The organism is Klebsiella sp. CN_Kp113, from assembly GCF_040064585.1.
Classification (GTDB): Bacteria; Pseudomonadota; Gammaproteobacteria; order Enterobacterales; family Enterobacteriaceae; genus Klebsiella; species Klebsiella michiganensis.
This window is the reverse complement of record NZ_JBEAID010000025.1, coordinates 57,672-115,171: the sequence shown is the minus strand read 5'-3', so window position 1 is coordinate 115,171 and position 57,500 is coordinate 57,672. Positions and strand designations below refer to the sequence as shown.

The window sequence follows — 57,500 nt, the reverse complement described above, 5'->3', positions numbered from 1 at the left end:
TCGCGACATACCCGCCAGCAGGCGGGTATGTTCTTTTCGCCCGCCATTGCCCGCCAAAACGATGTATTTTATAGTGCGATTTTCCTTTGGGTGAATCGTAGATATGCAGTCATCAAATCGAAGAATGAGCATTTACGCCATTTTGCAACAGGACAAAAAAGTCGTCGTCAATGACCTCGCCGAAAAGTTCGGCGTCACCAAAATGACCATCCGTCGCGATCTCTCTTTCTTTGAAAAACAAGGCATTGTAAAAACAACCTACGGTGGAGCCTACTTAACCCGCGGCGCCAGCGTCGAGCCCGGCTTTCAGCTGCAATCGATACTAATGGCCGATGATAAGCACCTGATTGGCCAGAAAGCCGCCGAGCAGGTTGAAGATGGAGACACGATTATTATCGACTGCGGCACCACGCCGCTGGCGCTCGCTCATTTTATTTTCGATAATAAAATCATGGTGATAACCAACTCCATTCCGGTGGTTAATCTCCTGAAAGGAAGAAAAAATATCAAGTTGATCGTCGCGCCCGGTGAATATGAAGACGCCAGCCAGGGAATGGTCTCTTTCAGTACCGCCGACTTCTTTCGTCATATCCACGCCGACAAAGTCTTCCTCAGCACTCAGGGCGTCAACGATCTTGGAGAGCTGACGGTTCCTGAAATGACCGATGCCCACGTCAAACAAGCGCTGATGCGCGCCGGGCGGCAAAAAATCCTGCTGGCGGACAGCAGTAAATTTGGTCAAACGTTCCTTGCAGGCCATGCCCGCCTGGCAGACCTTGACCTCGTTATCAGCCAGACCGGCCTCTCCCCCGATATCCTCTCTCTGATGCAAACGCAAAACGTACCGCTGCTGCTGGCGGATAGTCACCTCTGATGGCGCAGGCGCCCCGTTTTACCGCCCGTAAAGATGTTTTAAGGAAATAACCAGAACAAGCGGCGCCGAAGATGTTTTGACGCCGCAGAGAGAAGAGAAGGACGGGGAAATCTGAAGCCTGCTTACGCCGGGCGCACGCCTAAAGTGTGGCAAATCGCGTAGCTCATTTCCGCGCGGTTCAGGGTATAGAAATGGAAATCCTTCACCCCTTCGCGGCTGAGAATCTTCACCATATCCATGGCGATGTTCGCCCCCACCAGCTGGCGGGTTTCGGCGTCATTGTCCAGACCTTCGAACATTTTCGCCATCCACGTCGGGATACGCACGTTGGTCATATCGGCAAATTTTTTCGCCTGCCTGAAGTTAGAGACCGGCAGAATGCCCGGAATAATTTCGACGTCGATACCCGCAGAGACGCAGCGGTCGCGAAAACGCAGGTAGCTTTCAACATCAAAGAAAAACTGGGTAATCGCGCGATTTGCTCCGGCCTCGACCTTACGTTTCAGGTTAAGCAGATCGGCCTGCGCGCTTTTGGCTTCCGGATGGACTTCCGGATAAGCCGCAACGGAAATATCAAAGTCCCCGACCTCTTTCAGCAGAGTCACCAGGTCGGCCGCGTACATATCCGGCTTACCGCTGCCAGGCGGCAGGTCGCCACGCAGCGCAACGATATGGCGAATCCCGCTATCCCAGTAATCTTTAGCAATGGTACGCAGCTCATCGCGGCTGGCATCGATACAGGTCAGATGCGGGGCGGCTTCCAGACCGGTACGCTCTTTAATACCTTTGATAATGCTATGGGTGCGGTCACGTTCACCGGAGTTAGCGCCGTAGGTCACGGAGACAAACTTCGGCTTCAGGCTGCTCAGGCGATCGATGGATTTCCAGAGGGTTTGCTCCATTTCACTGGTGCGCGGCGGAAAGAATTCAAAGGAGACGTTAATCTGGCCCTGCACTTCCGCCAGGCTCTGATTCAGGGCTTCCCGCTGATTGGCGTGAAAAAAGCTCATACCTTACCTCATCAATCGCATTTTATTGTTTGTTGTGTCGCGAACTTCTATACGTTTAGACGTCCAGATGTAAAAATGACGGAAAAGGGCATCCGCGTCAATAGAAAAATCAGCGTAAACAGTGAGGAATATTCAGCCAGGATGAAATCAATTCATCTCTTTTTCGCTAAGGCAATGATTTTTCAACGACTGCTGTTACCCTTTCCCGGACCCTCTCATTTGCGGGCAGCGTCACCATTCCCAGCCTAAGCGGAAGCTGCTGGCTGGCATCCTGCAAAGGACAAAAGACGACCCCCTGCCGCTGAATCGCGGAAAAAGAGGCCGGCAGGAGGATCAGGCCTTCTCCGCGCGCAATCCGCGCCAGCAGAACATCATGCTCGGCAGGCTCCTCCACGTAGGTGGGCACATAGCCTGCCCGGTCAAAAATACGTCGCGTATAGTCAAAAAAATCGGGATTACGCTCGCGTTTAAACCAGAACAGCGGCCGATGATTGAGTGCGCTTAACGTCAGCTCCGCCCTGGCGGCCTCCGGCCAGGATGCGGGTAGCGCCGCGATAAGCGGCTCGCCATACGGCAACGGATGCAGGTGAAGCCCCTCGGTATTCAGCGGCAGCGCCACCAGCGCCGCATCCAGCTTGCCCTTTCGCACTAGTTGGGCCAACGCCGGTGATGACTGACGAGTGATGTGCAATGCGCCGGTGTACTCACCCAGAGCGGATTCCGCGGCGGCGAAAATGCCTTGCTCAAAGGCGGTGGTCAACCCCAGACGCAGAGGCTGCTGCGCGGGCGCAGAGAGCTGGCTCAACGCCGCCAGGGTGCGATCCTGAAGCGCCAGCAGAGGCCGAATGATATCCAGCACCCGTCTTCCCTCGTCGGTAAGGATCAGACCTTTGGTATGCCGCAAGAATAGCGTTACCCCCAGCTGCGTTTCCAGATGGCGAATATGACGGCTCAGCGGCGGCTGCGAAATAAATAGCCGCTGCGCGGCCCGGCTGATGTTATTTTCCTCCGCCACCACCGCAAAGTAGCGCAGCAGGCGAATATCCAGAGTGTGTAAACGTGAATTTGTCATACTGAAAAGGTATCACGAAAAGGGTATTACTCAAGTCAGGAAAACTTCCCTAACCTTCCTCATTACGCATCATCACACTGAGGAAAAGCCATGACCAGCGAACGTTATACCATCGGACGAGAAATGCTACAGCGCGTGGACGGCAGAGGCGGCGACGCCGTCGTCAACAGCCTGAAGGATATCGCCCCCGATTTTGCCCGCTATCTGATTGAGTTCCCCTTCGGCGATATTTACGCCAGGCCAGGGCTCGATTTACGCAGCCGTGAAATTGCCACTATCGCCGCGCTCACGGCGCTCGGTAACGCCGCGCCGCAGCTAAAAGTGCATATTGCCGCCGGGTTAAATGTCGGGCTGACGCAGGAAGAGATTACGGAAGCGATCATGCAGATGGCGGTCTATGCCGGATTCCCGGCGGCCCTGAATGGCCTGTTTGCCGCCAAAGAAGTTTTCGCGGCGCACTAAGGTGAAAAGACCAGGCGTTGCCTGGTCTTTAATTTATGGCTACAGCAGCTGCGCCAGACGGTTGATATCCGACTGAATCGCCCCGGCGGTCACATCACGACCAGCGCCCGGACCGCGGATCACCAGCGGGTTATCGCGATACCAGCGGCTCTCGATAGCAAAGACGTTATCACACGGCAGCAGCGCCGCCAGCGGATGCTCTTCGCGCACCGCTTCAACGCCGACGCGGGCTTTACCGTTAGCGTCAAAGCGCGCGACGTAGCGCAGCACCAGACCCATTTCGCGCGCCGCTTCCAGACGCTGCAGCATCTGCTCGTTCAGCGCTTCGCCGTTCTCAAAGAAGTGATCGACCGACCCCTCTTCGCAGTGGGCGGGCACCAGCGACTCAACGCGCACCTGATCCGGCTCGATGTTGTAACCCGCCTCACGGGCCAGGATCACCAGCTTGCGCATGACGTCTTTCCCGGAGAGATCGACGCGCGGGTCCGGTTCCGTCAGCCCCTGCTGCCAGGCCTGATCGACGAGGTCTGTAAACGGCACGGTGCCGTCAAACTGCAGGAACAGCCATGAGAGGGTGCCGGAGAAAATACCGCTCAGCGCCAGAATGGTATCGCCGCTATCAATCAAATCGCGCACCGTATGGTTGACCGGTAAACCGGCGCCGACGGTGGCGTTGTACAGCCAGTGGCGCCCGGTCTTCTCGAACGCGTCGTGGATCTGGCGATACTTACTGCTGCTGCTGGCGCCAGCCAGCTTATTCGCGCTGATAACGTGGAAACCATGGCTGGCGAAATCGAGGTACTGGTCGGCCAGCTGCGCGCTGGCGGTTACGTCCAGCACCACTAAATCATCGTACGGATGCGCGCGCATCCACAGGAACAGCGACTCTTCATCCTGCTCAACGGCCTCATCATTAAAGAAAGCCAGCGCGCGACTGGCGTCAAGGCCTTCGTAATTAAGCAGGCTACGGCGACTATCCACGACCCCGGCAAGGATGAATTCAAACCCGGTGCGGGCGGAAAGCGTGGTCTGCTCGCGAGCGAACAGCTCCAGCCAGCGGGACCCGATATTACCTTTGCCAAACAGCACCAGGCCAATGCGTTTTTCCGCGCGGAACAACGACTGATGCAGCCCCTGAATAAGGCTTTCCGTCGGCCCGGCGCGCAGCACCGCGACCAGGCTGATGCCCTCTTCTGATTGCCAGGTAAACTCTACCGGCTGACCTTTCAGCTGCTGCCAGAAACGGTGGCAGTGCAGCGGATTGCGGGTCACGCCAGCGCCAACCATCGCCACCAGCGCCAGTTTCTGACGCAGGCGCAGCTCGCCCGGCAGCCCCGCTTCGTCCAGCAGCTTCAGCGCGCCGTCGGCCACTTCAGAGGTGTAGCAGAACTGCAGCAGCTTACGGTCGGCGTGTACGCCAACCGCCAGCGGACGCAGCTGGGCGCGTTTTAAAATAGCGTCCAGCTCCTTATGCGCCAGTTTGAAATCCTGGCCGCCGGGTACCTGGAACTCAATCAGGCAGACATCATCATGGCTGGTCACGATACGCGCCCCGGTACCGGAAGCCAGCACGCGTTCGATGCGCGTTGAGCCCTGATCCGGGGTGTAGCTACAGCGTAATTGTAAATCGATATCGCTGCCGGAGACCGGCTGCAGCGTACGGGCATGCAGCACCGGCGCCGCCAGGCGGGCCAGTTCGCTGGCCTCATCCAGGCGCAGCAGCGGCAGCAGGCAGGCGTCTTTCACTTTACGCGGATCCGCGCTGTAGACCCCGGCCACGTCGCTCCAGATAGTGACGCGAGACGCCCCGGCCAGGGCGCCGATTTGGGTAGCGGAATAGTCGGAACCGTTACGCCCCAGCAGGACGGTTTCCCCGGCGTTGTTACGCGAAATAAAGCCGGTCACCACCAGCCGCTTGTTCGGGTGCTGCGCTATCAGCTGCTGCAAAAGCGGATAGGATAAGCCTTCATCCACCTGCGGCTGCGCGGAGCGCTCGGCGCGCAGGAAGCTACGCGCATCCAGCCAGGCGGCTTCTACGCCAAGATGGTTCAGCACCGCCGCCATCAGGCGGGCCGACCAGACTTCGCCGTGACCGACGACTTCGGCGTATACCGCGTCGGTGACGCCGCCGTCAAGCAGCCCGGCAAGGCGCTCAAGATCCTGAATAAAGATGGCAATCAGCGTGTCGGCAGCGTCTGGTGACAGCAGTCCGGAGATGAGCTCCATCTGATAACGACGGAGCGATTGTTGCACCTGATGCGCAGAAAGGCGATCGGTCTGGCTGAGCTTCAGCCAGCTGATCAACTGGTTGGTGGTACTGCCGGCGGCAGAGACGACCATCATGTCGCCCGCCTGCGAATACTCCGTCATAATACCCGCGACGCGCAGGTAACATTTCGCATCCGCTAAACTACTCCCACCAAATTTGTGCAGCTGACGACCCTTCGCCCCTGCCTGCGCAATCACACTCATGTTTATTCCTCGTTTGCTGCCCGGAAGCCATTTTCCAGGTCGGCAATTAAATCTTCACCATCTTCAATACCGGTCGAAATACGCAGAAGCGTTTCTGAGATCCCGGCGGCCGCACGCGCCTCAGGCGCCATGCCCGCATGGGTCATCGTCGCTGCGTGGGAAATCAGACTTTCCACGCCGCCCAGCGATTCCGCCAGCGTAAACAGCGATAACCCGCTCAGGAAACGACGCAGCGTCTGCTCATCGCCATCCAGTTCGAAGCTTAACATCGCCCCAAAACCTTTTTGCTGACGCGCCGCAATCTCATGCCCCTGGTTTTCCGGCAGGGACGGATGGTACAGTTTTTTCACCAGCGGCTGGGATTTCAGATAGTCGACAATCGCCAGCGCGTTACGCTGCGCCACTTCCATACGCGGAGAGAGCGTACGTAAGCCGCGCAGCAGCAGATAGCTATCAAACGCTCCGCCGGTAACGCCGATATTATTCGCCCACCATGCCAGTTCGGTGACGGTCGCCGGATCTTTAGCGATCACCACCCCGGCCACGACGTCAGAGTGGCCGTTCAAATATTTAGTGCACGAATGCAACACCAGATCGGCGCCGAGCGCCAGCGGATTCTGCAAAGCCGGGCTCAGGAAGGTGTTATCAACCACGCTGACCGCTCCGGCCTCACGCGCCAGACCGCAGATTTTCGCAATATCCACAACTCTCAGCAATGGATTACTTGGGCTTTCGACCAGAACCAGCTTCGGTTTTTCCGCCAGCGCGGCGCTCAGCGCCTGCTCGTCGTTTTGATCGACAAACAGCACGCGATAGCAGCCGCGCTTCGCCAGGCTGTCAAACAGGCGGTAGCTGCCGCCGTAGCAGTCGTGCGGCGCCACCAGCAGATCGCCCGGTTTCAGGAATACGGTGGTGACCAGCAAAATGGCCGACATGCCGGTATTGGTCAGAACCGCCCCCGCGCCGCCCTCCAGCTCCGCCAGCGCACGCTGCACCACATCACGGGTCGGGTTACCGCGACGAGAGTAGTCGTGGGCGCGAGGTTCGTTAAATCCGGTGAAATTATAGGTGCTGGAGAGATGAATGGGCGGGACAACGCAACCGTACTGCTCGTCGTCATTTAAACCGCTACGCACTGCGATGGTGGCCTGTTTACGCGTCATGTTGGGGAGTTCCTGGGCTGAGTCGGTGAAAAGTCAGGCTCCAGAGTAATCATTGTTATAATAGACGTCAATACATCTGGACATCTAAACTTCTTTGCGTATAGATTGAGCAAACTGGAAATAGCCGTTAAAATTATATGCATTAGCGCACATCCGTAGCGGCTTGTTTGGTGTCAGACGCGCCCCTCTACGGTAAACTACGCGCAATTATGGCCAGGACTCGCGTTCAGGCCCTTAACTAATGAATAGAGGATTAAAGGTAACTCATGGCTGAATGGAGCGGCGAATATATCAGCCCATACGCTGAGCACGGTAAGAAGAGTGAGCAAGTAAAAAAAATTACGGTTTCCATTCCTCTGAAGGTGTTAAAAATCCTCACCGATGAACGCACGCGTCGTCAGGTGAATAACCTGCGGCACGCGACTAACAGCGAACTGCTGTGCGAAGCGTTCCTGCATGCCTTTACCGGTCAACCGTTGCCTAACGATGAAGACCTGCGTAAAGAGCGCAGCGATGAAATCCCGGAAGCGGCGAAAGAGATTATGCGCGAACTGGGCATCGACCCGGATACGTGGGAATACTAAAACCATAAAAAAGGGCAGAAGATTTCTTCTGCCCTTTTTTCTCGCGTTTAGCGCAAGAGAAACAAAAAAGCCGCCCTGAGGCGGCTTCTTCAGCAAATTACTTGCTGGTACCCGGTACGCTGAAGCGCTTGTTGAAGCGGTCAACACGGCCACCGGTAGCAACATCACGCTGTTTGCCAGTGTAGAACGGGTGGCATTTACCGCACACGTCGAGGTTCAGGTCGTGACCTACGGTAGAACGGATTTTCATGACGTTACCGCAAGAGCAGGAAGCAGTAACTTCTTCGTATTTCGGATGAATATCTTTTTTCATGGGAGAACCTCAGTTAAGGCCGCGTCGCTCTTCCAGCCCTAACGCCAGACACCACGCGATGTTAATAATTTCCCGGTGCGATTGCGCGAAGCGAAATTCCCGGGTAATAGATTTTGATGTCGCACAAAGCGCATCAAAGGCGGCGAATCATACAGAATTTGACCAGCATATGCAAACTGATCCGCGAGCCCTTATCACAATGTGTATACTAACCCGCCAGATTTCAAGTCAGGAAGATTAAATGCCCGTCGCTCACGTTGCCCTGCCCGTTCCGCTGCCCCGCACTTTTGACTATTTGCTGCCTGACGGTATGCCGGTCAAAGCGGGCTGTCGCGTACGCGTCCCGTTCGGCAAGCAGGAGCGGATAGGTATCGTAACGGCGGTCAGTGAGCGCAGCGAACTGCCGCTCGACGAACTCAAGCCGGTGGCCGAAGCCCTCGACGCCGAGCCGGTCTTCTCCGCTTCGGTCTGGCGGCTGCTGCTGTGGGCGGCGGACTACTACCATCATCCCATCGGCGATGTGCTGTTTCACGCGCTACCGATCGTGCTGCGCCAGGGGAAGCCCGCCAGCGCGGCGCCAATGTGGTACTGGTTTGCCACCGAACAGGGGCAAGCGGTTGATATCAACAGCCTTAAGCGCTCACCGAAACAGCAGCAGGCGCTGGCGGCGCTGCGTCAGGGCAAGATCTGGCGCCATCAGGTTGCCGAACTCGAATTTAACGACGCCGCCCTGCAGGCGCTGCGGGGTAAAGGCCTGGCCGAACTCGCCAGCGAAGCGCCCGCGATCGCCGACTGGCGCACGGGCTTCTCGGTACCCGGCGAGCGCCTGCGGCTCAATACCGAACAGGCCACCGCCGTGGGTGCGATTCACAGCGCCTCGGACAGCTTTTCCGCCTGGCTGCTGGCCGGGATCACCGGCTCGGGCAAAACGGAAGTGTATCTGAGCGTCCTTGAAAACGTACTGGCGCAGGGGCGCCAGGCGCTGGTGATGGTGCCGGAGATCGGCCTGACGCCGCAGACTATCGCCCGTTTCCGCCACCGCTTTAGCGCCCCGGTGGAAGTGCTGCACTCCGGACTGAACGACAGCGAACGCCTCTCCGCGTGGCTAAAAGCCAAAAACGGCGAAGCGGCGATTGTTATCGGTACCCGCTCGTCGCTATTTACCCCTTTTAAAGACCTCGGGGTCATCGTCATCGATGAAGAGCACGACAGCTCTTATAAACAGCAGGAAGGCTGGCGCTATCACGCCCGCGATCTGGCGGTCTGGCGCGCCCACAGCGAACAGATTCCAATTATCCTCGGCTCGGCGACCCCGGCGCTGGAGACGCTTCATAACGTCCGCCAGGGCAAGTATCGCCAGCTGAAGCTCACCAAACGAGCGGGCAATGCGCGGCCGGCTCAGCAGCACGTTCTGGATTTAAAGGGCCAGCAGCTGCAGGCCGGACTGTCTCCGGCGCTCATTGGCCGCATGCGCCAGCATCTGCAGGCCGATAACCAGGTGATTCTGTTTTTGAACCGCCGCGGCTTCGCGCCGGCGCTGCTGTGCCACGACTGCGGCTGGATAGCGGAGTGTCCGCGCTGCGACAGCTACTACACGCTGCACCAGGCTCAGCATCATCTGCGCTGCCACCACTGCGACAGCCAGCGCCCGATTCCGCGCCAGTGCCCCTCCTGCGGCTCAACGCATCTGGTACCGGTAGGTTTGGGGACCGAACAGCTTGAGCAGGCGCTGGGACCGCTGTTTCCCGATATCCCGATTTCCCGTATCGACCGGGATACCACCAGCCGCAAAGGCGCGCTTGAGCAATATCTTGCCGACGTCAATCGCGGCGGCGCGCGCATTCTTATCGGCACCCAAATGCTGGCGAAGGGGCACCACTTCCCGGATGTCACCCTGGTTTCCCTGCTGGACGTTGACGGCGCGCTGTTTTCCGCCGATTTCCGCTCGGCGGAGCGCTTCGCTCAGCTCTACACGCAGGTTTCAGGCCGCGCAGGCCGGGCGGGCAAACAGGGCGAGGTGATCCTGCAGACCCACCACCCGGAACACCCGCTGCTGCAAACGCTGCTTTATAAAGGATACGACGCGTTTGCCGAGCAGGCGCTGGCGGAACGGCAAAGCATGCAGCTGCCGCCGTGGACCAGCCACGTGCTGATTCGCGCCGAGGATCATAACAACCAGCAGGCGCCGCTTTTTTTACAACAGCTGCGCAACCTGCTGCAGGCCAGCCCGCTGGCCGATAAGAAACTGTGGGTGCTTGGGCCGGTTCCGGCGCTGGCGCCAAAGCGTGGCGGCCGCTGGCGCTGGCAAATTCTCCTCCAGCATCCGTCGCGCGTTCAGCTACAGCATATCGTCAGCGGAACGCTGGCGTTGATTAACACGCTGCCGGAAGCGCGAAAAGTGAAATGGGTTCTGGACGTCGATCCTATTGAAGGTTAAGGCTTCTCTTGCGAGGCGGATCGAAAAATTCAACCATCGTCACGTTTTTCATGAAAATTCTGTAACTCTCTGGATGTACTATCTGTTAAAAATGTTGCTGATGTCAGAACGCCAGGGATGTGTCTGCGCCAGTCAGCGAGGAGAAATCAGGTGAAGCCCAAAAAACAGGTCGTTGCCGCCACTATGAAAGACGTTGCCCAAAAGGCAAACGTTTCCACGGCAACCGTATCCAGAGCGTTAATGAATCCCGATAAGGTTTCGCAGAGCACCCGTAACCGGGTCGAGCAGGCCGCGCTGGAAGTCGGCTATTTACCGCAATCGCTCGGGCGCAATATGAAGCGCAACGAGTCACGCACCATTCTGGTGATTGTGCCGGATATCTGCGACCCCTTTTTCAGCGAGATCATTCGCGGTATTGAAGTCACCGCGGCGGAACAGGAGTACCTGGTGCTGATTGGCGATTGCGCCCACCAGAACCGTCAGGAAAAGACCTTTATCGACCTGATCATTACCAAGCAGATCGACGGTATGCTGCTGCTTGGCTCCCGTTTGCCCTTCGATGCGGGCGTAGAGGAGCAGCGCAATCTGCCGCCGATGGTCATGGCCAATGAATTCGCTCCCGAGCTTGAGCTGCCGACGGTGCATATCGATAACCTCACCGCCGCCTTTAACGCCGTTAACTATCTGCACGAGCTGGGGCATCGCCGCATCGGCTGTATCGCCGGCCCGGAAGAGATGCCGCTGTGCCATTATCGCCTGCAGGGCTATGTCCAGGCGCTGCGTCGTAGCGGGATAACCGTCGATCCGCACTATATCGCCCGCGGCAATTTTACCTATGAAGCCGGCGCCAACGCCCTCGAACAGCTGCTGGCGCTGCCGGTACCGCCGACGGCTGTTTTCTGCCATAGCGATATTATGGCGCTGGGGGCATTATCGCTGGCGAAACGTCGCGGCCTGAAAGTTCCTGAAGATCTGTCTATTATTGGTTTCGATAACATCTCTTTGTCTGAATTTTGCGATCCGCCATTGACGACCGTCGCGCAACCACGTTTTGATATTGGCCGCGAAGCGATGCTGCTTTTATTGGATCAACTGCACGGTCACAGCGTCAGCAGCGGTTCACGATTACTCGACTGCGAGCTTATCGTTCGCGGTAGTACGCGAAAAATCCGAACATAACCTTCAGGCTTTCGGGCCTGCCCTTCTGGTCAAAGGCCCGCCGCTTAAGTAACATGGCGGGCTGAAAAACGAATAAGACAGCGAAACGATAGTGGCACAACGAGATTATGTACGCCGCAGCCAACCGGCTTCTTCGCGGCGCAAAAAGAGCAATACCCGAAGCTCAAGGAACAAGCAAGGCGGCCTTTCGGCGGTTTCACCGACTATGGTGGCGATCGCTGCGGCAGTGCTGGTGGCCTTTATCGGTGGACTGTACTTCATCACGCACCACAAGAAAGAAGAGGCTGAAGCGCTGCAAAACCGCCAGGCCGCTGGCAACGGCCTCCCGCCGAAGCCGGAAGAGCGCTGGCGCTATATTAAAGAGCTGGAGAGCCGTCAGCCCGGCGTACGTGCGCCTACGGAACCCACGGCAGGCGGCGAAGTCATGAAGCCGGAGCAGCTGACGGACGAGCAGCGCCAGCTGTTGGCGCAAATGCAGGCCGATATGCGTCAGCAGCCTACGCAGCTGACCGAAGTGCCGTGGAATGAACAAACCCCGGCGCAGCGCCAGCAGACCCTGCAGCGTCAGCGTTTAGTTCAGCAGCAGCAGCAGCTCGCTCAGGTGCAGCAGCAGACACAGACGCAGGTACAGCAACCGCGAACCCAGCCGCGGGCCGTCGAGCAGCCGAAACCGGTGCAGCAGCCGCCGAAGCAAACGGCGTCGAACCAGCAGCCGTATCAGGATCTGCTGCAAACGCCGGCGCATACCAGTACCGCGCAGCCTAAAACCCAGGCCGCCGCGCCGGTAACCCGCGTTGAAGAGGCGCCAAAAACCGCCGCCGCGGAGAAAAAAGACGATCGCAGCTGGATGATCCAGTGCGGCTCCTTCAAAGGCGCTGAGCAGGCGGAAACCGTGCGCGCGCAGCTGGCGTTTGAAGGTTTCGCCTCGCACATCACCACCAATAACGGCTGGAACCGCGTGGTGATTGGGCCGCTGAAAGGCAAAGAAAACGCCAGCAATATGATTGAACGGCTGAAAATGGCCGGACACGCAAACTGCATTCGTCTCGCCGCCAGGGGTTGAAACCCTCAAAATCCCCCCCATCTATAATTGCATTCTGCCCCGCGTAACCGCGGGGCCCCTATTCCGCTTTTGCAACCAAGGGGTCTGCTCGTGACTACAATTGTAAGTGTTCGCCGTAACGGCCATGTCGTTATTGCCGGTGATGGCCAGGCCACGCTGGGCAACACCGTAATGAAAGGCAACGTCAAAAAAGTGCGCCGCCTGTACAACGACAAAGTGATCGCCGGCTTTGCGGGCGGCACCGCTGACGCCTTCACGCTGTTCGAACTGTTTGAACGTAAGCTGGAAATGCATCAGGGCCACCTGGTGAAGGCCGCCGTTGAGCTGGCGAAAGACTGGCGTACCGACCGCATGCTGCGCAAGCTGGAAGCGCTGCTGGCCGTGGCTGACGAAAACGCATCGCTTATCATCACCGGTAACGGTGACGTGGTGCAGCCAGAAAACGATTTGATTGCTATCGGCTCCGGCGGTCCTTACGCCCAGGCCGCGGCTCGCGCCCTGCTGGAAAATACCGATATGGGCGCACGCGATATCGCAGAGAAAGCGTTGAATATTGCAGGTGATATCTGCATTTATACCAACCACTTCCATACCATCGAAGAATTACCGTCTAAAGCGTAAGGATCTCCCATGTCTGAAATGACCCCACGCGAAATTGTCAGCGAACTGGACAAACACATTATCGGCCAGGACGCAGCCAAGCGCTCCGTCGCCATCGCTCTGCGTAACCGCTGGCGTCGTATGCAGCTCAACGAAGAGCTGCGTCACGAAGTCACGCCCAAAAACATTCTGATGATCGGCCCGACCGGCGTCGGTAAAACGGAAATCGCCCGTCGTCTGGCAAAGCTTGCCAACGCGCCGTTCATCAAAGTTGAAGCGACGAAATTCACCGAAGTGGGCTATGTTGGTAAAGAAGTGGACTCCATCATCCGCGATCTGACCGATGCGGCGATCAAAATGGTGCGCATGCAGTCCATCGACAAAAACCGCTATCGTGCGGAAGAACTGGCGGAAGAGCGCATCCTTGACGTGCTGATCCCGCCGGCGAAAAACAACTGGGGCCAGGCTGAACAGCCTCAGGAACCGTCCGCCGCGCGTCAGTCTTTCCGTAAAAAACTGCGCGAAGGGCAGCTCGATGATAAAGAGATTGAGATCGATCTCGCTGCTGCGCCGATGGGCGTTGAAATCATGTCCCCTCCGGGCATGGAAGAGATGACCAGCCAGCTGCAGTCCATGTTCCAGAACCTGGGCGGCCAGAAGCAAAAACCGCGTAAGCTGAAAATTAAAGACGCGATGAAGCTGCTGATTGAAGAAGAAGCGGCGAAGCTGGTCAACCCGGAAGAGCTGAAGCAGGATGCCATCGACGCCGTTGAGCAGCACGGTATCGTGTTTATCGACGAAATCGATAAAATCTGTAAGCGCGGCGGCAACTCCTCCGGCCCGGACGTATCCCGCGAAGGCGTACAGCGCGATCTGCTGCCGCTGGTTGAAGGCTGCACCGTCTCCACCAAGCACGGCATGGTGAAAACCGATCATATTCTGTTTATCGCTTCCGGCGCGTTCCAGGTGGCCAGCCCGTCTGACTTAATCCCGGAGCTGCAGGGTCGTCTGCCGATTCGCGTTGAGCTGAAAGCGCTGACCACCCACGACTTCGAGCGCATCCTGACCGAGCCGAACGCGTCCATCACCGTGCAGTATAAAGCGCTGATGGCCACCGAAGGCGTCAATATCGAGTTCACGGAAGATGGCATCAAGCGTATCGCTCAGGCCGCGTGGCAGGTCAACGAGACCACCGAGAACATCGGTGCGCGTCGTCTGCATACCGTACTGGAGCGTCTGATCGAAGACATCTCCTACGATGCCAGCGAAATGAATGGCCAAACCGTCACCATCGATGCGGAATATGTCGGTAAGCATCTGGATGTTCTGGTGGCAGATGAAGATCTGAGCCGTTTTATCTTATAATCCGGTTCAATATATTTTCATCACTATAGATGGGGCTATAGATACCCTAAATAATTCGAGTTGTGGAAAGGCAGCCGCTGGCTGATGGCCCTCATTTATCCCGGCAGTGCCTGGGGTGAATGCGCGTCGCCAACGCATCTGCAGCTTGAAGTATGAAGGGTAGAGCCCCATTTTTTATTGGCCGGGACTTATGACCGAACACGCTATCACTCGCACCCAGGCCTGGCTGGAAAGCCTGCGCCCCAAAACGTTACCTCTGGCCTTTGCCGCCATTATTGTCGGCTCCGCGCTTGCCTGGCATCAGGGCAGCTTCGATCCCTGGGTTGCCCTGCTGGCCATCATCACCGCCGGTTTATTACAAATCCTCTCCAATCTGGCCAACGATTATGGCGACGCGGTAAAAGGCAGCGATAAACCTGACCGTATCGGCCCCCTGCGCGGGATGCAGAAAGGGGCAATCACCCAGGCGCAGATGAAACGCGCGTTGATTCTCACCGTGGCGCTGATTTGTCTCTCTGGCCTGGCGCTGCTGTTCCTGGCCTGGCAGACCATGGCCGATTTTATCGGTTTTATGGTGCTTGGCGGGCTATCGATCGTGGCCGCCATTACCTACACCGTCGGCACTCGTCCTTACGGCTACATCGGCCTTGGCGATATCTCCGTGCTGGTGTTCTTCGGCTGGCTTAGCGTGGTCGGGAGCTGGTACCTCCAGGCGCACAGCGTTGAAGCGGTTATTTTCTTACCCGCCACCGCCTGCGGCCTGCTGGCAACGGCGGTGCTGAATATTAACAACCTGCGTGATATCGACAGCGATCGTGAAAACGGTAAAAACACCCTCGCCGTGCGCCTGGGGCCGGTTAACGCTCGCCGCTACCACGCCTGCCTGCTGTTTGGCGCGCCGCTGTGCCTGGCGCTGTTTAACCTTCTCTCGCTGCATAATCCGTGGGGTTGGCTGTTCCTGCTGGCAACGCCGCTGCTGGTCAAACAGGCGCGTTATGTGATGCGCGAACGCGACCCTGTCGCCATGCGTCCAATGCTCGAAAGAACGGTTAAAGGGGCGCTGCTGACCAACCTGCTGTTTGTTATCGGAATTATTTGCAGCCGGCTTGTGGGTTAACTGACAAATATCAATTAACAATTGATGATTTTGCCAACAGTACGATTCACGCGATATACTGAAAATTCTCGCAGCAACTGAACGTTAAGCCTATGAAATACGATACTTCCGAGCTTTGTGACATCTACCAGGAGGATGTCAACGTCGTGGAACCTCTGTTCTCCAACTTTGGGGGGCGCTCGTCGTTTGGTGGACAAATCATCACGGTAAAATGTTTCGAGGATAACGGGTTGCTCTACGATATGCTCGAACAGAACGGCCGTGGTCATGTCCTGTTGGTTGACGGCGGTGGTTCCGTTCGACGCGCATTGATTGACGCTGACCTGGCGCGTCTGGCCGTACAAAACGAGTGGGAAGGGCTGGTCGTCTATGGCGCTGTGCGTCAGGTTGACGATCTGGAAGAGCTGGATATCGGCATCCAGGCGCTGGCGGCCATCCCCGTAGGGGCCGCAGGTGAAGGTATCGGCGAAAGCGACGTGCGCGTCAACTTCGGCGGCGTCACCTTCTTTTCCGGCGACCATCTCTACGCCGATAATACCGGGATTATCCTCTCCGAGGATGCCCTGGATATCGAGTAGCGTCCCGCCCATAAAAAAGGCCTTCTCTCTGAGAAGGCCTTTTTATTTCCGCCGGAGGCTTAGTACAGCTTCTTAGCGCAATCCAGCCAGTCGCTTTTGAACGGACGCTTCATGTTTTCGATAGCGTCGATAATGTCGTGGTGAACCAGCTTCTCGTTCTGAATACCAACGCAGCGGCCGCCGAAGCCCTGCAGCAGCAGGTCAATCGCGTACGCGCCCATGCGGGATGCCAGAATACGGTCATAAGGAACCGGAGAGCCGCCGCGCTGAATGTGGCCCAGTACGGTGGCACGAGTTTCACGGCCGGTCTCTTTCTCGATGTAGTGAGCCAGCTCGTCGACGTCGCACATATGCTCGGTGATCGCCACAATCGCGTGTTTTTTGCCTTTCGCGATACCCGCCTTAATTTCTGAAACCAGGTCGTCGCGCGTGTATTCAACCTCAGGCACCATGATGAACTCACAGCCGCCGGAGATAGCTGCCGCCAGGGTCAGATCGCCGCAGTAGCGGCCCATCACTTCAACAACGGAAATACGCTGGTGGGAGGAAGAGGTGTCACGCAGGCGGTCAATGGCCTCTACCACGGTGCTCAATGCGGTAAAGAAGCCGATGGTATAGTCGGTGCCTTTAATATCGTTGTCGATGGTGCCCGGCAGACCGATGCAGGGGAAGCCCATCTCAGTCAGACGCACGGCACCCATGTAGGAACCGTCACCACCGATAACCACCAGCGCATCCAGGCCGCGCTTTCTCATATTTTCAATCGCGACGGCGCGAATATGTTCTTCGCGGAATTCTGGAAAACGCGCCGACCCCAGGAAGGTGCCGCCGCGGTTGATCATGTCGGAAACGCTGTAGCGGTCGAGCTGAACCATACGATCTTCATACAGGCCGAGGTAACCGTCATAGATTCCAAAAACTTCCAGACCTTCCGTTAATGCCGCACGCACAACGCCACGAATTGCTGCGTTCATGCCCGGGGCATCACCGCCACTTGTCAACACACCGATTTTCTTAATCATGACTACCTCTGAACTTAGGAAGCAAAAAATAATCCTGTTGCCTGAAGCGCCCCTCACGAGGAGTGCACAACGATAATTGCAATAGTATATCAAACGCTTCTGGCTGAATTGATTCAGGTCAGACCAAATGGCGGTAATTTATACAAAAAATGCCGATCCGCCCCACACTTTTACATCGAGTTTACAGACTATAACCTAAAGATCATAAAACACCCTGCCGCCCTAACGGCACCACAGAGCAGGGGTCCTGGTGGATAATGACATCGGACCCGGGAAAACGGAGCAACAGCGCCTGCTCCACCTGGTCGGCAATCACGTGTGCCTGAACCAGCGGGAGGTTATCTTCCATTTCCAAATGAATCTGAATAAAGCGAGTCGGCCCTGACTGCCGCGTTCGTAGATCGTGCGCCCCGCTGACGCCTGGCCACGCGGTCACGATATTGATAATTTCCTGGCGTTCCTCATCAGGAAGCGCGCGGTCTAACAACGACTGAACAGCGTCATAAGCCATGCGCAGCGCGCTATATAAAATATAGACGCCTATACCTAATGCAAACAGCGCATCAGCACGGTGCCAGCCGTACCAGGAGAGGGCCAGCGCCACCAGAATTGCGCCGTTCATCATAACATCAGACTGATAATGAAGCATATCCGCCCGTACCGCCTGACTTTGTGTTTTTCTTACTACCCAGCGCTGGAACGTGACCAGCAGCAGCGTGCTGACCAGCGCAATCAGCGTCACCACCATCCCTACGCCCGCCGCATTCATCGGCTCAGGACGAACGAGATGATCAATACCGGTCAAGAACAGAAACAGCGCCGAGCCGGAGACAAACATACTTTGCGCCAGCGCGGCCAGCGATTCCGCTTTACCATGGCCAAAGGTATGTTCTTCATCGGCAGGCTGCAGCGAATAACGCACCACCAGCAGGTTGGTCAACGAGGCGGCGATATCCACCAGTGAATCAACCAGCGCCGCCAGAATACTCACAGACCCGGTATACCACCATGCAAAAATCTTGATCAAAAGTAACGCAGAGGCCATCACCGTCGCCGCAATCGCCGCGCGGCTCACCAGCTGCCCATAAGATTGATTCATAAACGCTCCTTACTTCGCGATGCGCTTAGTATAACCCGATCTTTTACCGGGACGGGGAGGCAGGAGAGTGCTGAATAACGGGCAAAAAAAACCCCCACATCATGTGGGGGAAGACAGGGATGGTGTCTATGGCAAGGAAAACAGGGTTGTTACTGGGGTTGCAGGGTATTGCTACTACTCGAAAGCATCATCGCTGAGCCTTTTTGCATCCGTGCAACCTCACGCAACTGATCCATTCGTTGCTGGTGCTTAGCGTTTAAAACCGCTTGCTGCTCTGGCGTTAGCAGGTGATACATCTGGTTGCGAACTTTTGCCATTTCAACCTGGCGGGCAACCTGTTCCTGCGCCATCTTATCTGCCTGAGCGCGTACAGCGTTTTCATCAAAATTTTCTGCGGTGACAAGGCGATGCATTGTCTCCATTTCGCTAACATTAACGGGTGGCCTGTCGTGGCGTGCCCGCTGCATAAGATCTCGTAACTGTTGCCGTTGGTGTTCAGTTAAACTTATGCCGTCAAACATATGGCTCTGGCTGCTGCGCTGGACCCCTTCGTCTCCGGGAAGCCAGTTAACGCTGGTGACGACTTCAGCGGCTTGGCTATATGCACTTAGCGCCAGCGTTGAGGCCATGACGGCAGCGATAACATTGCGCATCACATACTCCCAAAACGTTTGTGTCGCGATTCAACGAGAGAGAGTTTACGATGCAGGCTGCAAACATGCGTCAGGGGGTGTAAAACAACGTAAAGTCATGGATTAGCGAGCCTTGATGACGTAATTTCTGCCTCGGAGGTATTTAAACAATGAATAAAATCCTGTTAGTAGATGATGACCGGGAGCTCACCTCCCTGTTAAAAGAGCTGCTCGATATGGAAGGTTTTAATGTGCTCGTCGCCCATGATGGGGAACAGGCGCTGGCCCTTCTGGACGACAGCATCGATTTACTTTTGCTTGATGTGATGATGCCGAAGAAAAACGGTATCGACACGCTCAAAGAGTTGCGTCAGACACACCAGACCCCGGTTATCATGCTAACGGCCCGCGGGAGCGAGCTGGATCGCGTTCTCGGCCTCGAGCTGGGCGCGGACGATTATTTGCCTAAGCCGTTCAACGATCGTGAGCTGGTGGCGCGTATACGCGCGATTCTGCGCCGGTCGCACTGGAGCGAGCAGCAGCAGACAACCGAAGCCGGTTCACCGACGCTGGAAGTGGATGCGCTAAGCCTTAACCCTGGTCGCCAGGAAGCCAGCTTCGATGGTCTGACCCTCGAGCTGACCGGCACCGAGTTCACCCTGCTCTATCTTCTGGCGCAGCATCTTGGCCAGGTGGTATCGCGTGAGCATCTTAGCCAGGAAGTGCTGGGTAAACGCCTGACGCCATTCGATCGCGCAATCGATATGCACATCTCCAACCTGCGGCGCAAGCTGCCGGAGCGCAAAGACGGCCATCCGTGGTTTAAAACCCTGCGCGGACGCGGCTATCTGATGGTATCGGCTTCATGATTGGAAGTTTAACCGCACGCATCTTCGCTATTTTCTGGCTCACGCTGGCGCTGGTGTTGATGCTGGTTCTGATGCTGCCTAAGCTGGACTCGCGCCAGATGACCGAGCTGCTGGAGAGCGAGCAACGTCAGGGCATCATGATTGAACAGCACGTCGAGGCCGAACTGGCGAACGATCCGCCAAACGACCTGATGTGGTGGCGTCGTCTGTTTCGCGCCATCGATAAGTGGGCTCCGCCGGGCCAGCGTTTGCTGCTGGTCACCAGCGAAGGTCGCGTTATCGGTGCCGAACGCAACGAAATGCAGATTATCCGCAACTTTATCGGCCAGGCGGATAACGCCGACCATCCGCAGAAAAAGCGCTATGGTCGTCTGGAAATGGTCGGGCCTTTTTCCGTCAGGGATGGAGAAGATAACTACCAGCTCTATCTGATTCGTCCTGCCAATACGTCACAATCAGACTTCATCAATCTGCTGTTCGACCGGCCGCTACTGCTGCTGATCGTCACGATGTTAGTCAGCGCCCCGCTGCTGCTATGGCTGGCGTGGAGCCTGGCGAAACCCGCGCGTAAGCTCAAAAATGCCGCCGATGAAGTCGCCCAGGGCAACCTGCGTCAGCATCCGGAGCTGGAAGCCGGTCCGCAGGAGTTTTTAGCCGCCGGGACCAGTTTTAACCAGATGGTGACCGCGCTGGAGCGCATGATGTCCAGCCAGCATCGTCTGCTGTCCGATATCTCGCACGAACTGCGCACGCCGCTGACCCGCCTGCAGTTAGGCACCGCATTGCTGCGCCGCCGCAGCGGGGAAAGCAAAGAGCTGGAGCGGATTGAGATGGAAGCGCACCGGCTGGATAGCATGATCAACGACCTGCTGGTGATGTCGCGCAATCAGGCGAAAACCGCGCTGGTCAGCGAAACGGTGAAAGCCAACCAGCTGTGGGGCGAGGTGCTGGATAACGCCGCCTTTGAAGCCGAACAGATGGGGAAATCGTTCACCGTCGAGTATCCGCCGGGGCCGTGGCCGCTGTACGGTAACCCCAATGCCCTGGAAAGCGCGCTGGAGAATATCGTGCGTAACGCGCTGCGCTACTCGCATACTAAAATTTCGGTAAGCTTCTCAGTGGATAAAGACGGCATCACGGTGAACGTCGATGATGACGGCCCGGGCGTGAGTCCGGAGGATCGCGAGCAGATTTTCCGTCCGTTCTACCGTACCGATGAGGCGCGCGACCGCGAGTCTGGCGGTACCGGCCTGGGGCTGGCGATTGTCGAGGCGGCGATTCAACAGCATCGCGGTTGGGTGAAGGCCGACGACAGCCCGCTGGGCGGCCTGCGCTTAACCCTCTGGCTGCCGCTGTACAAGCGCACCTGATCCCCCCGGCCTGGCTTCGCCGGGCCGGGTTCGAAACGGGTAGCCCGGATAAGGCGCAACGCGCCGCCATCCGGGAACGCGCACGGAAGCGCTATTTTCCCCACAATCTCCGCGAATTATTTTCGATCTTCCCGCTCAGGCGCCGTTTCTGCATGGTACGGCTCCAGCTTACCGACAGCCCCGCCGCGGAGAGCAGACGGTGGTACTGCTCATCATCAAACGGCATCTGCCAGGCGATGGCGCCCGCTTCGTGAACGCTCACGTCGCTGAGCCGGGAAACCAGCGCCAGCGGCGCATCGCTGGACACCTGCCCGCCCGCCACCACCCGATACAGCCAGCCGGTTTTGCCGCTGTTTTGCATAAGCTGCGCCATATCGCTGACGGCAAAGTGATAGTTGAGCTTGAAGCACGGCGATCGCGGCTGCGTGACCTGAATCAGCGCTTCTCCCCAGCGGAAGATATCGCCAATGTAGACGTTTTTTTCGGTCAGCCCTTCGGTCGAGAGATTTTCGCCAAACGCCGGGGCGCAGAAAAGATCCGCCTGCTGCGGAAGCTCACGGGCCCAGTGGGCGTAGTGTTCACGGGGATAGTGGCACAGCGCGCGGTCCGGCCCGCCGTGAATTTTCTTCTCCGCCTGCTCATCGCCCTCCAGCCCCAAATCGCCGAGGGTCAGTTCACCATCGACCTGAATTTTACCGATGGCGCTTGGACGGCTGCCGTCATAATCCCTTACCTTGCCCACAAAGACATTCACCGGATAGTGCATCGCTGCTCCTTTGCTGCGGATATAAAAAAAGCGAGTCATCAGACTCGCTTCTCGCTCAGCACAATGCAACCTTATTTTTTGGCGGCAAAACGCGCTGCGGCTTCGTCCCAGTTCACCACGTCCCAGAACGCTTTGATGTAGTCCGGGCGGCGGTTCTGGAATTTCAGGTAGTAAGCGTGTTCCCACACGTCCAGGCCGATAATCGGGAAGCCGGAAGCGCCAGAGATCGCTTCGCCCATCAGCGGGGAGTCCTGGTTAGCGGTAGAAACCACCGCCAGCTTGTCGCCTTTCAGCACCAGCCACGCCCAGCCGGAGCCGAAACGGGTCGTCGCCGCTTTTTCAAATTCCGCTTTGAAGTTGTCAACGGAACCGAAATCACGCTCGATAGCCGCTTTCAGGTCGCCCTGCAGGGTGGTACCGGTTTTCAGGCCTTTCCAGAACAGGCTGTGGTTAGCGTGGCCGCCTGCGTTGTTACGCAGCACGGTTTTTTTGTCTGCCGGCAGCTGATCCAGTTTGGTAATCAGCTCTTCTGCGGACAGGCTCGCGAACTCAGGCAGGCTTTCCAGCGCTGCGTTAGCGTTATTTACGTAGGTCTGGTGGTGTTTAGTGTGATGGATTTCCATCGTCTGCTTGTCAAAATGCGGTTCCAGGGCGTCATAAGCGTACGGCAGGGCAGGCAGTGTATAACTCATAATCATCTCCATTATTGTCGAGCGGCGGAAAGTGTTAATGCCGCGTAAGCAGTTGGTTCATTATAGTTAATTAAATGATATTGAAAACGCTTATCAATGCCGTATTTTTAATAAGGTTATAACAATGGGTAATAGATGTCGTTTTGTGATACAGAACAACTAATTAAGTTTTTGGTTGCCAGGTTCAGGCTTCGGGTGGCAACAGCTTAAAGGCGGAAAAACTGACCGATTTTTACACTCATCGGGTCGGAAGAAGATTTATCCGATAAAAAATAGATGAGGATAAAATCAATGAATCACGCGATTACGATGGGTATTTTTTGGCATTTGATAGGTGCGGCCAGTGCAGCCTGTTTCTATGCCCCGTTCAAGAAAGTTAAACATTGGTCCTGGGAAACCATGTGGTCTATCGGCGGTATTGTCTCCTGGCTGATCCTCCCCTGGGCCATCAGCGCCATGCTGCTGCCCGATTTCTGGGCCTATTACGGTTCTTTTAACGCCTCCACTCTGCTGCCCGTTTTCCTGTTCGGCGCCATGTGGGGTATCGGTAATATCAACTACGGCCTGACGATGCGTTACCTGGGGATGTCGATGGGGATCGGCATCGCCATTGGTATCACGCTGATTGTCGGCACGTTAATGACGCCGATTCTTAACGGTCAGTTTGATGTTCTCATTAACACTAAAGGCGGCCAGATGACGCTGCTCGGCGTACTGGTCGCGGTGATTGGCGTGGGTATCGTCACCCGCGCAGGCCAGCTGAAAGAGCGCAAAATGGGCATCAAAGCCGAAGACTTCAACCTGAAAAAGGGGCTGCTGCTGGCGGTGATGTGCGGCATCTTCTCGGCCGGTATGTCGTTCGCCATGAACGCCGCCAAGCCGATGCATGAAGCCGCCGCCGCGCTCGGCGTTGATCCGCTCTACACCGCGCTGCCAAGCTATGTGGTGATCATGGGCGGCGGCGCGCTGGTCAACCTCGGCTTCTGCTTTATCCGTCTGGCAAAAGTAAAAAACCTGTCGATAAAAGCCGACTTCTCGCTGGCAAAACCGCTCATCATCAGCAATATCCTGCTTTCGGCGTTAGGCGGCCTGATGTGGTATCTGCAGTTCTTTTTCTACGCCTGGGGTCACGCCAGCATTCCGGCGCAGTACGACTACATGAGCTGGATGCTGCATATGAGCTTCTACGTGCTGTGCGGCGGCCTCGTGGGTCTGATACTGAAAGAGTGGAACAACGCCGGCCGTCGTCCGGTGGGCGTCCTCAGCCTCGGCTGCGTGGTGATTATTATCGCCGCCAATATCGTTGGTCTGGGAATGGCGAACTAGCGTCGTCAGGCGGCGGTGCGACTGCGCTGCCGCCACTGCCCCGGCGTCATGCCTATCTCGCGGTTAAACACCACCGAAAAGTAGTTGCTGTCTTCAAACCCGCACTGCATCGCCACTTCGCCAATCAGCCGTTCGGTATGCTGCAGCAGATACTGCGCGTGACAGATGCGCAGCTGGCGCAGGTAGTGGTTGATGGTCATCCCCGTCTGCTGACGAAACTGCTGGCGCAGCGCGCGTTCGCTGCACCCTTCGCGCTCGCAAAAACGGTCAAGAAAGAAAGGACGATTGAGGCTGCCCGCCAGCTCGGTGAGCAGCTTATCGAGCAGCGCTTCGCTTTGGGTTGCCGCCAGATTATCGGTGGCGTAGCGATAGCGCTGAAGAATAAGCGCCAGCTGCGCAAACAGCAGTTCGGCCATATTATTGGCCTGCGCATCGCTGCGGCTGCTTTCATGCTCCAGCTGGGTAATCACCTGCCTGACCTGGGCCATGCCGCTGCTGCCAATCCGCCAGTGCGGAACCCACGGGGTGCCGAACAGGCCGGGAATGTGCGCGGCCCAGTCAAAGTTAAGCCGCAGCCGGTCCGGGCAATAAATGACGTTTTGCAGGACGAGATCGTTCACCGAGGCGTAGGAGTGTTTATCTTCCGCGCGGATATAGAACAGATCGCCGCGGGTAATGCGCCACGGACGATCGTTCAGGACATGCAGGCCGTTACCCCGCCACACCAGCACCAGTTCGCAGAACTCATGGGTGTGCTCGGCGAAGACGTTTTGCGGATAGCGATCCGCCACCGCCACCGCCTGAGCGGGAGAGGCAAAAAATTCATCTTTGCGAAGAATCAGCTGACCTGCCACGACATCAACTCCGGACGCGAATAACGTTTCATTATTCGCGTTTATGTCTGTCAAAACGTTGACTGCTCTCCCGTTACTGAAGAATGGCGTCGCGCCCCTGGCGAATATCGCGCGGAGACCAGTCAAACTCGCGGCGGAAAAGCGTCGAAAAGTGGTTACTGTCGCCGAATCCGCAGCGATAGGCGATATCGGTCACGCTATCATCGCTATGGCGCAGCAGATGGCGCGCTTTCATCAACCGCACCCGATTCAGATAGCGCTGCGGCGTCAGCCCGGTTTGCTGTTTTAACTGACGGTGCAGGGTTCGCAAGGAGAGCGAAAAGCGCGCCGCCACCTCTTCCCAGCAGATATCCTCGGCAAAATGGTCTTCCAGCCAGGCCATCAAATGGTTGAGCCGCGCGTCGTTGTTGGCGGCCCCTTCGGCGAGGCTGCTTTTACGCAGGTGCACCAGCAGCTGCATAAATAAAATCTCGCGGCTGGCGATGGCGTGCATATCCGCATCCGCGCCAACGTTCTCCATCTGCTCCACAATCTGGCGCACCTGCTGCAACGCATTCTGATTCACCCGCCAGTGCGAGAGGTAGTTCCCCTCCTGCTCCTGCGGCAACAGCTCGTTCAGGCCGGACAAAAAGCGAAACGCGTCCGGCGCGCGATAGAGCACGTTAGTCAGGCATAAATTATCCGTGTGCTCGTAGAGATGGCGATCGTGATCGCGGATAAAGCAGACCGAGCCGCCGCTGATGGTGTAGGGCTGGCCGTTGAAAACGTGAATCCCGGTGCCGTGCTCCACAATAACAATCTCATGAAAATCATGGTGATGCTCAGGAAAAGCGGATTGCGGGAGCCGCGGCTCAATGGCGACAGCTGAAACGCCGGACTTAAAGAAATCCACACTGTGCAACATAGTCATAGCCGCTCCTCGAGATGAGAAAAGTTATCAATCAGTGGAGCAAATAGTAATTAAGGGTCGGCGATCCGGCCTTCAATTTTTGACCGCAAAATTCGTAAAGCCTGCCGCTTTTTCAAGAAATGACGGGAAAGATCGGGAACTGCGGACAACATTACATCCCTCACCCCAGCGCGGAGAAAACGAAACTGTGACCTCCCTCACGGTCACCTTTGCTTTCTTGCCAGCGGCCAATTTTCCCTGTCAGTAACAAGAAGGTGAGCCCGACGCGACTTTTTTAGACTGTATGCAATGATTTTCACAAGGATCTTCCCATGAGTTATCGTCATTGTGTCGCCGTCGATTTAGGCGCCTCCAGCGGGCGGGTGATGCTCGCCGGTTATCAGCCCGGTCAGCAAACGCTGGCGCTGCGTGAAATTCACCGTTTTACCAATAGCCTGCAAAAGGTGGATGGCTTCGACTGCTGGGATCTCGATAGCCTGGAAGGGGAAATTCGCCGCGGTCTGGAGAAGGTCTGCGAACAGGGCATCCTGATCGACAGCATCGGCATCGATACCTGGGGCGTGGATTATGTCCTGCTGGATAAAGCGGGTCAGCGCGTCGGCCTGCCGGTTTCCTATCGCGACTCCCGCACCCAGGGCCTGATGCGCCATGCCGAAGAGCAACTGGGCCGGGCGGAGATCTACCGCCGCAGCGGTATTCAGTTTCTGCCGTTTAATACCCTTTATCAGCTGCGCGCGCTGGTTGAACAGCAGCCGGAGCTGGTCAGCCAGGCCGCGCACGCGCTGCTGATCCCGGACTACTTTAGCTTCCGCCTGACCGGCAACATGAACTGGGAATACACCAACGCCACTACCACGCAGCTGGTCAACATCAACAGCGATAGCTGGGATGAAGATCTGCTGAACTGGAGCGGCGCGCCGCGCGACTGGTTCGGAACGCCGACCCATCCCGGCAACGTTATTGGCCACTGGATTTGCCCGCAGGGCAATAACATCCCGGTGGTCGCCGTCGCCAGCCACGATACCGCCAGCGCGGTTATCGCCTCGCCGCTGGCCAGCAAAAACGCCGCGTATCTCTCTTCCGGCACCTGGTCGCTGATGGGCTTTGAAAGCAAAACCCCCTGCACCAGCGATGCGGCGCTAAGGGCCAATATCACCAACGAAGGCGGTGCCGAAGGCCGCTATCGGGTGCTGAAAAATATTATGGGCCTGTGGCTGCTGCAGCGGGTGCTCAAGGAGCAAAACGTCGGCGACCTGCCGGCGCTGATCGCGCGTACCGCTGCGCTTCCGGCCTGCCGCTTCGTCATTGACTGCAACGATGACCGCTTTATCAACCCGGACAACATGAGCGCGGAAATCCAGGCCGCCTGCCGCGAAGCCGGGCAGCCGGTTCCCGATACCGACGCCGAGCTGGCGCGCTGTATTTTTGACAGCCTGGCGCTGCTCTACGCCCGGGTGCTCAACGAGCTGGCGGCGCTGCGCGGTCAGCCGTTCAGCCAGCTGCATATTGTCGGCGGCGGCTGCCAGAACGAACTGCTCAACCAGCTGTGCGCCGACGCCTGCGGCATCACCGTGACCGCCGGCCCGATTGAGGCCTCCACCCTGGGCAATATCGGCATTCAGCTGATGACCCTGGACGAGCTGCACAACGTCGATGAATTCCGTCAGGTGGTGCGGCAAAACTACGCCCTCACCACCTTTACCCCCAATCCTGAAAGTGAAATTGCCCGCTTCGTCGCGCAGTTTCAGCCACAACAGACCAAGGAGCTTTGCGCATGACCACTCAACTTGAACAAGCCTGGGAAATTGCCAAACAGCGCTACGCCAGCGTCGGCGTGGACGTCGAGGAGGCCTTGCGCCAGCTGGATCGCCTGCCCGTTTCCATGCACTGCTGGCAGGGCGATGACGTCGTCGGTTTCGAAAACCCGGAAGGAAGCCTGACCGGCGGTATTCAGGCCACCGGCAACTACCCGGGTAAAGCGCGTAACGCCAGCGAGCTGCGCGCCGACCTTGAGCAGGCGCTGAGCCTGATCCCCGGGCCAAAACGCCTGAACCTGCACGCGCTCTATCTCGAATCCGACGCGCCGGTGCCGCGTAATGAAATTAAGCCGGAGCACTTTAAAAACTGGGTTGAGTGGGCGAAAGCCAACAAGCTGGGGCTCGATTTTAACCCCTCCTGCTTCTCGCATCCGCTAAGCGCCGATGGCTTTACGCTGTCGCACGCCAACGATGAAATCCGCCAGTTCTGGATCGATCACTGCAAAGCCAGCCGCCGTATTTCCGCTTACTTCGGCGAGCAGCTGGGCACGCCGTCGGTAATGAATATCTGGATCCCGGACGGCATGAAGGATATTACCGTTGACCGCTTCGCGCCGCGCCAGCGCCTGCTGAACGCGCTCGATGAAGTGATCAGCGAGAAACTCGACCCGGCGCACCACATTGATGCCGTCGAGAGCAAACTGTTCGGTATCGGCGCGGAAAGCTACACCGTCGGCTCCAATGAGTTCTATATGGGCTACGCCACCAGCCGCCAGACCGCCCTGTGCCTGGATGCCGGCCACTTCCACCCGACGGAGGTCATCTCCGACAAAATCTCCGCCGCCATGCTCTATATCCCGCGCCTGCTGCTGCACGTCAGCCGTCCGGTACGCTGGGACAGCGACCACGTGGTGCTGCTGGATGACGAAACCCAGGCCATCGCCAGCGAAATCATCCGTCACGATCTGTTCGACCGCGTGCATATCGGTCTCGATTTCTTCGACGCTTCGATTAACCGCATCGCGGCGTGGGTGATTGGTACCCGCAATATGAAGAAAGCCCTGCTGCGCGCCCTGCTGGAACCGACCGGGCAGCTGCGTCAGCTGGAGCTCGACGGCGATTACACCGCCCGCCTGGCGCTGCTGGAAGAGCAGAAGTGCCTGCCGTGGCAGGCCATCTGGGAGATGTACTGTCAGCGTCACGATACGCCGGCAGGCAGCCAGTGGCTGGATAACGTACGCGCTTATGAGAATGCGGTTCTGAGCCAGCGCGGGTAAAGCCCGGACGTTCCCCGTGCCGCGGCCGGGCTACAAACCGGTAGCCCGGATAAGCCGTTTACGGCGCAATCCGGGGGCTCGCACATATTCAGGGCGAGGGGCCAACCCCGCGCCGAATCAACAGGAAAGACAAGACTATGCAGACCATTATCGACGCCTGGTTCGTCCAGGGCATGATTAAAGCCACTTCTGACGCCTGGCTGAAAGGCTGGGACGAGCGCAACGGCGGCAACCTGACGCTGCGCCTCGACGAAGCGGATATCGAACCCTACGCGGCGGATTTCCACGCTAAACCGCGCTATATCGCCCTGAGCCAGCCGATGCCGACGCTGGCTAACCAGCCGTTTATCGTCACCGGTTCCGGTAAATTCTTCCGTAACGTCCAGCTCGACCCGGCGGCGAACCTCGGGGTGGTGAAAGTCGACAGCGACGGCGCGGGATACCATATTCTTTGGGGCCTGACCAACGATGCGGTGCCAACATCCGAGCTGCCGGCGCACTTCCTGTCGCACAGCGAGCGCATCCGGCTGACCAACGGTAAAGACCGGGTGATCATGCACTGCCACGCCACCAATCTGATCGCCCTGACCTACGTGCTGGAGAACAACAGCGATCTGTTTACCCGCAAGCTGTGGGAAGGGAGTACCGAATGCCTGGTGGTCTTCCCGGACGGCGTCGGCATCCTGCCGTGGATGGTGCCGGGCACCGACGAAATCGGCCAGGCCACCGCCGAGGCGATGCAGAAACATTCGCTGGTGCTGTGGCCGTTCCACGGCGTTTTCGGCAGCGGCCCCAATCTGGACGAAACCTTCGGCCTGATCGATACCGCTGAGAAATCCGCCGAGGTGCTGGTGAAAGTTTACTCAATGGGCGGGATGAAACAAACCATCACCCGCGAAGAGCTGGTCGCCCTTGGCAAACGCTTCAACGTTCAACCCCTGCAGTCCGCGTTAGACCTTTATCCATAACAACATCGCGCCCCGCTCACCGAGACGGGGCGAAAAAATCACCTGCAAACCCTACAAACTAACTCATGTGGAGTAAAAGCAATGAAAACAAACACAAGCTTGATCCTCACCGTTGCCATCCTGGCGTTGTCCGGTTCCGCTTTAGCCGAAGTCAAAATCGCCCTCGTGGCGAAATCATTGGGAAATGGATTCTTCGAAGCAGCGAACGTCGGCGCGCAGGAAGCGGCCAAAGAGTTAGGCGATGTCAAAGTGATCTATACCGGCCCGACCACCACCACCGCCGAAGCGCAGATCGAAGTGCTGAATGGTTTGATCGCCCAGGGGGTGGATGCGATCGCCATTTCCGCTAACGATCCCGACGCCGTGGTGCCGGTACTGAAAAAAGCGATGCAGCGCGGCATTAAGGTGGTCTCCTGGGACTCCGGCGTCGCGCCGGCGGGCCGCCAGATCCATCTTAATCCGTCCAATAACGCGCTGATTGGCGAAACCAACGTTAAGCTCGCCGCCGATGCGCTGAAGGCGCTGAACGTGGAAAAAGGCGATGTGGCGATTTTAAGCGCCACCCCAACCTCCACCAACCAGAACATCTGGATTGAGGAGATGAAAAAGGTGCTGCCGCAGTACCCGTCCGTCAATCTGGTGACTGTCGCCTACGGGGACGATCTGTCGGATAAAAGCTACCGCGAAGCGGTGGGCCTGCTGAAGTCATATCCTGACCTGAAAGTGATCGTTTCGCCTTCGTCGGTGGGGATCGTGGCCGCCGCGCAGGCGGTGAAAGATCAGGGCAAAATCGGCAAGGTCTACGTCACCGGGCTGGGGCTGCCGTCGGAAATGGCCGGGGCGATTAAGTCCGGTGCCAGCAAAAGCTTCGCCATCTGGAACCCGATTGACCTCGGCTACGCCGCCACGTATCTGGCCGACGATTTAGTCAAAGGCACGGCGACCAAAACCGAAGCCAATATGGGCAAGCTGGGCAAAGTGAAGCTGGACGCCGACGGTAGCGGCGCGATGGCCGAACCGTTCGTCTACGATGCGAGCAACATCGATAAGTTCTCGAAAATTTTCTAACCCTGTTTCCTCACTCCGGCCCTCTTCCAAAAGAGAGGGAGAAAGTCAGGCCCTCTGCGCACTGCTGCCAGCGAGCACTGAACGGTTCCCTCGCCCCTTTGGGGAGAGGGTTAGGGTGAGGGGTGATTTTACGGAGAACTATCATGTCAGCATCCACCCCACTGCTGTCGCTGAAGGGCATCACCAAGGTTTTTCCCGGTGTGCGCGCCCTTGAAAACGTACAGCTCGATCTCTGGCCCGGCAAAGTGACCGCTTTAATCGGCGAAAACGGCGCGGGGAAATCGACGCTGGTCAAAGTGATGACCGGCATTTATCAGCCCGAAGAGGGCGAGATTCTCTATAAAGCGATCCCTATCCAACTGCCGAACCCGGAGTCGGCGCATAAGGTCGGGATCACCGCGATTCATCAGGAAACCGTGCTGTTCGACGAACTCTCGGTCACCGAAAATATCTTCGTCGGCCAGTATCTGCATCGCGGCCTGCTGAAGAAGCTCGACTGGCCCGCCATGCACCGCAAAGCCAGCGAAATTCTCACCCGCCTCGAGGTACAGATTGACCCGCGCGCGACGCTGAAAACCCTCAGTATCGCCCAGCGCCATATGGTCGCCATCGCCCGGGCGCTCTCCTTTGAAGCTCAGGTGGTGATCCTCGATGAGCCGACCGCCGCGCTCTCGCAGCATGAAATTCTGGAGTTCTATCAGATCGTTGAGCGCCTGAAGCAGGACGGCAAAGCGATCCTGTTTATTTCGCATAAGTTCGATGAGATTTTCGAGCTGGCGGACTACTACACCATTCTGCGCGACGGCGTGTACGTCAGCTCCGGTGCGATTAACGACATCACCGAAGAGCGGATGGTGGCGATGATGGTGGGCCGCGCGATTACCCAAACCTACCCGAAAGTCGATTGTATCCCAGGGGAAACGGTGCTGGAGGTGAAAGACCTCTGCCACCCCACCGAGTTCGCCCATATCAGCTTCAGCCTGCGCAAAGGGGAGATCCTTGGCTTTTACGGGCTGGTGGGCGCCGGGCGCACCGAGCTGATGCAGGCGCTCTCCGGAGTCTCGCATCCCTCTTCCGGCGATATCGTGCTGAAGGGAAAACCGATGCGCTTTCGCCAGCCGGCCGACGCGATCGGCGCCGGTATCGTCTGCGTGCCGGAAGAGCGGCAGAAGCAGGGAGCAATTATCGCCCTGCCGATCGCCCAGAACATCAGCCTGCCGCAGCTCAGCAAACTGAACCCCGGCGGCGTGCTTAACGACGCCCGCGAATGGCGGCTGGCGGACGAGTACGCCTCGCGCCTGCAGGTTAAGGCCTTTAGCTGGCGGCAGGCGGTGGAAACCCTTTCCGGCGGCAATCAGCAAAAAGTGGTGATCGGCAAATGGCTGGCGACCCATCCCGAGGTGATTATCCTCGACGAACCGACTAAAGGCATCGATATCGGCTCCAAAGCGGCGGTGCACCAGTTTATGTCCGAGCTGGTCAGCCAGGGGCTGGCGGTCATTATGGTCTCTTCGGAGCTGCCGGAAGTGATGGGCATGGCCGACCGGATTATCGTGATGCACGAAGGGCTGATGGTGGCCGAGTATCGCGCCGGTGAAGCGACGGCGGAAACCATCGTCAGCGCCGCCAGCGGCGCCGGTCGGGAGGCAGCGTAATGGGTAAACAACTGCTTAAACACCGCGAAGCGTTGCTGGCGGCGGTGATCGTTTTGCTGATCGGCGCTATCGGCAGCCGGGCGCCGTCGTTCGTCTCGCCGGGCAATCTGGTGGAGATGTTTAACGACACCGCCATTCTGATCGTCCTCGCCCTCGGCCAGATGATGGTACTGCTCACCAAAGGGATCGATCTGTCGATGGCCGCCAATCTGGCGCTGACCGGGATGATCGTCGCGCTGCTCAACGCCCACTATCCGGGTATCCCGGTGGCGGCGCTGCTGGCACTGGCGACCCTGCTTGGCCTGCTGATGGGGATGATTAACGGCCTGCTGGTCTGGCGGCTCGGCATTCCGGCCATCGTGGTCACGCTGGGCACCATGAGTATTTATCGCGGGATTATCTTCCTGCTTTCCGACGGCGGCTGGGTTAACTCGCACCAGATGAGCGCCGATTTTCTCGGCCTGCCGCGCGCCTCGCTGCTGGGGCTGCCGCTGCTGAGCTGGTGCGCCATCGCCGCGCTGCTGCTGGTGGGCTATTTCCTCCGCTACAGCCGCACCGGCCGGGCCTTGTACACCGCGGGCGGCAACGCGACGGCGGCGTACTACACCGGGATTAACGCCGGGAAAATGCAGTTTGTCAGCTTCTGCCTCTCCGGCGCGCTGGCCGGGTTCTGCGGCTATCTGTGGATCTCGCGCTTCGCCGTCGCCTATGTCGATGTCGCCAACGGTTTTGAACTGCAGGTGGTCGCCGCCTGCGTCATCGGCGGCATCAGCACCATGGGCGGAACCGGTCGCGTGCTCGGCTGCCTGTGCGGCGCGCTGTTCCTCGGCGTTATCAATAACGCCCTGCCGGTGATTGGCATTTCGCCGTTCTGGCAAATGGCCATTTCCGGCGCGGTGATCGTCATTGCGGTGCTGCTTAACGAACGCGGTAATAAAGGTAGCGGACGATTAATCCTGCGCAACGCGGCGCTGGCGCGGCAGAAACAGGCGGTGAAATCATGAGCAAAATAATGATGTCTGAAGAGATGAAAAGCGCCCCGGCCGCGCCGTCGCCGCTGCGCCGCTTGCTGTGCTGGGAAGGGTTTCTGCTGGCGGTAACCCTGGCGGTATTCGTGGTTAACGCCCTGGCGTCACCCTACTTCCTTAATATCTGGAACCTGTCGGACGCCACGTTTAACTTTACCGAAAAAGCGATCATCGTGCTGCCGATGGCGATGCTGATTATCGCCAGAGAGATCGACCTTTCGGTAGCCTCGACGATGGCGCTGAGCTCAACGGCGATGGGCTTCTGCGCGGCGGCGGGTATGGATACGCCGCTGCTGGTGGCCGTCGGGCTGGGCGTGGGGCTGCTGTGCGGCCTGTTCAACGGTATCCTGGTGACGCGCTTTAACCTGTCGTCGATTGTGATCACCATCGGCACCATGAGCCTGTATCGCGGAATAACCTACATTCTGCTGGGCGACAAGGCGCTCAATCACTACCCGGACAGCTTCGCCTGGTTCGGCCAGGGCTACGTGTGGGGGGCGCTCTCTTTTGAGTTCGCGCTGTTTATCCTCCTCGCCGCCGCCTTTACCTTCCTGCTGCATAAAACCAACTTTGGCCGCCGGACCTACGCCATCGGCAATAACCCGACCGGAGCCTGGTTCTCCGGAATCAACGTCAAGCGCCACAATCTGGTGCTGTTCGCGCTGGTCGGGCTGATGGCCGGGCTGGCGGCGGTCCTGCTGACCTCGAGGCTCGGCAGCACCCGCCCGACGCTGGCGATGGGCTGGGAGCTGGCGGTCGTCACGATGGCGGTGCTCGGCGGCGTCAATATTCTCGGCGGCTCCGGCAGCATGGTGGGGGTGATTATCGCCGCCTTCCTGATGGGGCTGGTGACGTTTGGCCTGAGCCTGCTCAACGTGCCGGGGATCGTGATGTCGATCATCATCGGCGCGATGCTGATCGTGGTGATCTCGCTGCCGATTATTACCCGGCGGATGATGCAGCGAAGACGAATTTAATTTCCCCTTCCCCCTAATCTGACCGGTACGTGTAGCCCGGGTAAGGCGCCAGCCGCGACCCGGGGGCGGGTGAAGGGAAACGGATTACCCAAAATCAACATTAAGGAGAATTATCATGAGTTTTATGTTGGCACTGCCCAAAATCAGCCTCCACGGCGCGGGCGCAATCGGCGATATGGTCAAGCTGGTGGCGGGTAAACGCTGGGGCAAAGCGCTGATCGTCACCGACGGTCAGCTGGTGAAGCTGGGGCTGCTCGACAGCCTGTTTACCGCCCTGGATGAACAGCAGATGTCTTACCATCTGTTTGACGAGGTGTTCCCTAACCCAACGGAAGCGCTGGTGCAAAAAGGCTACGCGGCGTATCGCGAGGCCGGGTGTGATTACCTTATCGCCTTCGGCGGCGGCAGCCCGATTGATACCGCCAAAGCGATAAAAATCCTCACCGCCAACCCGGGGCCATCGACCGCCTACTCCGGCGTCGGCAAAGTGAAAAACGCCGGCGTGCCGCTGGTGGCCATCAACACAACCGCCGGCACCGCGGCGGAGATGACCAGCAATGCGGTTATTATCGACGCCGAGCGCCAGGTAAAAGAGGTGATTATCGACCCCAATATCATTCCCGATATCGCCGTCGATGACGCCAGCGTGATGCTGGATATCCCGCCATCCATTACCGCCGCCACCGGCATGGACGCGCTGACCCACGCCATTGAAGCCTTTGTTTCCGTGGGCGCGCATCCGCTGACCGATGCCAACGCCCTGGAAGCGATTCGCCTGATCAACCTGTGGCTGCCGCAAGCCGTCGACGATGGACACCACCTTGAAGCCCGCGAGCAGATGGCGTTTGGCCAGTATCTGGCGGGCATGGCGTTTAACAGCGCCGGTCTCGGCCTGGTGCACGCGCTGGCCCATCAGCCTGGCGCTACCCACAACCTGCCGCACGGCGTGTGCAACGCCATCCTGCTGCCGATCATCGAAAACTTTAACCGGCCGAACGCGGTTGCCCGCTTCGCGCGCGTGGCGCAGGCGATGGGCGTCGATACCCGCGGTATGAGCGATGAAGCGGCCAGCATGGAGGCCATCAACGCCATCCGCGCGCTAAGCAAACGCGTCGGCATTCCGCAAGGCTTCAGCCAGCTTGGCGTCAGTAAAGCCGATATTGAAGGCTGGCTGGATAAAGCGCTGGCCGACCCGTGCGCGCCGTGCAATCCGCGCACCGCCAGCCGCGATGAAGTCCGCGAACTCTATCTGGAGGCATTATGATCCGCAAAGCTTTCGTGATGCAGGTAAACCCGGACGCGCATGAAGAGTATCAGCGCCGTCATAACCCCATCTGGCCGGAGCTGGAAGCGGTGCTGAAAGCCCACGGCGCGCACCACTACGCGATTTATCTCGATAAAGAGCGCCATCTGCTGTTCGCCACGGTGGAGATTGAATCCGAAGCGCGCTGGGACGCCGTCGCCGGCACCGAGGTGTGCCAGCGCTGGTGGCAGCATATGCGCGATGTGATGCCTGCCAATCCGGACAACAGTCCGGTAAGCGCGGAGCTTAAAGAGGTGTTTTATCTGGAGTAAAACTATGGCTGCCCCGTTGTGCTGAGCGGGGCAGCCGTTTCAAGCGCTTAGAAGAAGTACTTAAAGCGCACCCGCGCGCCGTAGCGATCGTCATCATCCCCCTGGCTCAGCTTCTCGTCGCTGTCGAGAATGGAGTAATAGGCGCCGAGATAGATATTAAAGTTCTGCATATTCATCACGTTCGGAATTTGATACGACGCGTGGAAGGTATGAATATTGTAGGTGCCTTCATCCTTAATCCAGCAGTCGTTATCGCAAATCACCCCGGCATAATCGCTGATTTTGTTATGCGCGTAGATATATCCCAGCTCGAAGCGCCGCCACAGCGCGTTCACCCCGGCGGTCAAATCCTGTTCGTTGCTGGCGTCCATATAAGCGGTGTTCAGATTAACCACCACCCCGTCCTCCGGGTCGCGCTTCAGGCCGTTCCAGGTCATGGTCAGGCCATAGCCGGTGCGCCCCGACTGATCGATAAAGTTGCCCTGGGCATCTTTATAGCCGTAGGCGTTCTGCACCACGTTCGCTTCCATGGCCGCGGCAACGAAAAATTCGTCTTTCGCCCATGACACCACCGGGCGCAAATAGGCGACGTTCTTTTTCTGCTCCATATCACGACCATGGTAGCCACCGTTGTCGTACAGCGACGTACCGTCTTCCAGCAGGGTGTTGAGCTCAAAATACCAGTTATCAAGCTGCTTGCTCAGCAGGAAGTTGCCGCCTGCGTCAGAGCGGCCGCGACCCTCTTTCATCATATAGATATAGCCATGGCCGTCGCTGTAGAGGTCGTTGGCGGTATTACCGGAGTGCTCGACGAAGGTGTCCTGATTCAGCGGGAACATATCGTACGCTTCAAAGCGCCCCACTTTCACCTTCCAGTCGTTCTCCTGACCAAAGAAGAAAACCGCATCGTCGAGGTTCATCGAGCCGGTCATATCCGCCAGCGGCTGGACAGAGAAACCGGCAAAATAGCCGTTATCCGTTTTGCGGATACCGTCGAAGCCGAGCAGGATACGGCCGTTTAAATCCCACTTATCGTAGGTGGGATCGCTGCCGACATCGGCGTTGGTCATCGCCAGCAGGCCGTGTTTGCTTTCCGCGTCCATGTTGAACTCCACGTCGCCGTAGATTTTCAGATCGCCATAGCCGGATAATTTCAGCTCCGGGACGCTAAGATTCTTTTTACTCTCCGCGGTTGCTGCCGCGCTGTTTACCGGCACACGGGTTTGCGCCGCCTGAATAGCGGCATTCTGCTTCGCCTGTAAATCCCGCACCTGGCCTTCCGCTACCGTCGCCCGGCTTTCCGCGGCGGCAAGCCGCGCTTCAAGCTGTTCCATTCGTTGTTCCAGCGTCAGTTGATTATTTTTCCCGACCGCCGATCCCGTTATTAAACACAAGCCTAGCGCTATTGATAATGTTGTTTTATTCATTTTTATTTTCCCAGAGGTAAAAGGTGGGATAAGGTGAATAAAAATATTCACCTTTTATATTTTGATTTTTATTTAGCAGAAGAATGAATGAAATAACGTGTAATCTGCCTCCTTAAATAACGTTATTCGCTATACGGATTAACAAACAGAGTGAATATTAATTTCCAGCAACCGGTGTCGCCCTGAAGGCATTACGCGCTCGGTCTATGACCACCTGTGCGTCACTGCCGCTATCAAGTATCGTGTTTTGCGCGGATTCTTTTTCTACCTGCACGGCGACCGCATCGAGTTCTTTTAACCTGGCCGTCGTCAGCAAAGCGCTGACCTGCGCCGCAAAGCAGGCATCCTCTTCGGAGGGCTGCGCCTGCGCCGCTGACGTCTCCGTGGTCGCCACGATATGGTTATTCGCAATATAATTCCCTTTGCCGGAAACAAGGCGAATGATGACCGGTTTTATTCCCTGCGGCTTGAGATACTGGACATCAATCGTTTCGGAAATATGATTAGCAATAACCGAATTATTACTGCCGTTTATATGCAGCAAGCCATAGGCATCATCCAGGCCGTTGTCATAGGCCTGCATCGGCGGCCAGGGTTCACGATCGCGCAAGAAATGGTTTGCCGAGATCAGATTCTCCGCACAGTTGTTCTCGAGAACGAGCATTCCTGGATAAAATGAATGGAATCGATTGCTGGTGATGCTAGAGCGGACCACGCCCGATAAGTGCACGCTGCTTGCGCCACGGGGGAAAATATTGTTGGTAGAAATCAATAACCCCCCGAAGTTTTGCGCGTAAATAGAATAGCCTTTATAGCCCGCGCCAATCAGGTTATCGGTTATTTTTGAAGCCTGCCCGGCGCCACGCAGCTCGATACAGTTACCGCATTCGGCGATAAAGTTATTATGGATCGCCATTGCATCGCTATTGTACGCGGTGAGGCCATGCTCCAGATAGATAAATCCCATCCCGGTAATGCGGAAAGCGTCCTGCGCGCTGGCGATATAAATCCCGGTTTTGCCGTTCGTATAGCTATTTTCCGGGTCGTTGTTTCCCAGCCCATCATCAACAAAGTGCAGACCATCGATACAGAAGTTTTCGAACGCCACCGAACTGATACGCGGCGCCCCGCTGCGTTTCACGTAAAATGCAGCGCCAGCGTGTTCTTCATCGCCGGGCTGCGGGCAGAGATCGATCAGGATACGGCTCCCGCCCGGCCATATATCGTGCAAATTCGCCCACTCGTCCGCCGGCGTATTAAAGCGAATGCTCGAGGAGACAAAACCATGCCCGGAACCCATAATTTTTAAATAACTGATATCAATTAAGACCTGCGTCTTCAGATGATAATCGCCGGGCGGAATATAAATCGCGGCGCCCGGTTTACCCCCGTCGTTAATATCGGTTTCAGTTTGTCGCGATTTAATATCGGCGAGAATACTGTTAATGACTTCGCCAATATCCTCATACGGGTTGCCGACGTGCCACTGCGTAACATCATAATAATTTTTACGTACCATGAAAAACCGCCTCTAATGATAATAAGAAATCGAACATCAACGCTTAAATTTGACTTTGCTTATTCCTGCGAATACGTCGAGCGATATTGCGTAAGCTGTGCCGGCGCGCCGGAGAGCTGGATCCGGGTGAGCTGACTGCATGAGTAATAGCGTCGCGTACCGCATACGCTGCCCTGATTTGCGAAGACCTCAACAATCCCGGCATCAAAACACAGGGTGACGTCGCTGACGCCGGCCACCGGCGCGCGGTAACGCCCATCGTCCCGGCCTTTTTCATATAGCGTCAGATTTTTACCCTCCTGTTCGAGGATGATTTGCTGGCCGTTATCGCCCGTTAACGTCAAACGGAAACCACCGGCAGGCATAAAGGTTACAATGCCGGCTTTACAGCCTTTCTCATTAACCCAGATATCACCGTCATCCAGCGCATGGCGGCTGACGACCAATGATTCCGGCGGCAGCTCCGGCATCATGCATAGCCGCTGCTGCGTATTGAGATGAAAGCGACGCGGGAGCGACATTTCCCCCGAGTAAGCGGAATCCACCGGTTTCTGCGTCGCCCAGTTATATAACCAGGCAAAGCCGATTCTTCGGTCGTCCTCGCCCCAGGTTTGCAGGGCGTAGAAATCCGTACCGAAATCTAAAGTCTGTAGCGGCTGCTCGGACGGCGTGAAATAGCCGTTCCGGAAAGTACCGGTCTGGGCAAAAAGCAAATTATGCCGCCCGGTTGTCGGCTCCGTATAGCCAACGACGCCGATAATTAATACCCATACGCCATCCAGGCAGAAGAAATCCGGGCATTCGACGCAGCGACCGCCGTTTTCGCGAAAATAGCCGGGAGCGACATACAGCACATGATGGAACGTCCAGCGTTCACTATCCGCAGAGTGAAAGAGCAGCATCGCCGGATCGCCGTTTACCGATGCGCCGAGGATCATATAAAAAGTGGCATCGGCCTCTTCGTACCACACTTTTGGATCGCGGAAATCGCAGTCCACGCCCGCAGGCAGGTCGGTTAAGACGGTTTTCACCCATTCCGGCTTATCGTAGTCGTCGTGCGCAACGGCCATTTTCTGCACTTCCCGGTAGCCGCGATACAGATCGTAAGCCGGGAGCCGTTCGGTATACCAGAAGCGGGTTTTTCCTTGTTTATCAATATACGCGCTGCCGGAAAACGCGCCGCCCGTCGCGCCCAGCGCCGAAAGATTCTGCTCTGGCTGGAGGAAAACCGGATAATGCCGCCAGTGATACAGATCGCGGCTCACCGCATGATTCCAGTGCATGGGGCCCCATTGGCTGGAGTGCGGATGATACTGGTAAAACAGATGCCACTCGCCGTTCTTGTAGTGCAGCCCGTTAGGGTCGTTCATCCAGCCGGTACGGGGCGAGAAATGCAATGCCGGACGCAGCGGCTCCCGCAGATACTCGTCAGCAATATCCTGACCGCTCATCAGGCGCAAATCCTGCCCGGCTGTCGCGATAAAGGTAACGCCGCGCGCGCGCAGTGAATCCGGATGCCAGGTGTAACAAAGCGATATCTCGCTATATTCCGGCAGCCACTCCAGGGTGGCAACGCCGTCCTGAAACGAGGTCCAGGTAAAATACTGGAAGTAGCGCGGCGCCTCCTGAATCTTAAATACAACCTGACCGTTCACGCGAATAGAAAACAGGGGTTGCGCCGCCGGTTCGGACGCTTTCAGCCACAAATCAATGCGCTGACCTTGTTTAATATTAAATGACAGGGACATCCTGAACCTCCTGTGGTTGACCGCGACCTTTTTCCAGCTCACGTTTTGCAAGATCCGTTTTGATTTTCTCAAGGAACGCGTTATTCAGCTTGAAGTAGCGCACCAGATACGCGCTGATGAAATAACTCACCATCGGCAGCAGTGAGAACATCATGATAATGCCTTGAATGGTCTGCGAATTTTGCTGCGGCTCATTCGCGACATAGCCGGTAAACGCCAGAATCCAGGCGACGATAGCGCCGGCGACCGCCAGCCCCATTTTGAGCATAAACAGGTTTCCCGCGAAGGAGATGCCGGTCAGGCGTTTACCAAATTTCCAGTCGCCGTAGTCATCGACATCGGACATCATTGCCCACAGAATGGGGCCAGACTGAATTAAATGCAGAACGTTAATAATGATGAATAGCGTCATCAGCGGGGTCAGGGATTGCGGATCAACAAACCACAGCGCAAATGAGAGAATGCCGAGAATAATATTAATAATGCGGAACAGCGCCAGCTTATCAAAGCGATCGGTCAGCGGTTTGGCAAGCACGCTGCCCAGCATATTACAGGCCACGCCCAGCGCCATAAAGAAGGTAATAAATCCGACCGACTCTTTCATGACGTAAGTAGCATAATAGATAGTGACGCCGCCGCGGATAAATGCCGGGAAAACGTTCAGGAAGGTAATAGTGATCATCAAGAGCCACTGATCGTTTTTGATAATATCCCGCAGGTCTTTCTTCAACGACTCGTTTTGCTTAACCGACACCACCCGCTCTTTAATGCTGGAAAAGCAGAACAGGAACATCAGCGTTGCCGCACCGCCCATAATGATCATGGTTAGCTGGAAACCTGAGGCGCGGTCGCCGTTACCCAGCCAGTCCGTTAACGGCAGAATAGAGGAGGAGATAATTAATGTTGCCAGGCCATTAAGGAAAAAGCGCCACGACAGGCAGCCCATGCGCTCTTTCTGATTGAGCGTAATGACGCCGCCGACCGAGCAATAGGGAATATTAATCGCGGTATAAATCAGCGACATGACCAGATAGGTAACCCAGGCATAGATAATCTTGCCGTTCATGCTCAGTTCTGGGGTCGTGAACATCAGTACCGCGCCCAGACCAAACGGAAACGCCATCCATAATATCCATGGACGGAATTTTCCCCAGCGCGTCACGGTGCGGTCGCAGATGGCCCCCATCAGCGGATCGCTAAAAGCGTCAAAGATGCGGATAACCAGGAATAATGTGCCCACCACCCCGGCGTTCAGGCCATATACATCGGTATAAAACCACGTCAGATAGAGGGCCAGTACGCTCCATATCATTCCTGAACCAGCGTCACCCATGCCGTAGCCGATCTTCTCCCTCAGCCCCAGCTTTTCATAAGCGCTTGGCTTTTCCATTGCGGTAGCAGACATAAATATACCTATTTTTTGTTAAAAGGAGCCCATGGCGCCAAATGTCGCGCCATTTCTAAACATAAATCCCTTACAGGGAAGTAATATTAATTTTTACGCTGCTCTCACGAATAATTAACCGCGAGACAATTTCGTGCATTTCAATACTGTCCGGCTGCTGTTGATGTTTCACCATCTGAAACGCGAGGTGAGCAATTTCATTTACCGGCTGTGCAACGCTGGTGATTTTTTTAGTTTGCGCCAGCAGGGTATTATCAAAGCTGGCAATTGCAATATCTTCAGGAACGGAGATGCCCTTTTCTTTTAGCCCATCGATAATATAGTTTGCCGCAATATCGTTATACACTAACAGACATGTACAGGTTCGCGTCGGCTCGCTGAGTTTCTCGATAATGTCATCAAGAATACTAATATGGCCTGATATCTTTTCACCCTCGCCTTTGGCTATCCAGAACGAATTATCTCTAGCAAGCTGTAAACCGTGACTCGCTATTTTTTTGCTGTACGACGAGACCTTGCGGCTATCCACCCCTTCCTGGGCAACAAAGCCAAATGAAAGATGGCCCGTATGAATAAAATGTTCCGCAATACTTTCCGCCCCCCGATCCTGGTTAATCGATACGGAATTGAAGAACCGGGACACCTGGGTGACAACGGCGACCGGGATCCGGGTAATGCTTAACCATTCTGAAAGTTCGGCTTCTGCTTCTGTCGGCACCCATAGCAAGCTGTCAATGCCCATCCCCACTAAGGTCTGAATAATATGTTTATCCTGCTGCGGCTGGTTCTGATGCGTTTTAACGATCACCGATTTGCCGATATACCGGGCCTCTTCTTCCACCGTCGCCAACAGTTCACAGAAGTGAGGATTCACCAGATTAGGCAAAACCACACCAATCAGCCCTGAACATTTCCCGCTAAGCTGAAACGAACTCTTGCTGGGGACATAGCAGAGATAATCCATCGCATCACGCACCGCCTGCCGCGTTTCCGGCACGACGCTGGGATGATTGTTGAGCACTCGCGACACGGTCGCCGTCGAGACCCCAGCTCTTTTCGCTACGTCTTTAATGGATGCCATGATGATTGAATACGCCCCCTAACACTGGCGCTCACTATAAATGGCGAGCGCGGTTGAAAATGTAAGCCAGTTCACATGTTGCTTTGTTACATGGAATCACGTTTAGCCTTCGCAAATTCATCACCCTATTAGGAGTTTTTATTAAAACCTGGCGAGAATATATTACGGACACCATCAACAGGAAAGCAGAATACAGGAAGGGAGAATAAGAGATTATGCTATTGCTGCGGGATGGCGTTGGCTGGCGCGATAAATACGCAGCATGCGGGGATCCGGGGATGGCCTATGAACGCCTGGCCACGGCAGCCTGTGGCGCGCGACCATTAGCGTTTAAATTGTAGAATTAAAGATGACATGCTGGGCGCGCCGAGTTTTTTCAGCGCTTTGATTTTATGCGTGCTCACGGTTTTAATCGTAATACCCAGTGATTTCCCTATGTGATGATACTGCTTTCCGCAGCACAGCATCCTGATAACTTGATACTCTTTATGGGTCAGCAGGGCCTCCCAGCGGGAGATATAATTATTACAATGGTAGCCCTTCAGTATCAGTGTAAAATATTGCCATATTTCATCTTCAGTTGAGGAAACATGATAGCGCGCATAGTGCGGCAAATCGGAAAGGCTGCTCCAGAATGAGCGGAAAACAAACACGGCGATGTCTCTGGCCTGCCTTTTTAGATAATCGCCAAAAACAAACGCATCGTAGATGTTTTCTCCTTCACCAAACGTTTCCATTAGCACGCCGGAGAGCGCCATGCTCTCCATTAGCGTTTTTAAGCTTTTCAGATCATGACAAAAGTGCAGCCGAATGGCGGTCAGTGACTTTTGTTCTTGCAGGCTACTTAGCCCCAGACAGAAATAGCGATTCGGGGACATTACGGCCACATCTAAAATAGAACTCATAATGAATTAACACCATTTTATAATATATTTTTTATTTTCCGGAGTGAATTGACCACGGGCCGTGAAAATAATCAATCGGCAGCATCAGCGTATCACCAATAAACGACAGCGGCGTATCCAGGGTCCATAATGTTCCCTGAAGATAATTATAATCATACTCGCTGTCACCGCGGATCACCGCGATATCCGTTTTAACCCCTGGATACCACGTTTCGCCCTCCGCCAAAGAGGTTCTTCCCATGACGCTGCCGCAGCCCGTCAGCAGGAAACAGACAGCCATACAACCCATCGCTTTCGCATTCATATCATCTCAGCCATCAGGATAACGTCGGTACCGTGCCGGCGACGCGAATATCCATCTGCGGATAAGGAATCGCAATATGATGTTCGTCCAGCGCCTCTTTAATATTCTCCAGCAGATCGTAATAGGTATCCCAGTAGTGGGTGTTTTTCACCCACACGCGCACGGTAAAATTAAGTGACGAGGCGCCAAGTTCGGCCAGACGAACGGTGGTATCACGCTGCCGATCGATACGTTTGTCAGCATCGATGACCGCCAGAATAACGCGCTTCACTTCCGCAAGTCGGCTATCGTAGCCGACGCTAATCATCAAATCGATACGCCGGAAGGGATGGCGCGAATAGTTAACGATACTGTCGGCGATAATTTTGCCGTTCGGGATCACCACGTCTTTATTATCCGCGGTGAGTAAGGTGGTGGAAAATATATGTACGGTTTCCACCACTCCGGTAATGGCGCCGATCTGCACCAGGTTTCCGGCCCGGAAAGGACGTAGCGTGACTAACAGTACGCCAGCGGCAAAGTTTGATAGCGATCCCTGCAGCGCAAGCCCCACCGCCAGCCCCGCCGCGCCGATGACCGCAATAATTGAGGACGTTTCTATACCTAAACGGCCAAGCGCGGCGATGGCCGCAAACGCCAGCGTGATATAGCGCACCAGGGCGGCAAAGAAATGGACAACCGTAATATCTACCCTGCGCCGCAGAAGTATTTTCTCGATACCTTTAGATAATAAGGTTGAGACAACCCGGCCGATAAAAAAGAGAATACAAGCGGCAATCACGTTCCAGCCATACTGAAGAATTGTATCGCCATGCCCTTTTAACCATTCCAGCGAAGAAGAGATCTCCGGAAACAAAACCACCTTAGCCATATATATTATATCTTTTCTGCGTAAAATATATGAGGAATAGTATAGAGGAATATGTGGGGATTCAATCAACTCGCGGTAATAAAACGATCGTAGATTGTAAGAATAATAAAATTATGTAATTTCTTGCTAACATCTTAATTTTGAGATGAGATAAATATCTTCAACCCGATGAGCTGAAGATATTTAAATGTCATTAAACTTAATAGTAATTAATCGTTAACTGTTCCAGCTGCTTTTGTTTATCAAGAAATGTTTTTTGCACCACGGCATTACTGACATCCAGCGAAACGCTGCTGACGTGCGCCGCGGAATAATGAGAAACGGTCTTATCGCGATAACAGAATAATTCATTTTGACCGGGCTTGTTCCAGCATCCCGACTCCACAACGGTGCCAATGAAGCGGACTTTTCCGGTATGGCCGGCGTAGCAGAAAGAAGAAGTGCAGGCGAGAAGTAAAGCCGCTGCGGCAGTGCATTTACGTGCGTCCATGGGGTAACACTCCTGTGTTGGGCATTTTTGAAATCAATTTCAAACCACAGGAGATAATTACACTGCTAATTATATTCGATCAATGCTTTTTTAGCCCCGACCCGCAATATACGTAAAAAGGCTCAGCTGCCTCTGCGACGCTGAGCCCGCGGTCATAACCGGCATCGGCACTACGATGAAAAACGCCGGTCCTCAGGATAGAGCCGCCGGGCCTCCTCGCGCAAAGCCCGGGCGTTTTTCTGTTGCCCAAGATACCGCTCGACGTTAATAAGATTGTTGTACATATCGGCGTCGTTCCACACCGCAATCCAGCGCCTGCCGAGCTGGTTGAAAGCCTCCAGGTCCTCGACGTTAGCGCTCGACTGATAGCGGATGATATAGCTGAGCGCCCGATCTTTACGCAGCCTTTCGCTGCCGATGCCGATGTCATGCAGCCGCAGTACGCGGCTGGCAAAACGCTGCGGCGACTGCTGAAAAGCGGTCAGGTAGTGCCCCTGCCAGAAGGCGCAGCCGGTGAGCAGCGCGCCGTAGCAGGCCAGGATCATCAGCGCGCAGGGTACCGGCCGCGTGGAGGGCGCGGTGAATGCGGGCAGCGGCGCCTGTTCGCCGGATGGACAGCGATCGGCCAGGTTAACCAGGATAAGAACGAGCAACCAGTGCACCGGCGATTGATACAGCGGATACTCCAGCTGCGTGTGCAGCAAAATGGGCATCAGGCAGGCCAGCAGCGCCAGCTGCCGTACGCCGGGGCGGCGCAGCAGTAGCCAGAATCCGCTAACGCCCAGCACCAGCAGCCCGAGCAGGGCGACCGCTCCGCCCTCGACCCACCAGAACAGCAGGTCATTATGCGGATAGGTTAACCCAGGCACCCGGCGGGACAACGGCGGGACGCTATCGGCCACGAAGTGGGCAAAGGACCAGGCGTATCCCCCGTAGCCCCAGCCGACGATCGGATGCTGCAGTATCATGTTCCAGGTCTGCTGCAGAATAAAAACCCGCTCAAGATTCGAGCCGTCATGTTCATGCAGGGCGTTGAGTAACGAGACCGATAGCAGGGCAAGTCCCAGCAGCACGCCGGCCACCGGCGCCAGTACGACACGCCAGCGTGCCCCGCGCGCGGCGGAGCGGCGTAACGGCGAGAAGCAAAAAATGGTCACCATCATCAGCCAGCAGACCACGCCGCCCAGCCATCCGGTGCGGGATTTCAGCAGGGTCAGCGTGGCGTAGAGCAGCCCGAGCCCGAGCGCGCTTCCCCACTGACGATATCTCTCCCTCGCGACGCTGCGGCAGACAAAGCGGACGTCGACCGTCAGCCACAGCAGCACCGCGGCGCCGGTGGCAATAAAGGAGCCGGTGACGTTGCGTTGCAGAAAAACGCCGATCGCGAACTGTCCGGCCTGGCGCTGTGCCGCCTGCGCCGGCAGCGGCAGCCACGCCGGATGGCCGATCCCCACCAGCGCATAAACCGCCTGAATCAGAGTGGCGGCGACGATCAGCCACAGTACGGTCTGCTGCTGACGCGGCGTGAGCCGACAGTTCAGCAGCAGATAATAAAACGCCACGCCCGCCCACAGGCCCGCCAGGCGCGGGAAGGCATCCAGCCGCCAGTCGACGGAGGGGCTCCAGAGCAGGGGCAGCGTCAGCAGTAACGCCGCCAGCGCCATGCCGCGCAGGAACGGGCTGCTGCGCAGTCTCTGATGCCGCAAAAACCAGGCGCAGCCGACCATCGTGACCAGCAGCACGCCCCAGACCAGCAGCGGTTCCGGTAAATCGGCGCCGCTGCCGCCGGTGCTGGGCAGGACAATATGCATGACGCCAAGCAGGATCAGCGCCAGCATCATAAGGAGCCAGCGGGAGGCCGCCGTTTCCGGCGCCCCCCTGAGTTCTGCGTGCATCTTATTGCCCCTTCCTGGCCTGCGCATCGGGCGAAATACGCAGCGCCGGCATGGCCCGACCATAGTCGTTAAGGGTCTGCCACTGCAGCGCGCAGCCGCCCTGCGCCGGACACCACGCCACCGAGCGGCTGGAAAGCGGCGCGACCATCCCGGCCCCGGCGATACTCTGGCCGTTGACCTGCATATTCAGCAGCGTGACGTAAAACGGCGTCGGGTTCTGCACCGTTACCGTTTTACCCTGGCGCCGCCAGGTCAGCTGGCGATAAGCCTGCTGTGAATCCCCTTGTACGCCCTTCGGGCGATAAAACAGCTTCATGCGGCTGCGCACCGCAATCTGCAGGGTATTCTGCTGCTGACTGTCGGCCTGAGGGATATTGGCCACCGTGACCCAAAACAGACTTTCGCGGTCCGCCGGCAGCTGGCCGCTGGTGTACATCACGCGAATTTCATTTTCTTTGTGGCCGTTTAGCGCAAAGACCGGGGGCGTCGCCACAAAAGGCACCGCCGCGTGCGGGTCACCATCGGCGACGATTTTGCTCAGAATCAAGTAGCGCGAGGGCGATTGATTGATCACCCGGAACGATATCGATGGCTTACCCTCATTATAAATAAAGCGGGTTCCCCCGATGACCACGCCCGCCTGCGCCTGAAGGGATAAGGCGCTGAGCGCCAGCAGTACAGCGATTTTTCTCAACATGGACAGGCTACTGATAGGTCAGGCTAAAGGTGGTCGTGGCGTCAACGCTGCCGGCGGTAACCGGGCTGCTCGTCGCTACCATCTCACCGTAAAAGGTGAGGTTCTGGCTGGTTTGCTGCGGGTCGAGCGTATATTGCCTGCTGGCGCTGTTCAGCGGCACCAGCGTACGCTGGCTGTCTAAGATCGCCACCCCGACGCCCGCGGCGCTGCCCGCCTGGCTGGTTAACGCCAGCAGGGCGCTGTTGGTCGTATCCGCCTCGCCGGTAAAGGTTAATGAGACCGCCGACGCCGCGCTGCCGCAGTTTTCCAGCCCGATGGTGAACGCTATCGGCTGGGAGGCGCTGCCGGCCGCGGTAAACTGTTTCGCCGCAATGTCGCCCAGGGTCACCTGCTGGTTCGCGGTATCGGTGGTCACGGTGCAGGTGTTTCCCTGGATCGTGCCGGTAATGTTTACGGTGCCGTCGTGGGCCAGCGCTGAGCAGGACAAGCCGGATAGCGATAACAGCAGGATCGTCTTTTTCATTATTGATAGCTCACATCAAAATAGAGTACCGAAGAGGCGTTGCCGGGCGTAACCGGCACCGCGGTAGCTTTATAGCGCAGGCGAAACGTCAGATCGTTATTGCCCTGGGTAATCGGGTACCCGTTATCGGTACTGTTAATCGCAATCGCGTTCATACTGCTGTCCAGCAGCTCAATCGCCACGCCGCTGGCCATTCCGCCGCCGCCGGAGGTATCGGAGAGGGCTAACAGCGATGGGTCGCTGCCGTCCGACGTGCCGCTAAAGGCCACCGTCGACTGGCTGATCGCCGAGGTGCAGTTATTTAATTTGATATCAAACTGCTTCCACTCCGAGGTATCGCCGACGTTTTTAAATATCCCGGCGCTGAAATCGCCGATATGGATAGTCTGGTTCTGGCTGGCGGTGTCGATATCGCAGCTTTCCGCGACGATTGTACCGGTCATATCCAGCTCAACCTGGCCAGTATTAATATCATCGGCGATAGCGCTATGAACGCCCGCGAGCGCCAGCAACAGGGGAAAGAGTGTTTTTGCCGCTTTCATCTTTTTTCCTCAGGCGAAGTCAACGCGAATATAGGCCGTCGCCGAAAAGGTCCCCTCTGCCGGGGCGTTTCCGGTGGTGCTAATCGGCGCGGCGTGGAAAGTCACCGTCGCCTGCAGGTTGTCGTCCAGCTGGAACGGGATCAGACCGCTGTTCGGCTCAATCACCTTGCCGCTGCTATCGGTGATCTGCACCCCGACATCGCTGTTGCTGGTTTTAATCGCCGCCGGTTCATCCGCCGAAGCATCCGCCTGGAAGCGGACCGTCAAATTAGCATTAGCCTCTATGCCGTTACATTTAATCGGTACCGAAATCGTTTTTGGCGTGTAGCCGGCGGGCATCTGGCCCTTATTTTTAAATTCGCCCGACATAAAGGAGCCAAAATCGACGGTCACGATTTGCCCGGCGTTAACGGAGCAGGTTTGGGGCACCGATATTTGACCATCAATATAGGCTGAGGCTACGGGTGCACCTTTTATAAAATCACTGCCGACGGTGTACCATAAATCAAATATTTTTACATGGGGAAAACTCATCACCCCAACAAATTTCCGATCTATTCTGAACGTAACTCTAATATTATCACCGGTGTTGAAATCTGATCTAACCTCGTTACACGGCATTGCCCCACCTGCAGGTTTATAATGGTTATCCCATGGCAAAGGATAATATGTCCCATCAGACATATCTTTTATTTCAGACGCAACAGAAATATAGTCATTAACCTTATAAAAGGTTAAACCCCCGGAGTTTCCTGTTGAAACAAGATCCGTTGTTGTCCACTGATGTGTATAAAAGGTTGTACCTTCCTGGCAAGAACACTCAAGCGAGAATGTCCCACTACTGGTAGAAACTATGGCGGGTAAAACTTCTCCAGCTGTATTTTGCGTAGGATCGGGTACGACTTCACTGATATTAAAATCATAATTTTCTGCTGCATATCCATCAGGAACGTAGCATGAGCCCGAAGGATAAGTCGTAGCATATGCTGGAAGGCTAATTATTTTTATCAAGGCCATTAGCGCGATTGAGAGTGTGATAATACGTTTCATTACTGACACCTTTCACTTAATTTATTCACCGGCTGCTGCTTCGCGCTCTCCGGAAGTTGATATTTCACCACGCAGTGCTGTCCGGCGCTCTCGCCCCACTGCACTTCCAGCATGCCGTTCAGCGGCAGCCCGGCGAGGTAGGCCTGACCGTCGTCGCCGACGATGGTGCTGTTGCCCGCCTTCTGGCTGACCGTGGCGCCGAACGGCACCGGCTTGCCGTTATGCATCAGGGTCATCAGCGCGCGCACCCCGACGTGGGCGTTAAATTCGGCGCGCACCAGCGCCCCCTGGGTCGGCACCACGTTGGTGACCGCGTCTTCAATATCGACGTTCTGTCCCATGGAGTTGGTATTCAGCGCCACGCGGTTCTGGCGATAGGTGGTGGCGTACGGGATCACCGCGTAGCCGCGCCAGTCGGTTTTCACCCCGGTGGCGTTTTCCAGCTCGACCCCGGCCGCCCCCGGCGCTTTCACCAGAATGTTGGTGTCGCCGAGCGGCTGGCTAAGGGTAACGCCGTTGCGGTGAACCACCACGCCGCCGCTGACCCCGTAGTTCACCTGGTGATAGCCGTCGCTGTAGTTGTAGCCGGCCTGCAGGTTACCGTAGGTGCCCTGATAGCTCATGTTGGCGTTGCCGCTGTTGCTGGTGCCGTGGTTGCCGTCGCTCTCCTGCACGTTATAGCTCAGGTTGTTATCCGCCAGCAGCGTACCGTTGATGCCGGTGGTCCCGGTGGTCTTACCGTGCTGATCGGTGGTGGTGCCAAAGCTCATATTGGTGGTGTTGGCCGAACGGTAGATATCCGCGCTATGGTTGCTGGAGAGCCACTGGCCAATCGGCAGCGAAATATTAAAGGCGTAGATCTGGTCCGCCTCATCTTCCCCCGGCGACTTGTCATAGTTCCACGTCAGGCTATAGGAGATGCCGTTCCAGCTGCCGTTATAACCCACCTGCAACATGCGATCTTTCTCATCGGTGTGCCAGTAGGTCTGTTCGGAGCCGGTGACAAAAATCGAGCCGATTTTGCCGACCTGCTGCGAAATATTAAGCTGCGCTTTGCCTTTTTTGGTGTAGTAGAGATCGTAGTAATCGGTCCACACCGGCTTATCCTGCTTACCGTCGTGATCCTCATCTTTCCACTCATTGTCGCCGGTATAGCCGCTCATGCTTTTATACGTCGTCTCGTCGAGGGTGTAGAACCCCTCCGTCGAGTAGCGGTAGCCCAGCAGCTGGAAGTTGGTGCCGAGATTGTTCAGCGCCTTGGCGTAGAGGAAGCGCACCGACTGGCCGTCGTGCTGGCTACCGTCGGCGAGGGTGCTGTTGGCCTGGGTGATATCGGCGGAGATCGCGCCGAAATCCCCCATGTTCAGCCCGGCGCCAAGCGCGAAGGCGTGGTAGTCGTTGCTGACCTGCGAACCGCCGTACAGCGTGAAGCCATGCGGCAAGCCGTAGATTGCCGTTCCCTGGGCAAAATTGACCTCATCCTGATCATCGTTGGTGCTGCGGTATTTACCGGCGGTCAGGGCGTATTTAAGCCGCCCTTCGCGCTGCAGCAGCGGCACCGCGGAGTACGGCACGGTAAAGGTATTTTCGCTACCGTCGCTCTCTTTTACCGTCACCTGCAGGTCGCCGCTCGACGAGGTCGGGTAGAGATCGTTGATGGCAAAGGCGCCCGGCGAGACGTAGGTCTGGTAGATAACGTAGCCGTTCTGCTTGATGGTGACCCTGGCGTTGCTCTTCGCGATACCGCGGACCGTCGGCGCAAAGCCCTTCAGGCTGTCCGGCAGCATGTTGTCGTCGGAGGCAATCTGGACGCCGCGAAAGCCGAGGCTGTCGAAAACGTCCGACGGGGTGTAGCTTTCCCCGAGCGTAAGCTCCGCCTTCAGCGGCGCAATCGTACGCTCGACGTAAGTGCTGATATGCTCCCACTTATTCTCCGTTTCACCCTCGCCGCTGGTGTAGTTCCAGGTGGAGTAGTCGCGCAGGCGCCAGGCGCCGAGGTTCAGGCCGCTTTGCAGGTTGAGATAGTAGCTGTCTTCTTTGGTATCACCCCCGCTGTTGCCGCCGGTGAAGTCATAGTTCAGCAGCAGCGCGTTGATCCCCTGGTCCCACTCTTCCGGGGGGATATACCCGCGCGCGCTCTGCTTCAGCGCCGCCTGCGGCACGCTGATGTTCAGCTGCTGATGCTCAAAGTCGAACTCGGTGGAGGATTCCGGTATGGCGGCAAAGGGCACGCACTGCTCCGGCGCCAGCTTCGCCAGGCCCGGGAAGGCTTTGGTATTGACCCCCATCTGTTCCAGACGCGCGGTGGTAAAGCACGGCGCCAGCCCGGTATCATCCTGGCCGCCTTTTGCCGCTTTAAAGTTTACGTCTTCCGTGGAGACCAGCTGCTTATTCAGATAAATATCAACGTGATATTTACCCGGGGCCTGGCTATCGCCCTTTTCAAAATGCGAAAGATCGGCCACCGCGTTAGGGTCGTCCGATAAGAATGCGGGGTTAAAATAGTTATCCGCCAGCGCGGATAACGGTAATGCCGATAAGGTTGCCGGCAAAATAATACGGTATACCCGACGCCGGGCAAATAGAACCTGCATCACCGCGAGGGTGATATATTTTATTTTTAACGTCATTATTTTGCCGACCTGTTTATTATTCTATTATGGCTTTCTGTTCGGGCGAGTTTGCCCCGTAATCATTAATGGTCTGGAAGGTGATATTTCCCTGCGCGTTCGCCGGCAGTTTTAAATCCGCCTGCGACATCGGCGCCACCATTGTCGTCGGTAACGTTGCGGTACCGGCGTGTATCTGTACCAGCGTCATATAATAGGGCGTGGGGTTTTTCACCGTCAGGGTATTACCGCTTTCGTGGAAGCGCAGCTTCGCCGGCGCATCAATCGAGGCCATCGGCAGATTTTTCGGGCGGACAAAAAGTTTAATCCGGCTCAGCACCGCAATCTGCAGGGTATTTTTCCCTTTGGTGTCTTTTGCCGCCGAGGGAATCGCTTTGACGTTAACCCAGTAGAGGCTTTCGCGATCCGCCGGCAGATTATTCGGCCCGACGTACATAATGCGCAGCGTATTTTCTTTCTGCGGCTTCATCACAAACAGCGGCGGGGTGATGACAAAATCGCTGCTTTTGCTTTCGCTGGCGTTTTCCACCCATGACTGAATTAAAAAGGTGGCCTTCGGGTCGGTATTATTCACCGCCAGTGAGACCTGATTATTGCCCTGCGGATAGATGACGCGGGTGGAACCTAATGATACCCCGCCGTTCGCCGCGGCGTGCGCCTGGGTTTCGGTTTGCGCCTGCGCCGCGGGCGCGGCCAGACCGGCACCGGCTAACGCCAGCGCAACCAGAGACAGGCGGGAAAAAGAAATAACGGACATAAAGTGCCTTTCACAATAAAGATTTGCCGCGGACGGCATCAGGAAATTACAAATAGGTTAACGTGAACCAGGTTTGTGCGTTTGCATCCCCTGCCACGACGGTTCTCGAGGTCGCGCGATATTTGGCGACAAAATTGAGTACGGTCGTATTGTCCTGAATAGCGGTAAAATTCATCGGCTGCGTGTTCGGGATAATTTGATTTCCCTGATTATCAAAAATGCCTAACCCGACGCCCTGCGCGCTCTGCGCACCGTCGGTCACCGCCAGTACCCCCGGATCTTTGCCATCCGTCAGGCCGCGAAAGGCCACGCTAACTTGCTGGCTCACCGTGGTATCGCAATCCTTCAGCGTAATGGTAAACGCCTGCGGATCTGTCCAGCTTCCCAGCCCATGAAATTCATTGGAGCGCACCTGCCCCATCTCAACGGTTAAATCCTCGCTACCGGCATCCACCGCGCAGGCGGCATTGACCACGGCGCCCTGAAACTCAACGTCGCCGCCCTTTACCGTTACCACGTGGTGGTTGCCCGCCTGTGCCAGAGCGGGAAACAAAAACGCCCCCGCGAGGGAAAACGCCTTCAGCCGTTGTGTAGTGAAATTCATATCTACTCCTTTCAATGACACAGCCGCCGTCCCTGGCACAGGATCCCTAAATGAAAATGACTGACGCGACCTTACTGGTAAGTCACGTTGAACGTGGCAGTAGTGTCCACGCTACCGGCAGTCGCGGTATCCGCAGTCTGGTAGTAGTCAGCGGAGAAGTTCAGAGTGTTGTCGCCGTCGATCAGCGTAACTGCCTGAGACGCGGTACCCAGATCCAGCGCAGAGCCGTCTTTGTCATAAATCTGGATGCCGACGCCTGCCGCGCTACCCGCGCCAGAGGTGTTGTCCAGCACGCCAGCTTCGCCCGCCGCCGCGTTGCCGTCGAAGGTCACAGATGCCTGAGAAGCGACGGTGGTATCGCAGTCAGCCAGCTTGATGCTGAACGGGGTTTTCTGGTTAGCAACGGAGTCTTTACCGGTGAGGGCAGCCAGACGAACCTGACCCATGTTCACAATCTGGTTGCTGGTGTCTGCGGTTACCGCACAGGCTGCATCGACAACAGAGCCTTTAAACTCAACGGTGCCGCCCTGAACGGTGGAAGAAGACCCGCTGGTCGGTAAAGCAGCCATCGCAGAAGAAATACCGCCAGCCATAACCATTGCCAGAACGACGCTTTTTACCATAAATGCTTTTTTCATTTTTAATCCATACACATTAAATTGATTTTGTATTCCCTCATTAATTACCGTTTACTTTTTTATGGCCGAAGCAATTACCAGGGAACGTTCCCCGCGGCGATAAAAAAGACGGTTTAAATATAAGAAGACACTCCGTGTTGTCCTGGGAATAATTCTTACAGAGAATTTTATTAATCTAAATCAATTTTTTCGTCCAAAACTGGACATTCGAAAATGATGCAAGTCAATAATGATAATTACGTATAAAAATCATGATGTTAATAATGCAAAGAGCTGGCGCGTCTAAAAAACAGGCGTTGTTGTTAGTATACTGTTATGAAGTTATTTAAAAATCGATAGGAATTCGTTTATTAATTCCCTTCAGCACGCCTCGATGGACGCTGATGTACTCCCCCTTGCGCAGTTCAGACAGGACGTACAGTATTCCGCTGCGGGAAAGATTGGTGCGCCGCTGGATAAAATTGAGCACGTTAATCTGCTCGCGATATTCCTCAGGATAGGAGCCGAGTTCCAGGATCAACGTCCGGATCATGATGAATGATTCCACGCCAATAAACTCCTTCTCGCGGATGGCCATTACCAATAACCGATGGGCCAGAATCCGGGCGATATCATGCCAGAGATTTTGCTCGTCCATAATCTCCACAAACTTAGCAAGCGGAACCAATTGACCAGAGCAAGATGTTTCCGCAGAGAAAAAGTGCTTCGGCCTGGCCTCTACGTCGTAAAAGGTACTATATCCATCAATCAGCCCCAGTACCGAGGGGGAAAATAGCGTGGTTATCGCCATATTATTTTCACTATGGCAAACCACGCCGGTCCCCTCAAGCAGGAGTAATATATTCGCGTTATTTTCAGTATCGCAAAATTCAAATCGCTCGTCAGGCTGCAGCTCAAACGGCGTGCTAACCGGCAGCAGCGCCTGCATAATACGCTGGATCGCCAACAAAGGCCGGGTATTACGGCCAAACGCAAAGGAGCGTAAGGCACCACGGTCAAAATCTTCATCAATAATAAACATTTTTATCTCATTTTTGGCCTGCGACATTACTCAATTAAAATACTAGCACCAAATTTAAAGGAAATAAAAAAAATTAAAACACCCTTTAAGTTCAATAGGTTAAACTCATCTTTCTATTTTTAAGTTGCCGCTCCCCCTGGTGATATATCGACAAAAGCATTTCTCTTTTTTTTGCATGAAAAAAATACGCTCACCGGGGAGAAATCCATTACTTTCGCCATCCATAAGCTATAAATTCATTCACATAAAAAACACATAAAAATGCTATAAAAAATCACATTATCATAAAAAATAATGACTAAAATGATAATTAATAAGCCAGTAAATAACCATATTAACGCGTACTCTCCTCCGCCAAAAAAGACGCAGAAAATGAATAAAAAATCGAAAAATAACGATGGCAAACGTTTGTCTGATTATAGTGGAAGGGGCTAACTTTCACGGGAAATAAGCATTCTGCGTAACGCGCGCAGTACCCTGGCAATGAATAGTCAGGCAAAAGCATCATGATGTCCCGGCGGAAATGCGTCCCCGCAGGCAGATTGCGCGACGTCTACCCGGGAGGGGGCATGAAGCGCCCGCCCGGCGCCGCGATAATTTACGCTGTAAACAGCTGAAATTTCTCTTTATCGCTATCGGCGATCGCTCTTAATACCCGGCAGGGGACCCCAGCGGCGACCACGTTCGCCGGTATGGAACGGTTCACCACGCTGCCGGCGCCAATGACCGAGTTTTTTCCGATGGTGACGCCTGGGTTGATAATCACCCCGGTGCCCAGCCAGACGCCGTCTTCAATCACCACCGGCTGAGAGAACTGCTGCTGGGTGTGCCGCAGATCCGGATGAATCGGATGGCCGGCGGTGGAAATGGTCACGTTGGGCGCAAACATCACGTTATTGCCGATGATAATGTCGGCATCATCGACCAGCGTCAGGTTGAAGTTCGCGTAAAAATTATCGCCAATGGTGGTGTGGGTGCCGTAGGCCACATGAATCGGAGGCTCTATCCAGCACTGCTCGCCCACGGCGGCGAACATCCGCTGAATAATGTCGTTTCTTAATTCCTGATTAAAGGGGTGCGAGTGGTTGTATTCGTAAGCTCGCGCCTTGCCCATCAGCCGCTGCTGCGGTAACCCATATCCTGAATCAAGATAAAGCTCGCCGCTGTTCATTCTTTCCTTCATATCCATGGTCAATATTTCCTCATTTATCAATCACATCCTTGTGAATTATCGGACTGTTTTCTACACCGTCATCGCG

At 56.1% G+C, this 57,500-nt stretch carries 55 protein-coding genes (1 of these 55 only partly in view); 22 read left to right on the top strand and 33 right to left on the bottom strand.

Annotation, left to right across the window (positions count from 1 at the left end; translation table 11 throughout):
* The first annotated feature begins 124 nt into the window (after positions 1-124).
* Entirely contained in the window at positions 125-874 is a 750-nt protein-coding gene (locus ABLV30_RS17725) for a DeoR/GlpR family DNA-binding transcription regulator (protein WP_265801927.1), read from the top strand.
* Positions 875-996: 122 nt separating this feature from the next.
* Here ABLV30_RS17725 and metF read toward each other — a convergent pair whose 3' ends face one another.
* Together metF and ABLV30_RS17715 are read right to left on the bottom strand one after the other, a co-directional pair.
* The gene (gene metF / locus ABLV30_RS17720; protein ID WP_004856019.1) at positions 997-1,884 is read right to left on the bottom strand and encodes a methylenetetrahydrofolate reductase; all 888 of its coding nucleotides are present in this window, start codon (positions 1,882-1,884) and stop codon (positions 997-999) included.
* A gap of 166 nt (positions 1,885-2,050) precedes the next feature.
* Positions 2,051-2,956 (bottom strand): LysR family transcriptional regulator, encoded by a 906-nt coding sequence (locus ABLV30_RS17715; RefSeq protein WP_257198164.1) that lies wholly within the window; start codon positions 2,954-2,956, stop codon positions 2,051-2,053.
* A 90-nt stretch (positions 2,957-3,046) separates the two neighbouring features.
* On the opposite strand from ABLV30_RS17715, the gene ABLV30_RS17710 reads away from it, so the two are divergent.
* On the top strand, positions 3,047-3,418 hold the full coding sequence (locus ABLV30_RS17710; RefSeq protein ID WP_257198163.1) for a carboxymuconolactone decarboxylase family protein: 372 nt from the start codon (positions 3,047-3,049) through the stop codon (positions 3,416-3,418).
* Between the two features lie 39 nt (positions 3,419-3,457).
* Here the strand turns inward: ABLV30_RS17710 and ABLV30_RS17705 are convergent, their stop codons facing one another.
* Together ABLV30_RS17705 and metB are read right to left on the bottom strand one after the other, a co-directional pair.
* Positions 3,458-5,890, bottom strand: coding sequence for a bifunctional aspartate kinase/homoserine dehydrogenase II (locus ABLV30_RS17705; protein WP_032693282.1), 2,433 nt, complete (start codon positions 5,888-5,890; stop codon positions 3,458-3,460).
* A gap of 2 nt (positions 5,891-5,892) precedes the next feature.
* Complete coding sequence (metB, locus tag ABLV30_RS17700) at positions 5,893-7,053, bottom strand: cystathionine gamma-synthase (RefSeq protein ID WP_014227429.1); 1,161 nt, start codon at positions 7,051-7,053, stop codon at positions 5,893-5,895.
* A gap of 266 nt (positions 7,054-7,319) precedes the next feature.
* Between metB and metJ the strand changes: the two genes are divergently transcribed.
* The gene (gene metJ, locus ABLV30_RS17695; RefSeq protein WP_004107547.1) at positions 7,320-7,637 is read left to right on the top strand and encodes a met regulon transcriptional regulator MetJ; all 318 of its coding nucleotides are present in this window, start codon (positions 7,320-7,322) and stop codon (positions 7,635-7,637) included.
* A 97-nt stretch (positions 7,638-7,734) separates the two neighbouring features.
* Here metJ and rpmE read toward each other — a convergent pair whose 3' ends face one another.
* Entirely contained in the window at positions 7,735-7,950 is a 216-nt protein-coding gene (rpmE, locus tag ABLV30_RS17690) for a 50S ribosomal protein L31 (protein ID WP_004107543.1), read from the bottom strand.
* A gap of 241 nt (positions 7,951-8,191) precedes the next feature.
* Here rpmE and priA point away from each other — a divergent pair, with 241 nt between their 5' ends.
* The 7 genes from priA (at position 8,192) to rraA (ending at position 16,289) form a co-directional block, all read left to right on the top strand.
* Positions 8,192-10,387, top strand: coding sequence for a primosomal protein N' (priA, locus tag ABLV30_RS17685; RefSeq protein ID WP_046877868.1), 2,196 nt, complete (start codon positions 8,192-8,194; stop codon positions 10,385-10,387).
* A gap of 150 nt (positions 10,388-10,537) precedes the next feature.
* Positions 10,538-11,566, top strand: a complete 1,029-nt coding sequence (gene cytR, locus ABLV30_RS17680; RefSeq protein ID WP_004856005.1) for a DNA-binding transcriptional regulator CytR — start codon at positions 10,538-10,540, stop codon at positions 11,564-11,566.
* A 91-nt stretch (positions 11,567-11,657) separates the two neighbouring features.
* Positions 11,658-12,629 carry a cell division protein FtsN gene (ftsN, locus tag ABLV30_RS17675; protein WP_072057170.1) on the top strand — a complete coding sequence of 324 codons (972 nt, stop codon included), beginning with the start codon at positions 11,658-11,660 and terminating at the stop codon, positions 12,627-12,629.
* A 90-nt stretch (positions 12,630-12,719) separates the two neighbouring features.
* Entirely contained in the window at positions 12,720-13,250 is a 531-nt protein-coding gene (hslV, locus tag ABLV30_RS17670; RefSeq protein WP_004107530.1) for an ATP-dependent protease subunit HslV, read from the top strand.
* Positions 13,251-13,259: 9 nt separating this feature from the next.
* The gene (gene hslU / locus ABLV30_RS17665; protein ID WP_004127247.1) at positions 13,260-14,594 is read left to right on the top strand and encodes an HslU--HslV peptidase ATPase subunit; all 1,335 of its coding nucleotides are present in this window, start codon (positions 13,260-13,262) and stop codon (positions 14,592-14,594) included.
* Positions 14,595-14,784: 190 nt separating this feature from the next.
* Complete coding sequence (menA, locus tag ABLV30_RS17660) at positions 14,785-15,711, top strand: 1,4-dihydroxy-2-naphthoate polyprenyltransferase (protein WP_014227426.1); 927 nt, start codon at positions 14,785-14,787, stop codon at positions 15,709-15,711.
* 92 nt (positions 15,712-15,803) lie between these two features.
* Positions 15,804-16,289, top strand: a complete 486-nt coding sequence (rraA, locus tag ABLV30_RS17655) for a ribonuclease E activity regulator RraA (RefSeq protein ID WP_004127241.1) — start codon at positions 15,804-15,806, stop codon at positions 16,287-16,289.
* Between the two features lie 59 nt (positions 16,290-16,348).
* On the opposite strand, the gene pfkA is transcribed toward rraA, so the two are convergent.
* From pfkA to cpxP, 3 genes are all read right to left on the bottom strand, one after another.
* On the bottom strand, positions 16,349-17,311 hold the full coding sequence (gene pfkA / locus ABLV30_RS17650; RefSeq protein ID WP_004127238.1) for a 6-phosphofructokinase: 963 nt from the start codon (positions 17,309-17,311) through the stop codon (positions 16,349-16,351).
* Positions 17,312-17,513: 202 nt separating this feature from the next.
* Positions 17,514-18,410 (bottom strand): CDF family cation-efflux transporter FieF, encoded by an 897-nt coding sequence (gene fieF / locus ABLV30_RS17645; protein WP_014227425.1) that lies wholly within the window; start codon positions 18,408-18,410, stop codon positions 17,514-17,516.
* Between the two features lie 149 nt (positions 18,411-18,559).
* Positions 18,560-19,063 (bottom strand): cell-envelope stress modulator CpxP, encoded by a 504-nt coding sequence (gene cpxP, locus ABLV30_RS17640; RefSeq protein ID WP_004855993.1) that lies wholly within the window; start codon positions 19,061-19,063, stop codon positions 18,560-18,562.
* Positions 19,064-19,212: 149 nt separating this feature from the next.
* Here cpxP and cpxR point away from each other — a divergent pair, with 149 nt between their 5' ends.
* Positions 19,213-19,911, top strand: a complete 699-nt coding sequence (gene cpxR, locus ABLV30_RS17635) for an envelope stress response regulator transcription factor CpxR (RefSeq protein ID WP_004127228.1) — start codon at positions 19,213-19,215, stop codon at positions 19,909-19,911.
* Complete coding sequence (gene cpxA, locus ABLV30_RS17630) at positions 19,908-21,281, top strand: envelope stress sensor histidine kinase CpxA (RefSeq protein ID WP_004107505.1); 1,374 nt, start codon at positions 19,908-19,910, stop codon at positions 21,279-21,281. Before cpxR ends, cpxA begins: the two co-directional genes overlap by 4 nt.
* Positions 21,282-21,372: 91 nt before the next feature.
* Here the strand turns inward: cpxA and yiiM are convergent, their stop codons facing one another.
* Together yiiM and sodA are read right to left on the bottom strand one after the other, a co-directional pair.
* On the bottom strand, positions 21,373-22,047 hold the full coding sequence (gene yiiM / locus ABLV30_RS17625) for a 6-hydroxyaminopurine reductase (protein WP_014227423.1): 675 nt from the start codon (positions 22,045-22,047) through the stop codon (positions 21,373-21,375).
* 71 nt (positions 22,048-22,118) lie between these two features.
* Positions 22,119-22,739: a superoxide dismutase [Mn] gene (sodA, locus tag ABLV30_RS17620; RefSeq protein WP_219557737.1), complete on the bottom strand. Its 621-nt coding sequence runs from the start codon at positions 22,737-22,739 to the stop codon at positions 22,119-22,121.
* A 291-nt stretch (positions 22,740-23,030) separates the two neighbouring features.
* Here sodA and rhaT point away from each other — a divergent pair, with 291 nt between their 5' ends.
* Positions 23,031-24,065 (top strand): L-rhamnose/proton symporter RhaT, encoded by a 1,035-nt coding sequence (gene rhaT, locus ABLV30_RS17615; protein WP_004107493.1) that lies wholly within the window; start codon positions 23,031-23,033, stop codon positions 24,063-24,065.
* A gap of 5 nt (positions 24,066-24,070) precedes the next feature.
* Here the strand turns inward: rhaT and rhaR are convergent, their stop codons facing one another.
* Positions 24,071-24,919 (bottom strand): HTH-type transcriptional activator RhaR, encoded by an 849-nt coding sequence (rhaR, locus tag ABLV30_RS17610; protein WP_004127212.1) that lies wholly within the window; start codon positions 24,917-24,919, stop codon positions 24,071-24,073.
* Positions 24,920-24,992: 73 nt separating this feature from the next.
* Positions 24,993-25,829 (bottom strand): HTH-type transcriptional activator RhaS, encoded by an 837-nt coding sequence (rhaS, locus tag ABLV30_RS17605; RefSeq protein WP_004107487.1) that lies wholly within the window; start codon positions 25,827-25,829, stop codon positions 24,993-24,995.
* Between the two features lie 311 nt (positions 25,830-26,140).
* On the opposite strand from rhaS (ABLV30_RS17605), the gene rhaB reads away from it, so the two are divergent.
* The 9 genes from rhaB to rhaM all read left to right on the top strand — a co-directional run bounded on the left by rhaB (position 26,141) and on the right by rhaM (position 36,134).
* Positions 26,141-27,607 (top strand): rhamnulokinase, encoded by a 1,467-nt coding sequence (rhaB, locus tag ABLV30_RS17600; protein ID WP_201208645.1) that lies wholly within the window; start codon positions 26,141-26,143, stop codon positions 27,605-27,607.
* Positions 27,604-28,863: an L-rhamnose isomerase gene (rhaA, locus tag ABLV30_RS17595; protein ID WP_014837041.1), complete on the top strand. Its 1,260-nt coding sequence runs from the start codon at positions 27,604-27,606 to the stop codon at positions 28,861-28,863. Before rhaB ends, rhaA begins: the two co-directional genes overlap by 4 nt.
* Positions 28,864-29,000: 137 nt before the next feature.
* Positions 29,001-29,831: a rhamnulose-1-phosphate aldolase gene (rhaD, locus tag ABLV30_RS17590; RefSeq protein WP_032719438.1), complete on the top strand. Its 831-nt coding sequence runs from the start codon at positions 29,001-29,003 to the stop codon at positions 29,829-29,831.
* 81 nt (positions 29,832-29,912) lie between these two features.
* Positions 29,913-30,899 (top strand): rhamnose ABC transporter substrate-binding protein, encoded by a 987-nt coding sequence (gene rhaS / locus ABLV30_RS17585; RefSeq protein WP_004127197.1) that lies wholly within the window; start codon positions 29,913-29,915, stop codon positions 30,897-30,899.
* Positions 30,900-31,042: 143 nt separating this feature from the next.
* Positions 31,043-32,554 (top strand): sugar ABC transporter ATP-binding protein, encoded by a 1,512-nt coding sequence (locus tag ABLV30_RS17580; protein ID WP_014837038.1) that lies wholly within the window; start codon positions 31,043-31,045, stop codon positions 32,552-32,554.
* Positions 32,554-33,558: an ABC transporter permease gene (locus ABLV30_RS17575; protein ID WP_025106559.1), complete on the top strand. Its 1,005-nt coding sequence runs from the start codon at positions 32,554-32,556 to the stop codon at positions 33,556-33,558. Before ABLV30_RS17580 ends, ABLV30_RS17575 begins: the two co-directional genes overlap by 1 nt.
* The gene (locus ABLV30_RS17570; protein WP_004855968.1) at positions 33,555-34,559 is read left to right on the top strand and encodes an ABC transporter permease; all 1,005 of its coding nucleotides are present in this window, start codon (positions 33,555-33,557) and stop codon (positions 34,557-34,559) included. The genes ABLV30_RS17575 and ABLV30_RS17570 overlap by 4 nt, the downstream gene beginning before the upstream one ends.
* 115 nt (positions 34,560-34,674) lie before the next feature.
* Positions 34,675-35,823, top strand: a complete 1,149-nt coding sequence (fucO, locus tag ABLV30_RS17565; protein ID WP_025106558.1) for a lactaldehyde reductase — start codon at positions 34,675-34,677, stop codon at positions 35,821-35,823.
* Positions 35,820-36,134: an L-rhamnose mutarotase gene (rhaM, locus tag ABLV30_RS17560; protein WP_014227413.1), complete on the top strand. Its 315-nt coding sequence runs from the start codon at positions 35,820-35,822 to the stop codon at positions 36,132-36,134. The genes fucO and rhaM overlap by 4 nt, the downstream gene beginning before the upstream one ends.
* 47 nt (positions 36,135-36,181) lie before the next feature.
* Here rhaM and ABLV30_RS17555 read toward each other — a convergent pair whose 3' ends face one another.
* From ABLV30_RS17555 to ABLV30_RS17455, 21 genes are all read right to left on the bottom strand, one after another.
* Positions 36,182-37,561, bottom strand: coding sequence for a carbohydrate porin (locus ABLV30_RS17555; RefSeq protein ID WP_257198161.1), 1,380 nt, complete (start codon positions 37,559-37,561; stop codon positions 36,182-36,184).
* A 157-nt stretch (positions 37,562-37,718) separates the two neighbouring features.
* A complete protein-coding gene (locus ABLV30_RS17550) occupies positions 37,719-39,080 on the bottom strand; it encodes a NosD domain-containing protein (RefSeq protein ID WP_257198985.1) in 1,362 nt (453 codons plus the stop codon).
* 59 nt (positions 39,081-39,139) lie between these two features.
* Positions 39,140-40,828, bottom strand: a complete 1,689-nt coding sequence (locus ABLV30_RS17545) for a glycoside hydrolase family 32 protein (RefSeq protein WP_207172031.1) — start codon at positions 40,826-40,828, stop codon at positions 39,140-39,142.
* Positions 40,812-42,233: an MFS transporter gene (locus tag ABLV30_RS17540; RefSeq protein WP_032751738.1), complete on the bottom strand. Its 1,422-nt coding sequence runs from the start codon at positions 42,231-42,233 to the stop codon at positions 40,812-40,814. Before ABLV30_RS17540 ends, ABLV30_RS17545 begins: the two co-directional genes overlap by 17 nt.
* Positions 42,234-42,303: 70 nt before the next feature.
* A complete protein-coding gene (locus tag ABLV30_RS17535; RefSeq protein WP_265801939.1) occupies positions 42,304-43,314 on the bottom strand; it encodes a LacI family DNA-binding transcriptional regulator in 1,011 nt (336 codons plus the stop codon).
* 323 nt (positions 43,315-43,637) lie between these two features.
* Complete coding sequence (locus tag ABLV30_RS17530; protein ID WP_116280665.1) at positions 43,638-44,219, bottom strand: helix-turn-helix transcriptional regulator; 582 nt, start codon at positions 44,217-44,219, stop codon at positions 43,638-43,640.
* 31 nt (positions 44,220-44,250) lie between these two features.
* Positions 44,251-44,523, bottom strand: a complete 273-nt coding sequence (locus ABLV30_RS17525) for a YceK/YidQ family lipoprotein (RefSeq protein ID WP_048263240.1) — start codon at positions 44,521-44,523, stop codon at positions 44,251-44,253.
* 13 nt (positions 44,524-44,536) lie between these two features.
* On the bottom strand, positions 44,537-45,394 hold the full coding sequence (gene mscS, locus ABLV30_RS17520) for a small-conductance mechanosensitive channel MscS (RefSeq protein ID WP_201993890.1): 858 nt from the start codon (positions 45,392-45,394) through the stop codon (positions 44,537-44,539).
* Between the two features lie 199 nt (positions 45,395-45,593).
* A complete protein-coding gene (locus ABLV30_RS17515; protein ID WP_025106549.1) occupies positions 45,594-45,884 on the bottom strand; it encodes a hypothetical protein in 291 nt (96 codons plus the stop codon).
* Between the two features lie 170 nt (positions 45,885-46,054).
* A complete protein-coding gene (locus tag ABLV30_RS17510) occupies positions 46,055-47,779 on the bottom strand; it encodes a Wzy polymerase domain-containing protein (protein WP_316548569.1) in 1,725 nt (574 codons plus the stop codon).
* Position 47,780: 1 nt separating this feature from the next.
* Entirely contained in the window at positions 47,781-48,476 is a 696-nt protein-coding gene (locus ABLV30_RS17505) for a molecular chaperone (RefSeq protein ID WP_265801946.1), read from the bottom strand.
* Positions 48,477-48,483: 7 nt separating this feature from the next.
* A complete protein-coding gene (locus ABLV30_RS17500; RefSeq protein WP_048263232.1) occupies positions 48,484-48,999 on the bottom strand; it encodes a fimbrial protein in 516 nt (171 codons plus the stop codon).
* A complete protein-coding gene (locus ABLV30_RS17495) occupies positions 48,999-49,541 on the bottom strand; it encodes a fimbrial protein (protein ID WP_033836671.1) in 543 nt (180 codons plus the stop codon). Before ABLV30_RS17495 ends, ABLV30_RS17500 begins: the two co-directional genes overlap by 1 nt.
* A 9-nt stretch (positions 49,542-49,550) precedes the next feature.
* A complete protein-coding gene (locus ABLV30_RS17490) occupies positions 49,551-50,591 on the bottom strand; it encodes a fimbrial protein (RefSeq protein ID WP_170912108.1) in 1,041 nt (346 codons plus the stop codon).
* Positions 50,591-53,221 (bottom strand): fimbrial biogenesis usher protein, encoded by a 2,631-nt coding sequence (locus tag ABLV30_RS17485; protein WP_207172035.1) that lies wholly within the window; start codon positions 53,219-53,221, stop codon positions 50,591-50,593. The genes ABLV30_RS17490 and ABLV30_RS17485 overlap by 1 nt, the downstream gene beginning before the upstream one ends.
* Positions 53,222-53,240: 19 nt before the next feature.
* Positions 53,241-53,978, bottom strand: a complete 738-nt coding sequence (locus ABLV30_RS17480) for a fimbria/pilus periplasmic chaperone (protein WP_025106542.1) — start codon at positions 53,976-53,978, stop codon at positions 53,241-53,243.
* Positions 53,979-54,024: 46 nt separating this feature from the next.
* Entirely contained in the window at positions 54,025-54,582 is a 558-nt protein-coding gene (locus ABLV30_RS17475; protein WP_014227395.1) for a fimbrial protein, read from the bottom strand.
* A gap of 71 nt (positions 54,583-54,653) precedes the next feature.
* Positions 54,654-55,220, bottom strand: a complete 567-nt coding sequence (locus tag ABLV30_RS17470; RefSeq protein ID WP_025106540.1) for a fimbrial protein — start codon at positions 55,218-55,220, stop codon at positions 54,654-54,656.
* A 325-nt stretch (positions 55,221-55,545) separates the two neighbouring features.
* Complete coding sequence (locus ABLV30_RS17465; RefSeq protein WP_029946898.1) at positions 55,546-56,241, bottom strand: winged helix-turn-helix transcriptional regulator; 696 nt, start codon at positions 56,239-56,241, stop codon at positions 55,546-55,548.
* 598 nt (positions 56,242-56,839) lie between these two features.
* Positions 56,840-57,430: a maltose acetyltransferase domain-containing protein gene (locus tag ABLV30_RS17460; protein WP_032751746.1), complete on the bottom strand. Its 591-nt coding sequence runs from the start codon at positions 57,428-57,430 to the stop codon at positions 56,840-56,842.
* Positions 57,431-57,484: 54 nt separating this feature from the next.
* A protein-coding gene (locus ABLV30_RS17455; RefSeq protein ID WP_032751995.1) for an MFS transporter crosses the window boundary here: on the bottom strand, positions 57,485-57,500 show its final stretch. 1,250 nt of this gene lie beyond the right edge of the window; 16 of the gene's 1,266 nt are visible here — the last part of the coding sequence; its start codon lies off the right edge, out of view — the gene reads right to left on this strand; it ends in the stop codon at positions 57,485-57,487.

Coding starts and splice junctions, on each gene's coding strand:
- ABLV30_RS17490 (WP_170912108.1), bottom strand. CDS start 50,591: ATGAAACGTATTATCACACTCTCAATCGCGCTAATGGCCTTGATAAAA.
- rhaS (WP_004127197.1), top strand. CDS start 29,913: ATGAAAACAAACACAAGCTTGATCCTCACCGTTGCCATCCTGGCGTTG.
- ABLV30_RS17725 (WP_265801927.1), top strand. CDS start 125: ATGAGCATTTACGCCATTTTGCAACAGGACAAAAAAGTCGTCGTCAAT.
- priA (WP_046877868.1), top strand. CDS start 8,192: ATGCCCGTCGCTCACGTTGCCCTGCCCGTTCCGCTGCCCCGCACTTTT.
- rhaB (WP_201208645.1), top strand. CDS start 26,141: ATGAGTTATCGTCATTGTGTCGCCGTCGATTTAGGCGCCTCCAGCGGG.
- ABLV30_RS17540 (WP_032751738.1), bottom strand. CDS start 42,233: ATGTCTGCTACCGCAATGGAAAAGCCAAGCGCTTATGAAAAGCTGGGG.
- ABLV30_RS17530 (WP_116280665.1), bottom strand. CDS start 44,219: ATGAGTTCTATTTTAGATGTGGCCGTAATGTCCCCGAATCGCTATTTC.
- ABLV30_RS17465 (WP_029946898.1), bottom strand. CDS start 56,241: ATGTTTATTATTGATGAAGATTTTGACCGTGGTGCCTTACGCTCCTTT.
- ABLV30_RS17495 (WP_033836671.1), bottom strand. CDS start 49,541: ATGAAAGCGGCAAAAACACTCTTTCCCCTGTTGCTGGCGCTCGCGGGC.
- metJ (WP_004107547.1), top strand. CDS start 7,320: ATGGCTGAATGGAGCGGCGAATATATCAGCCCATACGCTGAGCACGGT.
- ABLV30_RS17480 (WP_025106542.1), bottom strand. CDS start 53,978: ATGTCCGTTATTTCTTTTTCCCGCCTGTCTCTGGTTGCGCTGGCGTTA.
- cpxA (WP_004107505.1), top strand. CDS start 19,908: ATGATTGGAAGTTTAACCGCACGCATCTTCGCTATTTTCTGGCTCACG.
- ABLV30_RS17460 (WP_032751746.1), bottom strand. CDS start 57,430: ATGGATATGAAGGAAAGAATGAACAGCGGCGAGCTTTATCTTGATTCA.
- metB (WP_014227429.1), bottom strand. CDS start 7,053: ATGACGCGTAAACAGGCCACCATCGCAGTGCGTAGCGGTTTAAATGAC.
- rpmE (WP_004107543.1), bottom strand. CDS start 7,950: ATGAAAAAAGATATTCATCCGAAATACGAAGAAGTTACTGCTTCCTGC.
- ABLV30_RS17575 (WP_025106559.1), top strand. CDS start 32,554: ATGGGTAAACAACTGCTTAAACACCGCGAAGCGTTGCTGGCGGCGGTG.
- cpxP (WP_004855993.1), bottom strand. CDS start 19,063: ATGCGCAATGTTATCGCTGCCGTCATGGCCTCAACGCTGGCGCTAAGT.
- ABLV30_RS17470 (WP_025106540.1), bottom strand. CDS start 55,220: ATGAAAAAAGCATTTATGGTAAAAAGCGTCGTTCTGGCAATGGTTATG.
- pfkA (WP_004127238.1), bottom strand. CDS start 17,311: ATGATTAAGAAAATCGGTGTGTTGACAAGTGGCGGTGATGCCCCGGGC.
- rraA (WP_004127241.1), top strand. CDS start 15,804: ATGAAATACGATACTTCCGAGCTTTGTGACATCTACCAGGAGGATGTC.
- ABLV30_RS17715 (WP_257198164.1), bottom strand. CDS start 2,956: ATGACAAATTCACGTTTACACACTCTGGATATTCGCCTGCTGCGCTAC.
- ABLV30_RS17485 (WP_207172035.1), bottom strand. CDS start 53,221: ATGACGTTAAAAATAAAATATATCACCCTCGCGGTGATGCAGGTTCTA.
- ABLV30_RS17580 (WP_014837038.1), top strand. CDS start 31,043: ATGTCAGCATCCACCCCACTGCTGTCGCTGAAGGGCATCACCAAGGTT.
- ABLV30_RS17500 (WP_048263232.1), bottom strand. CDS start 48,999: ATGAAAAAGACGATCCTGCTGTTATCGCTATCCGGCTTGTCCTGCTCA.
- menA (WP_014227426.1), top strand. CDS start 14,785: ATGACCGAACACGCTATCACTCGCACCCAGGCCTGGCTGGAAAGCCTG.
- sodA (WP_219557737.1), bottom strand. CDS start 22,739: ATGAGTTATACACTGCCTGCCCTGCCGTACGCTTATGACGCCCTGGAA.
- rhaM (WP_014227413.1), top strand. CDS start 35,820: ATGATCCGCAAAGCTTTCGTGATGCAGGTAAACCCGGACGCGCATGAA.
- ABLV30_RS17475 (WP_014227395.1), bottom strand. CDS start 54,582: ATGAATTTCACTACACAACGGCTGAAGGCGTTTTCCCTCGCGGGGGCG.
- cpxR (WP_004127228.1), top strand. CDS start 19,213: ATGAATAAAATCCTGTTAGTAGATGATGACCGGGAGCTCACCTCCCTG.
- ABLV30_RS17510 (WP_316548569.1), bottom strand. CDS start 47,779: ATGCACGCAGAACTCAGGGGGGCGCCGGAAACGGCGGCCTCCCGCTGG.
- mscS (WP_201993890.1), bottom strand. CDS start 45,394: ATGGCTAAGGTGGTTTTGTTTCCGGAGATCTCTTCTTCGCTGGAATGG.
- ABLV30_RS17555 (WP_257198161.1), bottom strand. CDS start 37,561: ATGAATAAAACAACATTATCAATAGCGCTAGGCTTGTGTTTAATAACG.
- metF (WP_004856019.1), bottom strand. CDS start 1,884: ATGAGCTTTTTTCACGCCAATCAGCGGGAAGCCCTGAATCAGAGCCTG.
- fucO (WP_025106558.1), top strand. CDS start 34,675: ATGAGTTTTATGTTGGCACTGCCCAAAATCAGCCTCCACGGCGCGGGC.
- rhaS (WP_004107487.1), bottom strand. CDS start 25,829: ATGACTATGTTGCACAGTGTGGATTTCTTTAAGTCCGGCGTTTCAGCT.
- ABLV30_RS17525 (WP_048263240.1), bottom strand. CDS start 44,523: ATGAATGCGAAAGCGATGGGTTGTATGGCTGTCTGTTTCCTGCTGACG.
- ABLV30_RS17550 (WP_257198985.1), bottom strand. CDS start 39,080: ATGGTACGTAAAAATTATTATGATGTTACGCAGTGGCACGTCGGCAAC.
- fieF (WP_014227425.1), bottom strand. CDS start 18,410: ATGAATCAATCTTATGGGCAGCTGGTGAGCCGCGCGGCGATTGCGGCG.
- ABLV30_RS17570 (WP_004855968.1), top strand. CDS start 33,555: ATGAGCAAAATAATGATGTCTGAAGAGATGAAAAGCGCCCCGGCCGCG.
- rhaA (WP_014837041.1), top strand. CDS start 27,604: ATGACCACTCAACTTGAACAAGCCTGGGAAATTGCCAAACAGCGCTAC.
- ABLV30_RS17545 (WP_207172031.1), bottom strand. CDS start 40,828: ATGTCCCTGTCATTTAATATTAAACAAGGTCAGCGCATTGATTTGTGG.
- ABLV30_RS17705 (WP_032693282.1), bottom strand. CDS start 5,890: ATGAGTGTGATTGCGCAGGCAGGGGCGAAGGGTCGTCAGCTGCACAAA.
- ABLV30_RS17505 (WP_265801946.1), bottom strand. CDS start 48,476: ATGTTGAGAAAAATCGCTGTACTGCTGGCGCTCAGCGCCTTATCCCTT.
- ABLV30_RS17535 (WP_265801939.1), bottom strand. CDS start 43,314: ATGGCATCCATTAAAGACGTAGCGAAAAGAGCTGGGGTCTCGACGGCG.
- rhaD (WP_032719438.1), top strand. CDS start 29,001: ATGCAGACCATTATCGACGCCTGGTTCGTCCAGGGCATGATTAAAGCC.
- rhaT (WP_004107493.1), top strand. CDS start 23,031: ATGAATCACGCGATTACGATGGGTATTTTTTGGCATTTGATAGGTGCG.
- yiiM (WP_014227423.1), bottom strand. CDS start 22,047: ATGCACTATCCGGTGAATGTCTTTGTGGGCAAGGTAAGGGATTATGAC.
- hslU (WP_004127247.1), top strand. CDS start 13,260: ATGTCTGAAATGACCCCACGCGAAATTGTCAGCGAACTGGACAAACAC.
- ABLV30_RS17710 (WP_257198163.1), top strand. CDS start 3,047: ATGACCAGCGAACGTTATACCATCGGACGAGAAATGCTACAGCGCGTG.
- ABLV30_RS17515 (WP_025106549.1), bottom strand. CDS start 45,884: ATGGACGCACGTAAATGCACTGCCGCAGCGGCTTTACTTCTCGCCTGC.